This window comes from Nocardiopsis sp. NPDC006832 (assembly GCF_040635885.1).
GTDB lineage: Bacteria > Actinomycetota > Actinomycetes > Streptosporangiales > Streptosporangiaceae > Nocardiopsis.
In genome coordinates this window covers 57,672-99,241 of sequence record NZ_JBEYLC010000019.1, presented here as the reverse complement: position 1 = coordinate 99,241, position 41,570 = coordinate 57,672, and the positions used below count along the sequence as shown (strand labels likewise).

At 68.6% G+C, this 41,570-nt stretch carries 40 protein-coding genes, 1 tRNA gene, 1 other RNA gene and 1 pseudogene (1 of these 43 only partly in view); 15 read left to right on the top strand and 28 right to left on the bottom strand.

All coding sequences use genetic code 11. The annotated features are described in order from the left end of the window. Nucleotides 1-86: 86 nt before the first annotated feature. Complete coding sequence (locus tag ABZ717_RS12070) at nt 87-2,102, bottom strand: NADPH-dependent 2,4-dienoyl-CoA reductase (protein WP_358508580.1); 2,016 nt, start codon at nt 2,100-2,102, stop codon at nt 87-89. A 122-nt stretch (nt 2,103-2,224) separates the two neighbouring features. After that, nucleotides 2,225-3,001: an SGNH/GDSL hydrolase family protein gene (locus ABZ717_RS12065; RefSeq protein ID WP_358508578.1), complete on the bottom strand. Its 777-nt coding sequence runs from the start codon at nt 2,999-3,001 to the stop codon at nt 2,225-2,227. A 188-nt stretch (nt 3,002-3,189) separates the two neighbouring features. Here ABZ717_RS12065 and ABZ717_RS12060 point away from each other — a divergent pair, with 188 nt between their 5' ends. After that, nucleotides 3,190-4,929, top strand: a complete 1,740-nt coding sequence (locus ABZ717_RS12060; protein ID WP_358508576.1) for a pyruvate dehydrogenase — start codon at nt 3,190-3,192, stop codon at nt 4,927-4,929. 164 nt (nt 4,930-5,093) lie between these two features. Here the strand turns inward: ABZ717_RS12060 and ABZ717_RS12055 are convergent. Further along, nucleotides 5,094-5,178: transfer RNA gene (locus ABZ717_RS12055), tRNA-Ser, on the bottom strand. 108 nt (nt 5,179-5,286) lie between these two features. Here ABZ717_RS12055 and ffs point away from each other — a divergent pair. Both ffs and ABZ717_RS12045 read left to right on the top strand, forming a co-directional pair. Then, an RNA gene (ffs, locus tag ABZ717_RS12050) (signal recognition particle sRNA small type) lies at nt 5,287-5,382 on the top strand. A 117-nt stretch (nt 5,383-5,499) separates the two neighbouring features. Beyond that, nucleotides 5,500-7,689: a DNA polymerase III subunit gamma and tau gene (locus ABZ717_RS12045; protein ID WP_358508574.1), complete on the top strand. Its 2,190-nt coding sequence runs from the start codon at nt 5,500-5,502 to the stop codon at nt 7,687-7,689. 39 nt (nt 7,690-7,728) lie between these two features. On the opposite strand, the gene ABZ717_RS12040 is transcribed toward ABZ717_RS12045, so the two are convergent. Further along, on the bottom strand, nt 7,729-8,340 hold the full coding sequence (locus ABZ717_RS12040; RefSeq protein WP_358508572.1) for a TetR/AcrR family transcriptional regulator: 612 nt from the start codon (nt 8,338-8,340) through the stop codon (nt 7,729-7,731). Between the two features lie 116 nt (nt 8,341-8,456). On the opposite strand from ABZ717_RS12040, the gene ABZ717_RS12035 reads away from it, so the two are divergent. Continuing rightward, nucleotides 8,457-8,645: a DUF6243 family protein gene (locus tag ABZ717_RS12035; RefSeq protein WP_358508570.1), complete on the top strand. Its 189-nt coding sequence runs from the start codon at nt 8,457-8,459 to the stop codon at nt 8,643-8,645. On the opposite strand, the gene ABZ717_RS12030 is transcribed toward ABZ717_RS12035, so the two are convergent. Further along, nucleotides 8,634-9,782 (bottom strand): methyltransferase domain-containing protein, encoded by a 1,149-nt coding sequence (locus tag ABZ717_RS12030; RefSeq protein WP_358508593.1) that lies wholly within the window; start codon nt 9,780-9,782, stop codon nt 8,634-8,636. The genes ABZ717_RS12035 and ABZ717_RS12030 overlap by 12 nt on opposite strands. Before the next feature lie 315 nt (nt 9,783-10,097). Here ABZ717_RS12030 and ABZ717_RS12025 point away from each other — a divergent pair, with 315 nt between their 5' ends. The 4 genes from ABZ717_RS12025 to ABZ717_RS12010 all read left to right on the top strand — a co-directional run bounded on the left by ABZ717_RS12025 (nt 10,098) and on the right by ABZ717_RS12010 (nt 13,758). Further along, entirely contained in the window at nt 10,098-10,436 is a 339-nt protein-coding gene (locus tag ABZ717_RS12025) for a YbaB/EbfC family nucleoid-associated protein (protein WP_067598433.1), read from the top strand. Nucleotides 10,437-10,647: 211 nt separating this feature from the next. Beyond that, nucleotides 10,648-11,247, top strand: coding sequence for a recombination mediator RecR (recR, locus tag ABZ717_RS12020; protein WP_358508569.1), 600 nt, complete (start codon nt 10,648-10,650; stop codon nt 11,245-11,247). A 181-nt stretch (nt 11,248-11,428) separates the two neighbouring features. Next, the gene (locus tag ABZ717_RS12015) at nt 11,429-12,700 is read left to right on the top strand and encodes an aspartate kinase (protein WP_358508568.1); all 1,272 of its coding nucleotides are present in this window, start codon (nt 11,429-11,431) and stop codon (nt 12,698-12,700) included. Beyond that, on the top strand, nt 12,697-13,758 hold the full coding sequence (locus ABZ717_RS12010) for an aspartate-semialdehyde dehydrogenase (protein ID WP_358508567.1): 1,062 nt from the start codon (nt 12,697-12,699) through the stop codon (nt 13,756-13,758). The genes ABZ717_RS12015 and ABZ717_RS12010 overlap by 4 nt, the downstream gene beginning before the upstream one ends. A 115-nt stretch (nt 13,759-13,873) precedes the next feature. Here ABZ717_RS12010 and ABZ717_RS12005 read toward each other — a convergent pair whose 3' ends face one another. Further along, the gene (locus tag ABZ717_RS12005) at nt 13,874-14,608 is read right to left on the bottom strand and encodes a GntR family transcriptional regulator (RefSeq protein ID WP_358508566.1); all 735 of its coding nucleotides are present in this window, start codon (nt 14,606-14,608) and stop codon (nt 13,874-13,876) included. Nucleotides 14,609-14,947: 339 nt separating this feature from the next. Between ABZ717_RS12005 and ABZ717_RS12000 the strand changes: the two genes are divergently transcribed. Continuing rightward, nucleotides 14,948-15,328, top strand: a complete 381-nt coding sequence (locus ABZ717_RS12000) for a PLD nuclease N-terminal domain-containing protein (protein ID WP_358508565.1) — start codon at nt 14,948-14,950, stop codon at nt 15,326-15,328. A gap of 203 nt (nt 15,329-15,531) precedes the next feature. Here the strand turns inward: ABZ717_RS12000 and ABZ717_RS11995 are convergent. The 10 genes and pseudogenes from ABZ717_RS11995 to ABZ717_RS11950 all read right to left on the bottom strand — a co-directional run. Next, a pseudogene (locus ABZ717_RS11995) lies at nt 15,532-15,688 on the bottom strand (IS5/IS1182 family transposase); the annotation flags it as partial. Between the two features lie 31 nt (nt 15,689-15,719). After that, nucleotides 15,720-16,703 carry a LacI family DNA-binding transcriptional regulator gene (locus tag ABZ717_RS11990; protein ID WP_358508564.1) on the bottom strand — a complete coding sequence of 328 codons (984 nt, stop codon included), beginning with the start codon at nt 16,701-16,703 and terminating at the stop codon, nt 15,720-15,722. A 27-nt stretch (nt 16,704-16,730) separates the two neighbouring features. Further along, on the bottom strand, nt 16,731-18,032 hold the full coding sequence (locus ABZ717_RS11985) for an MFS transporter (RefSeq protein ID WP_358508562.1): 1,302 nt from the start codon (nt 18,030-18,032) through the stop codon (nt 16,731-16,733). A gap of 8 nt (nt 18,033-18,040) precedes the next feature. Beyond that, the gene (locus ABZ717_RS11980) at nt 18,041-19,813 is read right to left on the bottom strand and encodes a gamma-glutamyltransferase (protein ID WP_358508560.1); all 1,773 of its coding nucleotides are present in this window, start codon (nt 19,811-19,813) and stop codon (nt 18,041-18,043) included. Nucleotides 19,814-20,395: 582 nt separating this feature from the next. After that, nucleotides 20,396-20,770, bottom strand: a complete 375-nt coding sequence (locus tag ABZ717_RS11975) for a DUF952 domain-containing protein (protein WP_358508558.1) — start codon at nt 20,768-20,770, stop codon at nt 20,396-20,398. A 21-nt stretch (nt 20,771-20,791) separates the two neighbouring features. Further along, a complete protein-coding gene (locus tag ABZ717_RS11970) occupies nt 20,792-21,883 on the bottom strand; it encodes a hypothetical protein (RefSeq protein ID WP_358508556.1) in 1,092 nt (363 codons plus the stop codon). Between the two features lie 116 nt (nt 21,884-21,999). Beyond that, complete coding sequence (locus ABZ717_RS11965) at nt 22,000-23,301, bottom strand: dihydrolipoamide acetyltransferase family protein (RefSeq protein ID WP_358508554.1); 1,302 nt, start codon at nt 23,299-23,301, stop codon at nt 22,000-22,002. 11 nt (nt 23,302-23,312) lie between these two features. Next, nucleotides 23,313-24,329 carry an alpha-ketoacid dehydrogenase subunit beta gene (locus tag ABZ717_RS11960; RefSeq protein ID WP_304077291.1) on the bottom strand — a complete coding sequence of 339 codons (1,017 nt, stop codon included), beginning with the start codon at nt 24,327-24,329 and terminating at the stop codon, nt 23,313-23,315. Nucleotides 24,330-24,345: 16 nt separating this feature from the next. After that, a complete protein-coding gene (pdhA, locus tag ABZ717_RS11955) occupies nt 24,346-25,449 on the bottom strand; it encodes a pyruvate dehydrogenase (acetyl-transferring) E1 component subunit alpha (RefSeq protein WP_358508551.1) in 1,104 nt (367 codons plus the stop codon). A 480-nt stretch (nt 25,450-25,929) separates the two neighbouring features. After that, nucleotides 25,930-26,607, bottom strand: coding sequence for a GntR family transcriptional regulator (locus ABZ717_RS11950; protein ID WP_358508549.1), 678 nt, complete (start codon nt 26,605-26,607; stop codon nt 25,930-25,932). A 778-nt stretch (nt 26,608-27,385) separates the two neighbouring features. Here ABZ717_RS11950 and ABZ717_RS11945 point away from each other — a divergent pair. Both ABZ717_RS11945 and ABZ717_RS11940 read left to right on the top strand, forming a co-directional pair. Then, entirely contained in the window at nt 27,386-28,102 is a 717-nt protein-coding gene (locus ABZ717_RS11945; RefSeq protein ID WP_358508591.1) for a phosphatase PAP2 family protein, read from the top strand. A gap of 335 nt (nt 28,103-28,437) precedes the next feature. Beyond that, nucleotides 28,438-30,387: a heavy metal translocating P-type ATPase gene (locus tag ABZ717_RS11940; protein ID WP_358508589.1), complete on the top strand. Its 1,950-nt coding sequence runs from the start codon at nt 28,438-28,440 to the stop codon at nt 30,385-30,387. Nucleotides 30,388-30,730: 343 nt separating this feature from the next. On the opposite strand, the gene ABZ717_RS11935 is transcribed toward ABZ717_RS11940, so the two are convergent. The 4 genes from ABZ717_RS11935 to ABZ717_RS11920 all read right to left on the bottom strand — a co-directional run bounded on the left by ABZ717_RS11935 (nt 30,731) and on the right by ABZ717_RS11920 (nt 32,846). After that, a complete protein-coding gene (locus tag ABZ717_RS11935) occupies nt 30,731-30,973 on the bottom strand; it encodes a hypothetical protein (protein ID WP_358508547.1) in 243 nt (80 codons plus the stop codon). A gap of 352 nt (nt 30,974-31,325) precedes the next feature. Then, nucleotides 31,326-31,505 carry a DUF397 domain-containing protein gene (locus ABZ717_RS11930; protein ID WP_358508545.1) on the bottom strand — a complete coding sequence of 60 codons (180 nt, stop codon included), beginning with the start codon at nt 31,503-31,505 and terminating at the stop codon, nt 31,326-31,328. Nucleotides 31,506-31,811: 306 nt separating this feature from the next. Continuing rightward, on the bottom strand, nt 31,812-31,994 hold the full coding sequence (locus ABZ717_RS11925) for a DUF397 domain-containing protein (protein ID WP_067598116.1): 183 nt from the start codon (nt 31,992-31,994) through the stop codon (nt 31,812-31,814). A 9-nt stretch (nt 31,995-32,003) separates the two neighbouring features. After that, nucleotides 32,004-32,846, bottom strand: coding sequence for a helix-turn-helix transcriptional regulator (locus ABZ717_RS11920; RefSeq protein ID WP_358508543.1), 843 nt, complete (start codon nt 32,844-32,846; stop codon nt 32,004-32,006). A 308-nt stretch (nt 32,847-33,154) separates the two neighbouring features. Between ABZ717_RS11920 and ABZ717_RS11915 the strand changes: the two genes are divergently transcribed. Genes ABZ717_RS11915 through ABZ717_RS11905 form a run of 3 tightly spaced genes read left to right on the top strand, consistent with a single transcriptional unit; the run spans nt 33,155 to nt 34,262 of the window. After that, the gene (locus ABZ717_RS11915; protein WP_358508541.1) at nt 33,155-33,706 is read left to right on the top strand and encodes a hypothetical protein; all 552 of its coding nucleotides are present in this window, start codon (nt 33,155-33,157) and stop codon (nt 33,704-33,706) included. After that, on the top strand, nt 33,703-34,056 hold the full coding sequence (locus ABZ717_RS11910) for a hypothetical protein (RefSeq protein WP_358508539.1): 354 nt from the start codon (nt 33,703-33,705) through the stop codon (nt 34,054-34,056). Before ABZ717_RS11915 ends, ABZ717_RS11910 begins: the two co-directional genes overlap by 4 nt. Next, a complete protein-coding gene (locus tag ABZ717_RS11905; protein ID WP_358508538.1) occupies nt 34,053-34,262 on the top strand; it encodes a hypothetical protein in 210 nt (69 codons plus the stop codon). The genes ABZ717_RS11910 and ABZ717_RS11905 overlap by 4 nt, the downstream gene beginning before the upstream one ends. 120 nt (nt 34,263-34,382) lie before the next feature. Here the strand turns inward: ABZ717_RS11905 and ABZ717_RS11900 are convergent, their stop codons facing one another. Both ABZ717_RS11900 and ABZ717_RS11895 read right to left on the bottom strand, forming a co-directional pair. Then, nucleotides 34,383-35,219, bottom strand: a complete 837-nt coding sequence (locus tag ABZ717_RS11900) for a bifunctional 5,10-methylenetetrahydrofolate dehydrogenase/5,10-methenyltetrahydrofolate cyclohydrolase (protein ID WP_358508536.1) — start codon at nt 35,217-35,219, stop codon at nt 34,383-34,385. Beyond that, nucleotides 35,216-35,839: a cyclodeaminase/cyclohydrolase family protein gene (locus ABZ717_RS11895; protein WP_358508534.1), complete on the bottom strand. Its 624-nt coding sequence runs from the start codon at nt 35,837-35,839 to the stop codon at nt 35,216-35,218. The genes ABZ717_RS11900 and ABZ717_RS11895 overlap by 4 nt, the downstream gene beginning before the upstream one ends. Nucleotides 35,840-36,127: 288 nt before the next feature. On the opposite strand from ABZ717_RS11895, the gene ABZ717_RS11890 reads away from it, so the two are divergent. Continuing rightward, nucleotides 36,128-36,412 carry a hypothetical protein gene (locus ABZ717_RS11890; protein WP_358508532.1) on the top strand — a complete coding sequence of 95 codons (285 nt, stop codon included), beginning with the start codon at nt 36,128-36,130 and terminating at the stop codon, nt 36,410-36,412. Between the two features lie 221 nt (nt 36,413-36,633). Here the strand turns inward: ABZ717_RS11890 and ABZ717_RS11885 are convergent, their stop codons facing one another. From ABZ717_RS11885 to ABZ717_RS11860, 6 genes are all read right to left on the bottom strand, one after another. Further along, complete coding sequence (locus ABZ717_RS11885; RefSeq protein WP_358508530.1) at nt 36,634-37,494, bottom strand: polyphosphate polymerase domain-containing protein; 861 nt, start codon at nt 37,492-37,494, stop codon at nt 36,634-36,636. Beyond that, a complete protein-coding gene (locus ABZ717_RS11880) occupies nt 37,491-38,096 on the bottom strand; it encodes a DUF4956 domain-containing protein (protein ID WP_358508587.1) in 606 nt (201 codons plus the stop codon). Before ABZ717_RS11880 ends, ABZ717_RS11885 begins: the two co-directional genes overlap by 4 nt. A 195-nt stretch (nt 38,097-38,291) precedes the next feature. After that, nucleotides 38,292-38,951 (bottom strand): response regulator transcription factor, encoded by a 660-nt coding sequence (locus tag ABZ717_RS11875; RefSeq protein WP_358508528.1) that lies wholly within the window; start codon nt 38,949-38,951, stop codon nt 38,292-38,294. Continuing rightward, on the bottom strand, nt 38,948-40,564 hold the full coding sequence (locus ABZ717_RS11870; protein WP_358508526.1) for an ATP-binding protein: 1,617 nt from the start codon (nt 40,562-40,564) through the stop codon (nt 38,948-38,950). The genes ABZ717_RS11875 and ABZ717_RS11870 overlap by 4 nt, the downstream gene beginning before the upstream one ends. Continuing rightward, nucleotides 40,554-40,952 (bottom strand): hypothetical protein, encoded by a 399-nt coding sequence (locus ABZ717_RS11865; RefSeq protein WP_358508524.1) that lies wholly within the window; start codon nt 40,950-40,952, stop codon nt 40,554-40,556. Before ABZ717_RS11865 ends, ABZ717_RS11870 begins: the two co-directional genes overlap by 11 nt. A gap of 149 nt (nt 40,953-41,101) precedes the next feature. Further along, nucleotides 41,102-41,570, bottom strand: partial view of a response regulator transcription factor gene (locus tag ABZ717_RS11860; RefSeq protein ID WP_067598083.1) — the 3' portion only. 203 nt of this gene lie beyond the right edge of the window; only the last 469 of its 672 coding nucleotides appear in the window; the start codon falls outside the window, past its right edge — the gene reads right to left on this strand; it ends in the stop codon at nt 41,102-41,104.

Genomic DNA, 41,570 nt, shown 5'->3' with positions numbered 1-41,570 from the left:
CCGTGGACCGGCCCACCGGTGAACGCGACACCACACCCCCGACGGCATCGGACGCGCGGACCGGTCGGGTCCGCGGCCACGGGGGATCACAGGGAGGCGGCGAGTTCGGTGCCCTGCTTGATGGCGCGCTTGGCGTCGAGCTCGGCGGCCACGTCGGCGCCACCGATCACGTGCACGGTCCGCCCGGCGGCGGTGAGCTCGTCGGCGAGGTCCCGGCGCGGGTCCTGACCGGAGCACAGCACCACGGTGTCGACGTCGAGCACACGTTCCTCGCCGTCCACGGTCAGGTGCAGGCCGTCGTCGTCGATGCGGCGGTACTCGGCTCCGGAGACCATCTCCACGCCGCGGTGGCGCAGTTCCAGACGGTGGATCCACCCGGTGGTCTTGCCCAGGCCCTTGCCGACCTTGGTGGTCTTGCGCTGGAGCAGGTGGACCCTGCGGGGCGGGGCGACGCGTTCGGGGGCGCGCAGGCCGCCGCGCTCCTTGTAGTCGAGGTCCACGCCCCACTGGCGGAAGAAGGCCTCGGCGTCCTGGCTCGCCTCCTCACCGGTGTCGGTGAGGAACTCGGCGACGTCGAAGCCGATGCCGCCGGCGCCGATGATGGCGACCTTCTCGCCGACCTCCGCGCCGCCGCGCAGCACGTCCACGTAGCCGACCACGCTGGGGTGGTCGACACCCGGGATCTCGGGGGTGCGCGGGGAGACACCGGTCGCGACGACGACCTCGTCGTAGCCCGCCAGGTCGGCGGCGGCGACCGGGGTGTTCAGGCGTACGTCCACGCCGTGCTTGTCGAGCTGCACGCGGTAGTAGCGGAGGGTCTCGTCGAACTCCTCCTTACCGGGCACGCGGCGGGCCATGTTGAGCTGTCCGCCGATCCGGGCGGCCGCGTCGAACAGGGTGACGGTGTGTCCGACGCTCGCGGCGGAGACGGAGAAGGCGAGCCCGGCGGGGCCCGCGCCGACCACGGCGACGTTCTTGCGGACCTTGGTGGGCGAGAGTACGAGTTCGGTCTCGTGGCAGGCTCGCGGGTTCACCAGGCAGGAGGTGATCTTGAGGCTGAACGTGTGGTCCAGACAGGCCTGGTTGCAGCCGATGCAGGTGTTGATCTCCTCGGGGGCGCCGGCGGCGGCCTTGGCGACGAAGTCGGCGTCGGCCAGCATCGGGCGGGCGAGGGAGACCATGTCGGCCTGGCCGTCGGCGATGATGCGCTCGGCGACCTCGGGGGTGTTGATGCGGTTGACCGCCACCAGGGGGACGGACAGTTCCTTCTTGAGTCGCTCGGTGATCCAGGTGTAGGCGCCGCGCGGCACGGAGGTGGCGATGGTGGGTACGCGGGCCTCGTGCCAGCCGATGCCCGTGTTGATGATGTCGGCGCCGGCGGCCTCCACCCTGCGGCCGAGTTCGACGACCTCGTCGAAGGTGGATCCGTCGGGGATCAGGTCCAGCATGGACAGGCGGTAGATGACGATGAAGTCGGTGCCCACGCGCTCGCGGACCCGGCGGAGGATCTCCAGGGGCAGGCGGACGCGGTTCTCGAAGGAGCCGCCCCAGCGATCCTCGCGCTTGTTGGTGGCGGGGGCGATGAACTGGTTGATGAGGTAGCCCTCGGAGCCCATGATCTCGACGCCGTCGTACCCGGCCCGCCGGGCGAGCTCGGCGCAGCGGGCGAAGTCCTCGATGGTGCGCTCGACCTCCTCGTCGGTGAGGGCGTGCGGCACGAAGGGGTTGATCGGCGCCTGGATCGCGCTGGCGGAGACCGAGTCCTCGCTGAAGGCGTAGCGGCCGGTGTGCAGGATCTGCATGGCGATCCGGCCGCCGTCGCGGTGCACGGCCTCGGTGATGAGGCGGTGCTCGGCGACCTCTTCGTCATCGGTGAGCTTGGCGCTGCCGGTGTAGGTGGCGCCCTCGGGGTTGGGGGCGATGCCGCCGGTGACGATCAGGCCGACGCCGCCGCGGGCGCGTTCGGCGTAGAAGGCGGCCATCCTCTCGAAGCCGTTGGGGGCCTCCTCCAGACCGACGTGCATGGAGCCCATGATCACGCGGTTCTTGAGGGTGGTGAAGCCCAGGTCCAGGGGTTCCAGAAGGTGGGGGTAGTCGCTCATGGTCTCTCCTCGCGCGGTGCCTCTCGGTCGGTGTCCGGCCGACCTCCCCCTCATTATGCAACAAGTTGCACAAGGGATCGAGGCTCCGCCCCCGAGAAGGACGGGAACCTCGACCGTGTCGGTCAGGGGACCAGCGGGATGAGCTCGGGACGCTTGGCCACACGACCATCACCGGAGGAACGACCGCGGATACGGCGCGCCACCCAAGGGCCCAGGAACGAACCCAGCCAGGTGAGCTCGTCGTAGACCCGGGTCACGGCGGCGGGAGTGGGCAACGGAGGCAGCGGATCGGCCCAGGAGATGTCCGCGCCCGGCAGCTCCATCGCGTGGGCCACCGCACCGGCGATCCTTCGATGCCCCTCCGAGGAACAGTGCAACCGGTCCGGGGCCCACAGACGGCGGTCCGTGGCGACCGCGTGGCCGAAGCAGTCGGCCACCGCGACGTCGTGGCGGGCGGCGGCCGCGCGAACCCGGGCGTTGAAGTCCAGGACCCGTGGCAGCAGCGGTCTGGTCAAGGGCGCGATCTTCGTGATGTTCGGAAAGGTCAGCGTGGCCACCTTGGCCCCCGCACCGGTCAGCTCGGCGAACATCGTCTCCAGGTGGCCGATCACGACGTCGGGGTCGTACCCGGGGCGGATCAGGTCGTTGACCCCGGCGAAGACGGTCGCGACGTCCGGGCGCAACCGCAGCGCGGGTTCCAGCTGTTCGGCGTGCACCTGCCCGGCCAAACGCCCACGTACCGCCAGGTTGGCGTACTCGACCCGGGCCCCGGCGGCCACCATGTGCTCGGCGAATCGGTCGGCGTATCCCCGAAAACCGCTGCTCTCGTCACCGTCGCCGACACCCTCGGTCTGGCTGTCGCCGAGGGCGACATAACGCAGATCCCCGTCCCACCACATACCCGGTCCCCTTTCCTCGGTCCCCCGGAAAGCTACCCCCGTCGGCGCCGATCCGCCTCGCGGGGTCCGGGTGACGAGGAGCGGGACGAACATCGTGGTGTGGCGATACGGGTGATCCGGGTAGGGCGTTCCTAGCGTTGGAGCGGGGGCCCGTCGCCCGCGCCACACTCTGTCCCTGGAGGTCCGTCTTGAGCAGGAACACCGTCGCCGAACAGCTCGTACGCACCCTGATCGCCGCCGGGGTCACCCGGATCCACGGGGTGGTGGGGGACAGCCTCAACCCGGTGGTGGACGCGATCCGCGACATCGACGGCATCGAATGGGTCCATGTCCGCAACGAGGAGACCGCGGCCTTCGCCGCCGCCGCGGAGGCACAGATCGACGGCCGGCTCGCGGTGTGCGCGGGATCCTGCGGTCCCGGCAACACCCACCTGATCCAGGGTCTCTACGACGCCCAACGCAGCGGGGCGCCCGTGCTGGCCCTCGCCTCGCACATCCCCTCCCGGCAGATCGGCACCGGCTTCTTCCAGGAGACCCACCCCGAACGGCTCTTCGCCGACGTCACCGAGTTCCGCGAACTCGTCTCCCACCCGGAACAGATGCCCCGCCTGGCGCGCGTGGCCGTCCAACACGCCCTCGGTACCCCCGGTGTGGCCGTCCTCGTCCTGCCCGGGGACATCGCCGGGCGGAAGGCGAGCGGGCCCGCCGACGACACCCCCGTCACCGCCGGGCGTGCCACCGCGTGGCCCGGTGAGGACGACGTGCGCGAGCTCGCCCGGCGGATCAACGAGGCCGACAAGGTCGCCCTGTTCTGCGGGGCCGGGGTCAGGGACGCGCACGAGGAGGTCATCCAGCTCGCCGAGAAGATCAAGGCCCCGGTCGGGCACACCCTGCGCGGCAAGGAATGGATCCAGTACGACAACCCCCACGACGTCGGCATGATCGGCCTGCTCGGCTACGGGGCCTGCTACGACGCCCTCCAGGAGGCCGATCTCACCGTCCTGCTGGGCTGCGACTTCCCCTACGACGACTTCCTGCCCAAGAAGAACGTCGTCCAGGTGGACCACGACCCGCGCCGACTGGGCCGTCGCGTCCCCCTGAAACTGGGGGTGCAGGGCGACGTCGCCGCCACCCTGCGCGCCCTGCGGCCTGTGCTCCGCGCCAAGAACGACGTGCGCTTCCTCGACGAGATGCTCCGCCGGCACGAACGCGCCCTGACCCGGGTGGTGGACGCCTACACGAAGGACATCGAGGACCACACCCCGATCCACCCCGAGTACGTGGCCCGACACCTGGACGCGGCCGCGCCGGACGACGCCGTGTTCACCGTCGACACCGGCATGAACAACGTGTGGGCGGCCCGGTACGTCACCCCGAACGGCAGGCGGCGGGTGATCGGTTCCTTCACCCACGGGACCATGGCCAACGCCCTGCCGCACGCGATCGGCGCCGCGTACGCGGCGCCGGGGCGCCGGATCGTCTCCATGTCCGGGGACGGCGGCCTGAGCATGCTCCTCGGTGAGCTGATCACCGTCCAGCAGCACGGTCTGCCGATCACGACGGTGGTGTTCAACAACTCCTCGCTCGGTATGGTCCGCCTGGAGATGATGGTGGACGGCATGCCGGCGTTCCAGACCGACCATCCGCCGGTGGACTACGCCGCGGTGGCCAAGGCCGTGGGCATGCCGTCGATCAGGGTGGAGGACCCCCGGAAGGTGCGTCAGGCGCTGGACGAGGCCCTGTCGGCCGATGGGCCGGTGCTGGTGGACGTGATCACCGACCCGAACGCGTTGTCGGTGCCCTCGCGGATCACCGCCGACCAGATCACCGGGTTCGCCCTTTCGGCGGGACGAACGGTCCTCCAAGGCGGGGTCGGGGCCATGATCGACCTGGCCCGCTCCAACCTCCGCAACATCCCCCGCCCGTGACCGTCCGGCTCCCGGAAACGACGAAGGCCCCGACCGCTGTGCGATCGGGGCCTTCCGTTCGCCCTGGTGGGCCGTCGGGGGTTTCAGGGGGTCGTCCCCTTGGGAAAGCATTACGGCCCGTCCGGGAAGACGACGTGAGTCGTCGACCAGAACGGGCCGCTCGGCGGAGGATAGGGGATTCGAACCCCTGAGGGCTTGCACCCAACACGCTTTCCAAGCGTGCGCCCTAGGCCACTAGGCGAATCCTCCGAGAGCAACTGTACAGGCTTCGCGGGAGTGGTTCGAACGGGCTCGACCCGGCGGAACTCGGAGCGACGAGGGTTGCCGGAGCAGTGCCGGCGTCGGATACACTCTGGGGCAGACCCCTCGTGCGGCGTCATCCTATGAACCTCCCCAGGGCCGGAAGGCAGCAAGGATAAGTAGGCTCTGGCGGGTGCGCGGGGGGTCCTTTCTTGTTCTCGGGGGTACCCGCCCCGGATCAGCCCCTCCCGGTTTCCCCGACCCGGCGCGAGTTGTCACTCCCAGAGGGTTGAATGGGACCGTGGCAGGGACCAGGGGAGTGATCACACCGTGAGCATCGCGCTGTACCGCAAGTACCGTCCCGCGACGTTCGGTGAGGTGCGCGGCCAGGAGCACGTGACCGACCCGTTGCGCCAGGCGCTGCGGAGCGGACGTATCAACCACGCCTACCTCTTCAGTGGACCGCGCGGCTGCGGCAAGACCACCAGCGCGCGCATCCTCGCGCGCTCGCTCAACTGTGAGCAGGGACCGACCCCGGATCCCTGCGGAACCTGTGACTCTTGCGTGGGGCTCGCCCCCGACGGCGGCGGCAGCCTCGACGTGATCGAGATCGACGCCGCCTCCCACGGTGGTGTCGACGACGCTCGTGACCTGCGCGAACGGGCTTTCTTCGCGCCGGTGAAATCGCGCTACAAGATCTACATCATCGACGAGGCGCACATGGTGACCCGCGAGGGTTTCAACGCGCTGCTCAAACTCGTCGAGGAGCCCCCGCCGCACCTGAAGTTCGTGTTCGCTACCACCGAGCCCGAGAAGGTCATCGGGACGATCCGTTCGCGGACCCACCACTACCCCTTCCGGCTCATCCCGCCGAGCACCCTCAAGGAGCTCATGGAGGACCTCCTCAAGCAGGAGGAGGTCTCCTACGACCCGGCCGCCCTTCCGCTCGTGGTGCGCGCGGGCGCGGGTTCGGCGCGTGACACCCTTTCCGTCCTGGACCAGCTGATCGCCGGTTCGGACGAGGGTGGTATCACCCGTGAGGGTGCCGTCTCCCTGCTGGGCTACACCGACTCCAGCCTGCTCGGCGAGATGGTCGATTTCCTGGGATCGCGTGATGGCGCGGCCGTGTTCGGTCTGGTGGACCGGGTGGTCGAGGGCGGTCACGATCCGCGCCGTTTCACCACGGACCTGCTGGAGCGCTTCCGTGACCTGGTGGTGCTCGCCGCGGTTCCGGACGCCATCGACAAGGGCCTGGTCAACGTCTCTCCGCAGTCGGTGGACCAGATGAAGGAGCAGGCCGCGCGGCTGGGGCCGGCGGAACTGTCCCGGGCCGCGGAGGTCCTCAACCAGGGGCTCACGGAGATGCGGGGCGCCACCGCGCCGCGCCTGCTCTTGGAGCTGTTGTGTTCGCGGATCCTGCTGCCCGCCACCGACGGTGACCAGACCGCGCTGCTGGCCAGGCTGGAGCAGATGGAGCGCCGGCTGGCGTCCGGGGCGGTCGCCCCGGCGGCTTCCGGGCCGCAGGTGCCCGCGGCACCGATGGCCCAGGCCCCCGCGCAAGCCGCGCCCCCCGCACCCGACCCGGCCCCGGCTCCGGTGCAGCGGCCCCCGGCTCCGCAGCCCGCACGGCCCGAACCCTCCCGACCCGCCGAACCGACTCCGAGCCCGAGCGGACGGAACGAGCCCTCGGGCTGGGACGCGCCCGCGCCCTCCCGTCCTCAGGCGGCGCCGCAGCAGAGCGCGCCCGCCGGTGGCGGTGGTCCCTTGGACCTGGGCCGGCTCCAGGGTGCCTGGCACCAGATCATGGAAGCCGTCAAGGGCCGTCGCCGGTTCACGTGGATGATGCTGCACGGCGGTGACGTACAGCCGATCGGGGTCGAGGGCAACACCGTGCTGCTCGGCTTCAACAAGCCCAACGAGGCCAAGGGCTTCACCAACACCGGTAGCGACAAGGTCGTGGCCGGGGCGATCCAGCAGGTGTTGGGCATCGAGGTGCGCGTGGCACCTTCGGGAACGAGTGGTGGCGCGCAGACCCAGCGATCGCAGCCCGCGCCGCGACCGGCCGAACCCGCCGGGTGGGACGCCCCACCGCGACGGTCCGAGCCCCAGGCCGCCGCGCCTGCCTCGCCCGAACCGGCTCCGGAACCGGCGCGACCCGCGGGTTCGCCACCGGAACGGTTGCTCAGCGACCGTCCGGAGCCACCGCCGGACCCCTATGAGGACGCCGCCGCTCCGCCGCCGGAGGACTACGGGGTCGCGGCGCCGACCCGCGGTGGTGGTGTCCAGGGTGGAAACGCCCCGGGGGGTCGGGACGCGAGCCCCGCGAAGACGTCCGTTCCGGGGACGTCGCCGGCCGCGCCCGACGATGGCGCGTCCACGAACAACGCTCCTTCGGCGGGTGGCTCGCGGCAGGACGCAACGTCCAACGGTGGTTCCGGTGGCGGTACCGCCCTCATCGAGACCGAGCTCGGCGGCAAGCTGATCGAGGAGATCGAGCACGAGGCACCCGGACAACTGTGAGCCGTGTGCCGCCGGCGGGGGTGTCTCCTCGGCGGAGTTTCAGGGCCGCAACGCGCGCAGGACCGTGTCGACCAGGGTGTCGGTGTAGGAGTGGTCGATCGGTCCGGTGCGCAGTAGCCACCGGTGCTGGAACGGGCCGTTGAACATCTCCACGGCCAGGTCCAGGTCGACGTCGGTACGGATCTGGCCGGAGTCCCGCGCGGATCGCAGTCGATTCCGGAAAGCCTCGATGTTGGGCCTGGTCAGGTGTTCGTAGACGGCGCGGGCGAACTCTTCGTCGTTCTGGATCTCCGCGGTGAAGGCCCGGGTGGTGCGGTCCATCGTGGGGTCGACGAACTCGTCGGCGGTCGCCCGAAGGACGGTCTTGAGGTCGGCGGCCAGGTCCCCGGTGTCGGGTAGGGGTTCACCGGCCTCCGAACCGGTGAGCCGGGTGAACACGTCGAAGACCACGGCGGCCTTGGATGGCCACCACCGGTAGATGGTCTGTTTACCGACCCGGGCGCGAGAGGCGATGGCCTCCATCGTCAGCCTGGCGTAGCCGATCTCGCCCAGGATCTCGGCGGCGGCGTCGAGGATGGCGTTGCGCGCGCGTTGGCTGCGCCGGCGGGGGTCCGGTGTGCGTCGGGTCTGTTCGGCGGTGTTGTCTGCCATGGTTCCAAGGTAGTGGCTCAAAAATGACGAGACGTCTCGTATTGACGTCGCTATGATCAAGCGTGAGTCCGTTTGGCGAGACGTAGTGTCTCGCTCTAGTCGAATAGGAGGACCCCGTGGCGAAGAACAACAACATGCTCGGCATGGGCGGGCAACGCACCACCGTCGCCCGTTCCACTCTGCGCGGTGGCAAGGCGGGGGACAAGGGCGGACCGACGGGGGACGCCCGTGAGCGCAAGGAGGAACTGCTGCGCAGGTTCCGGGAGAAGAACACCGACCCGAGGAGCGATACCTCAGATCGGTGAACCCACCGGCCAGGATCGTCCGTCGGGGTCGTCCAGCCACAACCGCTGACCACCGTCGGGACCCACGGCCAACCCGAACCGGTCCGGCTCCGGCCGGCCCAGATCGGTCCAGAGCCTCAAGGCGTCCTCGAACTCGTCCCAGATGCTGCGCGGGCCGCCCTGCTCGACCATCCACGAAGTGCCGTAGGGGTAGATCCGCACCCAGGAATCACCCCTGCGGTCGCACAGCCACAGGCCCGATCCGGTACCGATCCAGCGCCGTCGCATCCGCCAGTCCGGCACCATCACCGACAGGGCGAACGCGGACGCGAAGGTCAACAGGGGCGATACCGGGTCCTCCTGGGTGAGGCGGTACTCGTCGGGCTGTTGCCCGGCGTCGCGTACCGGCGGTGACGAGGACCCCGGGGCGCGCAGCGCCACGAACCCCACGCCTCCGTGGAATCGGCCCAGCGCGGCGCCCCCGGCTCGACGTTCGAGGCGCATGAGCACTCCCGCGCTCTCCAACAGGCCCCACGGGCACACGATCGACCCGCCCTCGACCAGCTGTTCCAACCAGGCACCCGGCACCCGGCGCACCCCGCAGACACTGATGATCCGGTCGTACGGCGCGCCGTCCGGGTGCCCGGAATGGCCGTCCGCCAGATGGGTGGCGGGGGACAATCCGGTGTCGTGCAGTGCCCGCCGGGCCGCGCCCAGCAGACGGTCGTCGATCTCCAACGAGGTCACGGCCCGGTCGCCCAGCCGGTGGGCGAGCAACGCCGTGTTCCAACCCGTTCCCGTGCCCACCTCCAGCACTCGCTGGCCGTTGGCGAGATCGGCCAGCTCCAGCATCCGAGCGAGCACGGTCGGTGCCGAGCTGCACGAGGTGGCCGAACCCTGTCGAGATCCTCGTTGCCGAGGGACCTCGGGTCCCTCCAAGCGGGTGACGATGGCGTTGTCCGTGTAGACGGCGGCCAACCAGCGGTCCGGGTTCCCCTCGGCGCTCAGCGTGCCGCCGCGCGCGGTCACCGCGCCCGTCTCCGGGATGAACAGGTGGCGGGGCACGGCGCGGAACGCCTCCACGAGGGCGGCGTCCCTCAGCGTGCCGTCCGCGATTATCGCCTCGATCAGTGCCGAGTTGCGCTCCCTTGCGGTCAACACGTCCTCAGTCCCCTGGTCGTCGCTGGTCGGATGTGGTGTCGAAGGACACCGAAGGGGTCGAGAGACCCCGTCGCCATCATGTCAACCGAGGCCGTTCCCCGCCGCTCTCTTCGGTCTTTTCGCTGGTGAAATCGGGTCAACGGTGCGACCAAGTCCTCCCCGTGACGAACCGGGGCCCGAGCCTCTCGACCGGCTCGTCGAACGGAGCGCGAACGGCACCGGATGTACCGACTACCCTCACAGACAAGTGACATCCGGAAAGAGACCCAGCACCTCGAGTGCGGCGAGGAGACGGCCGTGAACCCTGGCGGAATGGACATGCAGGCCCTGCTCCAGCAGGCCCAGCAGATGCAACAGCAGCTTGTGGAGGCTCAGCAGGCCCTGGAGGAGGCCGAGGTCGAGGGCACCTCCGGTGGTGGCCTGGTCAAGGTCAAGCTGAGCGGACGCGGACAGGTCGAGGACATCACCGTCGACCCCAAGGCCGTCGACCCCACCGACGCGGAGGAGACCTCCCAGACCATCGCGGACCTGGTCCTGGCGGCCATCCGCGACGCCGAGGCGCAGGTCGAGCGCCTCCAGCAGGAGAAGATGGGTCCGCTGACCGAGGGCATGCCCGGAGGCGGCGGGATCCCCGGTCTCCCCGGCTTCTAAGGTTTCCTTCCGGACGGGCCGAGTCCTTGCCGGAAGGCTTGAGGAGACGGCGCCGTCCCGGTGACAGGGCCGGGGCGGCGAGGCCGGGACACCGCCTCTGCTTCGCCGGTCCCTTGTCCGAAGAGGTCACCGGCCCCCGATACGGTGGGGGATCACAAGGGGCGACAACGGCCCCGCCGGGTCGATCCCGGTTCCGACCGAGTGGGTAGGCATGTACGAAGGCGCGGTTCAGAATCTGATCGACGAGCTCGGGCGGCTGCCCGGCGTCGGTCCGAAAAGCGCGCAACGCATCGCCTTCCACCTCCTGTCCGCCGAACACGCGGACGTCAAGCGCCTGGTCAACGCGCTCGTCGAGGTCAAGGAGCGGGTCCGCTTCTGCTCCATCTGCGGCAACGTCGCCGAAGAGACCGAGTGCCGAATCTGCCGTGACACCCGCCGCGAAACCGCGATCATCTGTGTCGTGGAGGAGTCCAAGGACGTCGTCGCCATCGAGCGCACCCGGGAGTTCCGGGGCCGCTACCACGTGCTCGGCGGCGCCATCAGCCCCATCGAGGGCGTGGGACCGGACGACCTGCGCGTCAAGGAGCTCATGACCCGTCTGGCCGACGGCCAGGTGACCGAGCTGATCCTGGCGACCGACCCCAATCTGGAAGGGGAGGCCACCGCGACCTACCTGGCGCGGTTGGTCAAACCCATGGGGCTGAAAGTCACCCGCCTGGCCAGCGGTCTGCCCGTCGGCGGCGACCTTGAGTACGCCGACGAGGTCACTTTGGGTCGTGCCTTCGAAGGCCGCAGAAGCCTGGAGTTCTAGCTCACATTCGCCCGTAATGGGGACGAAATATGAGTAACCTCCGTTCGAGCGGGTAGGCCCGAGCGCTGGTGTGTCAAGACGCCACGCCCTCCCACCGCAGGTCGGAACGGGTGCGGCGAGGCGTCACTGACTACACTCCCTTGTGAATTGTCTTGATCCCAACTCCTCAGGAGCATCGATCGTGGCCCTAATCGTGCAGAAGTACGGTGGGTCTTCCGTGGCCGACGCGGAAGCCATCAAGCGAGTAGCCCAAAGGATCGTGGCTCAGAAAAAGGCGGGACATGACGTCGTGGTCGTCGTCTCCGCTATGGGCGACACGACCGACGAACTGCTGGACCTGGCCGAACAGGTCTCCCCGATGCCGCCCGCCCGCGAGCTCGACATGCTCGTCACCGCGGGTGAGCGCATGTCCATGGCACTCGTGGCCATGGCCATCGAGAACCTCGGGTACGAGGCTCGTTCCTTCACCGGTTCCCAGGCCGGAGTCATCACCACGTCGTTGCACGGCAACGCCAAGATCATCGACGTGACTCCCGGGCGTATCCAGGAAGCCGTCGGCGAGGGTGCGATCTGCATCGTCGCGGGTTTCCAAGGCGTCTCCCAGGACACGAAGGACATCACGTCTCTGGGTCGTGGCGGTTCGGACACCACCGCCGTCGCTCTCGCGGGTGCGCTCAACGCCGACGCCTGCGAGATCTACAGCGACGTGGACGGCGTGTTCACCGCCGACCCCCGTGTCGTGCCCACCGCGCAGCGCATCCCGCAGATCTCCTACGAGGAGATGCTGGAGATGGCCGCCAGTGGCACCAAGATCCTGCACCTGCGCTGCGTCGAGTACGCGCGCCAGTTCAACATCCCCTTGCACGTCCGCTCGTCGTTCAGCCAGAAGCCCGGCACGTGGATCGTTTCGGAAGTCGAGGAAAGCGAAGGCATGGAACAGCCGATCATCTCCGGGGTCTCTTTCGACCGGAGCGAAGCCAAGATCACCGTCGTAGGCGTCCCCGACAAGGTCGGTGAGGCCGCGACGATCTTCAAGGCGCTCGCCGACGCCGAGATCAACATCGACATGATCGTGCAGAACGTGTCGGCGGTCTCCACCTCGCGCACCGACATCTCCTTCACCGTTCCCAAGGACTCCGGCAAGCAGGCCGTCGACTCCTTGAAGAAGGTCCAGGACAAGGTCGGCTACGACTCCCTGCGCTACGACGACAAGATCGGCAAGGTCTCGCTGATCGGCGCCGGCATGCGCTCCTACCCGGGTGTGACCGCCCGCTTCTTCGACTCCATCGCCACTTCCGGCACCAACGTCGAGATGATCTCCACCTCGGAGATCCGTATCTCGGTCATCGTCGAAGAGGACCAGGTCGACGCCGCGGTCCAGGCCGCGCACAGTGAGTTCCAGCTCGACGCCGACCAGGTCGAAGCTGTCGTCTACGGAGGTACCGGCCGATGAGCAACCGTCTTCCCACCCTCGCCCTCGTCGGTGCGACCGGCGCGGTCGGCACCGTCATGCGTGAGATCCTCAGCCGGCGCGAGAACGTCTGGGGCGAGATCCGTCTGGTCGCCTCCGCGCGCAGCGCCGGTAAGGTCCTGAGCGTTCGCGGCGAGGACGTCGTGGTCCAGGCCCTGGCCCCCGAGGTCTTCGACGGCGTCGACGTCGCCATGTTCGACGTACCGGACGAGGTGTCCAAGGAGTGGGCGCCGATCGCCGCCGCCCGCGGCGCGGTCGCCGTCGACAACTCCGGCGCCTTCCGGCTCGACCCGGACGTCCCGCTGGTGGTGCCCGAGGTCAACTCGGACCAGGTCCGCAACCGTCCGCGCGGCATCATCTCCAACCCGAACTGCACCACCCTCTCGATGATCGTGGCGATCGGTGCCCTGCACCGCACCTACGGCGTCAAGGAACTCGTGGTCTCCTCCTACCAGGCCGCCTCCGGCGCCGGCCAGGAGGGCATCGACGTTCTGCGCGACCAGATGGCCAAGGCCGGTTCGGACCGCACCCTCGGTGACAAGGGCGGCGACATGCGCGAGGCCGTCGACGAACTCGGCCCGTTCCCGGCGCCGCTGGCCTACAACGTCGTGCCGTGGGCGGGCTCGCTCAAGGACGACGGCTGGTCCTCCGAGGAGCTGAAGGTCCGCAACGAGTCCCGCAAGATCCTGGGTCTGGCGGACCTGAAGGTCTCCGCGACCTGTGTCCGCGTCCCGGTGATCACCACGCACTCGTTGGTCGTGCACGCGACCTTCGACAGCGAGGTCGCCGCCGACGACGCCCGCAAGCTGCTGGGCGCCGCCGAGGGCGTCGAGGTCCTGGACGACCCCGCCAAGGGCGAGTTCCCGACCCCGAACGACGTGGTGGGCACCGACCCGACCTGGGTCGGTCGTATCCGTCAGTCGATCGACGACCCCAAGTCGCTGGACCTGTTCCTGTGCGGGGACAACCTGCGCAAGGGCGCCGCGCTGAACACCGCGCAGATCGCCGAGGTCGTGGCCAAGGAGTTCATCCAGGCCTGATCCGTGGCGGGTCCGGGTGTCCGTTCCGGATGCCAGGCCGGTCGGGTGTGACCTGAGGGCGGTGGTTCGTCCCTCCTGCGGGAGAGACGGGCCACCGCCCTTCGCCGTGTCCGGCTCAGGTCGGGGGCCGGAGGCCGCGGGTTCGGCCCAAGGACAATTTGTAGAGAAGTCGACACTGTTCGGCGGAACCGATGAGGTCGGAGGTCTCCACCGGACGATCACCGCTGAAGTGGGTCCGTTCCACGACGAGGACCGGGACCCCGGGCGGGATGTCCAGCAGTTCGGCCTCCGCGTCACGCAGGGTGCGGATCCCGACCTCCTCCACGACCCGGTCGACGGGATGTCCCACGGAACCGAGCCGTTCGAGGGGGCCTACGTCGGCGGCGTCGAAAGGAGTGCGCAGGGTTCCGGCGGTGAGGACCGCCGGCTCCCACGAGAGGTGCAGGGTGACCGAGCGGTCGCCGTGCAGACCGCGGGAGGTGGTCCGGTACACCGGGTCGCCGTCACGCAGCCGCAGTCGGGCGGTGAGCCGGCCCGAACTGCGTTCCTGCTCGGTGCCGACCCGTTCCCGGCTCAGCCCGCCCAGCCCGGAACCCGAGGTGGCGTCGGTACGGGAGAGCCGGAACACCTCGGGGACGGCACGAACGAAGTAACCGGATCCGGGTCTGGACTCGACGAGCCCCTCGGTGACCAGGAGTCGTAGCGCGGTGCGGGAGATCTGCTCGCTGACCCGGTAGGAACGGGCCAGACGGGTACGGGAGGGCAACCGGGTTCCCGGGCTCATCTCCCCGTTGAGGATGGGGGCGCGCAGTTGTTCGGCCAGCCAGAGGTATCGGGGTCGCCTGGCCACCGTTCACCGGACCCTTGGGACGGGGGTCCCCGGGTGAGCGCGGGTTCTCGTGATTCGGTGGTCGAGGGTGCCGGTTTCCCCGGAGGTGCCGGTCGGGGGTCGGAGGGTCGAAATGTTGCTGCCAGATCGCCGAAGCTCGCCCATGGCAACCAGTAAAGCAGTGGAAAGGCCTGGTGGGGGGTGCTACCGGAAAGTAGGGGGTCCGACCGCGAGGGGACCACGGAATCGGAACCCGTGGGACCCAAGGGGGAAACGCCCGTAACCGAAGGAATGTACTTCCTCGACGATCGTGATTATTACTCTGGGTAGTAGATTGGCCACATCATGCTTGGGGGAGTCATGATCACGAACCTGTCGGAGACACCACAGTTGGAGCGACTGGCCCAACTGACGGACACCAGTGGTCGGGCGGTCGTCTGGATGGGCGGGGTCACCGGCGTCCTCATCGGACTCGCGTTCCTCGCGGTCGTGGTGATGATCGTCGCGGCGATCGTCTCCACCCTCGCCAACGGTGACACCTCGACAGGGGGCAAGCTCCTGTGGGTGATCTTCATCCTCTGGTTCCCCTTGTTCGGGGCCATCGCCTGGTTCGTGGTCGGTAAGAAGGGCCACCTGAACCGGTTCCTCGGGATCGACAGGGGCCGGGCTCGCCACACGATCCCCGCCAGCGTCGGCCAGCACAGCGACGTGGTGCCCGACCGGGCCGGGGTCGACGCCTGAGTCGACCCACCCGCGCGGCGAAGCGAAGGGCTTGTCCACAGGCTGTGGACAAGCCCTTCGTCCTTTCTCCGCTCATCGTCTTGGAGGCACGTCGCCCTGGCTCCACGTCCGGGGGTGAGGAACGTCGGAGCAGGATCCGGCGCCAAGAGCTCATCTCAAAGGTCGTCGGTGTGCCTGGCCAGGTGCTTATGGCAGATCAGAACACGGGCGATGCGCACGCCGATGCCGCGCGCACGGTCAGCGGCGCCGCTCGCGGAAGTGGTAGGCCTTGTCGCCGTGGAGCTTGGCCGGACGCCGCCTACGGGATCCCTGGCGTGAGCGCACCGCGGGGATGCCCCGGACCAAGGGTTGGAGTGCTTCCCGCAAGGTGCGGCCTCGGCCTCGGCCTGGTTCAGCCCGGCGGCTGTGTCGAGCGCCGCACCACCAGGTCAAGCGGGATCGTCTGGTGCGCGGTCGGCGGTTCGTTGTCGCGCAAACGGTCCTCAAGCACACCGACGACCCGCGAGGCGATGGCGGTCGTGTCGATGCGCAGACTCGTGATCGGGACGGTGGCCGTCTCGGCCACGGCGCCGTCGAGGGCACAGGCGACCCTGACGTCGCCGGGCACCGCGAGTCCCATCCCGAGGGCGGCGTCGAGCGCACCGGCTGCGAAGACGCTCGACGACGTCAGCACGGCATCGCACCGGGGGTGGGCCTCTAACAGCCTCGTCGCCACGACGCGTGAGCCCTCGGCACCATCATCGTTGGCGGCGACACGGATCAGCTGCCGATTCCCGGACGAGACCGCGAGCGTCGAGTAGGCCTGCAGGATCGACCTTCGGTACATGTTGTCGGTCTCGCCGACGATCAGGCCCATCATGTCCGCTCCCGTCGACTGGAGGTGCTGGATGAGCTTGATGAAAGAGGCGAAGTAGTTGACGCCGACCCACCACTCGAACGTGGAGCTGGACGGATCGCGATCGAAGGCGACGACCGGGATCCGCCGGGACTCCAGTTCGCGCAGGGTCTCGTCCTCGTAGTTCGGGTGCAGCACGACCGCGCCGTCGAGCCGTGCCGCGAGGGCGGTGAGCTCGCTGAGCGAGCTCGCGACGAACACCGTGTACCCGGCGTTCAGCAGCCCGAGGGTCACCGCTCCTGTGATGGTCGAGAACGACGTCGTCCCGGCGGTGAAACTGGTGATCGCCTCGGTCGGGCGCACCAGGATCCCGATGGTCCCGGTACGCCCCTTCGGCCGGTATCCGAGTTCGGAGGCCGCTTCCAGCACACGCCGTCGGGCGTCGACCGAGACCGGGCGTTTTCCCGAGAAGACCTGGGAGGCGGTGGTGGCGGACACTCCGGCGCGCAGCGCGACGTCGCCGAGCCGTACCTGGTCCATATCGCGTTACCTCCCGGTTTTCGCAGCCTATCCCGCGTTGATCTCCTCGGTGGACAGGTGCGAGGTCTCGCGCAGCCCGAGCGAGCAGAGCACCAGGACCAGCATGACCGAAGCCCCGTAGACGGCGACGGAGAGCGGGTTGTCGGTGGCGACCAGCAGCCACGTCGCGATGAACGAGGCGGTCCCACCGCCGAGCGCCGCACCCACCTGATATCCCGCCGACATCGCGCTGTATCGCAGTCGGGCCGGGAACTGCTCGCCGGAGAGCGTGGGGATCGGCCCCTGCGTGATGCCTGTGATGAGCCCGGTGACACCGAAGGCGATCGTTGCCATGACGATGCTGGACGTTCCGACCATCGGGAAGTAGGCGAACAGGAACATCGCCATCGCGACACCGCCGAGGATCATGACCTTCTTGCGCCCGATGACGTCCGAGAGCAGGGCGAACAGGGGCGCGCTCAGGAGCAGGACGGCGCTGTAGGAGAGCTGGCCGAGAAGTGCCTGGGTCGAGTCGTAGCCGATCGAGGTCAGGTAGGAGAGGAAGAAGGTGAAACCGATGTAGGCGATGGTGTTGTAGCCGTAGCTCACGCCGAGCACCAAGAGGATCTGCTTCGGTCGTGTTCTGAGCATCTCGACGAAGGGGATCGTGTCCGGCTTGGCGGCTGTGACCGCCTCCTCCTGCGGCATGTTGAGACGGGCGATCAGCCCGATCACGATGAGCGCCCCGCCCAGCCAGAACGGCACGCGCCAGGCGAACTCCACGAGATCACCGCCGGCGATCGCGCTCGTGGCGGCGAAGACCCCGACTCCCAGAAGCGTGCCGAGGCCAATGCCCATGCTGGTGAAGCTTCCCCACAGCCCGCGGCGGTGTCGCGGTGCGTTCTCGATGCCGAAGAGCGCGGCGCCGCCCCATTCACCGCCGGCGGCGAATCCTTGGATCAGGCGGAAGAGCACGAGCAGGACCGGCGCCCAGACCCCGATCGTGTCGTAGGTCGGCAGGAAGCCGATGGCCAGGGTCGAGAAGCCCATCGTGATCAGTGTCAGCACGAGCATCGGGCGGCGGCCGATGCGGTCACCGAAGTGCCCGATGACAATGCCGCCGAGCGGGCGCGCCAGGAATCCGGTGCCGAACGCGGCGAAGGCGTAGAGGGTGCCGACAACGGGGTCGACGTCGGGGAAGAAGAGCACGTTGAAGACGAGCCCGGCCGCGAGTCCGTAGATGAGGAAGTCGTAGTACTCCAGCGCCGTCCCGATCCCCGAGACCAGGAATGTCTTGGTCGCCGTGACCTTCGTTCCCGAAGTCTCCGGCTCCTGTCCGGTTGTGTGCATGGCTGCTCCTAAACGTTGAAGTGGGACGCGAGGATCGCGGACTCGGTGCGTCCGCCACCCAGAGAGCGGGCGATGTTCGGACGGCTGAAGTCCATGGGGAACGGGTCGTTGGAGTGCGCGGGGACGAACGGGTCGAGGTCACCGAGGTCGCCGATGAGCCCTCGCAGTGAGCCCGGTACCACCAGGGATCTACCGCTGGCGTCGATGCGCGGTACCGCCAGCGCCTCCCTCGCGGACGAGCCGCCGTCGACCAGCGCGATCACGAGCTGGGTGACGGCGCTCACGATCCGGCGCCCGCCGGACGCCCCGATCGCGGCCTTGGTCCCGTCGTCGCCGAGCACCACGACGGGACCCATGTTCGCCAGTGCGCGAGCGCCCGAGCCGATGCTGTTCGCGGCCCCCGGGGCCGCGTTGAACCAGGCCATCGCCGAGTCGAGGAGCAACCCGGTACGAGGGCACACGATGCCGCTACCGAAGTGGTTCGCCGCGGTGTGCGTGATGCTGATGACGCGCCCTTGCGCGTCCGCCGCCGAGATGTGCGTGGTGCCGCTCGTCGGCCGAGTCGCCCCGGCGGGTGACCAACTCCGCGTCGAGCGGAGCCCTGAACCGGTGGCCCGGGGGTCGTGTGCGGCGCGCGAGGCGTAGGTCAGCCAGGGCGCGCCCTCCCGCCATCCCGGTACGTCGCTCCCTTCGGTGACCTGCTCGGCGAGTTCGTCGGCGTAGGCGTCCGACAGCAGCTCTTCGACGGGGACCTCGCGGACCGCGGGGTCGCCAAGCCAGTGGTAGCGGTCCGCGAACGCGTGCCGGAGCGTGAGGGCGAGCGCCCGAAGGTCGGCGCCGGACGCGGTCGGCAGGCCTGCCCCGGGGCGGACCCGCTGCCAGACATTGAGCGCCTGGAGTTCGGTCAGCGCTCCGGAGGGGGCGTGTGGGGCGGCGACGGTCGATCCCCGGTAACGGAGCCGGCGCGCGGCCCGGACCGCGGGTTCCGCCGCGCGGAGGTCCTGGGGAGTGAGTAGACCGCCTCGTTGACGAGAGGCCTGAACCAGCCCGTCGGCGATCTCGCCGTCGACCAGGACGTCGGGGCCGGCGTGTGCGGCGGTTTCGAGCGTGCGTCCCAGCAAGGGCTGGGTGATCATGGGGTAGGCGGCGAAGGACTGTCCGTATCCGGCATCCGTCCCGGCGCCCTTCGGTAGCCCCCGCCCGTCCAGGAAGACTTCTCTGGCGACCGGGTCACTGCGCAGTCGCTCGATGTCGCCGAGCGCGGAGGTGATGAACCAGGCGTCCGGCGCGAACCCGGTGTGCGCCGCCTCGATCGCCGGTTGCAGGACGACCGTGCGGGGCAGACGCCCGAACCGTGCGTGCGTCGTCAGGAGTCCAAGCAGCGTCCGGGGCACACCGGAGGCGAGCGGACCGTCGACGTTGGCGTTCCCGGCCACCGTCGCCAGCCCGAGCACCGGGGCCTGGGCCCCTCCCTCCCGTTCCTCCAGTTCGAACATCGTCGCGGATGCCCCGATCGGTGCCTTCGGTCCGAAGTCGATCTCGACCGGATCGGCGCCGTCCTCGGCCAGCACGGCGAACCCGCACCCCGCGAGCGTCGTCTCGGCAGGCTCGATGACGCCGCTGACCAGTGCTGCGGCGACTGCCGCGTCCACGGCGTTGCCGCCGTGCTCGTACATGGTCATCCCCGCCCGCACCGCTTGCTCGTGCGGCGCTACGACGGTTCCGAGGCCGTGGTCCTCTCGCGTGGCGACCGCCGGCCGTTCCGCAGTGTGCGAGTCCATCCCGCGCTCCCCTTCCAATGCGTTGCAGGTCACAGGAAGCCTAGGAGCGGAACGTTCCACGATGAATATTCTGTGTGTTGTTTGCGCAAATAACACAAAAAGCTCGTACCTGGGATAACGCGCCCATGGCCGAACGGGCTGCGTGCTCCTGAGAGGCGAGGCCGACAGGGCGAAGCCGGCCGGTGAGGTCACATCTAAGTGTGAGAAGCCTTCGCCCCAGGGAACGCCGCTGTTCGCGGTGTTGATGTCGGACCGCCCCGTTGCGGCCCGCGGTAGCAGGTCGGCGAACGGTTCGGGGACCGGAGCCGGCGGGGCGGCGAAGGCGCGAGTTCCCCCGCCGGATCCGCCGGAGGATCGGGGGCGCGGTGGGGCCGCCCGGTCCGTGTGTTTCCAGAAGTAAGGGCTTCCTCGGAAGGCGATCCTGGCTCAGCGCCGGATCCTGTTCCGATGTTCCTCGACCCCCAAGTCGCTCTGTCTCCAAGGCGACGTGTCGCCAAGTCGCCCTGTCGCCAAGTCGCCCTGTCGCCAAAACACTGTGTAGCCAAAACGGCTTGTCGTAACGACGACCGGTCGAGCTCACACTCACGGGGTGGGCGGCCGGCTCTCCTCCAACGCCGTGTGGCGTCCGGACGCGTCACGGACGAGCCGCAGCACCGAAGTCACGGAGCGACGGGGGATGGGACCGTAGATGTGGGGGAAGCGCACGTCGGAGCCCACCCCGGGTGGGGGGACCGGGGCGGCGGACTCCCAACGGACCTCGGCGTCCAGCAGGTCGGTGTCCACCACCAGGACGACCAGGGGTTCGGCCGGGTCGGTGTAGAAGGCGTTCGCCACGGCGAGCATGGTCGCCTCGTCGGGGGAGGCGTGCAGGTATCCCTCGGTGTCCAAGGACGTGGCTTCGACGTCCCCGCCGATCGACCACCGGGAGAGCTCGGTCAGGTGCAGTACAAGGCTCATGGGCGGACGGTACCGCCCGGATCAGGGATTACCGGTGACACAGAGCCCGTAGTCGCTGATCCGATAGGCCTCACGCCACCCACCGCCGGGCATCGGGACGGTGTCGCCGCTGTCGGTCAGGGAGAGGTCCTCGGGGGTGCGGATCCCCAGGGCCTCGGCGGTCTCCAACACGAGCATCGCCAGGCGCACCGCGTTGACCTCGTCGAAGCGGTAGGCGGGAGAGACGTGGGTGACCTCCATCTCCAGATGGCGTTCCGCGGTGGCCTCGACCCAACCGAATTCCTCCGGGTCGGGCGCCTCGGGATCGTTCCGTAGCGCGTCGGCCGCGACCCGGTCCAGACCCAAGCACACGTGCTCACCGAGTTCGAAGTGGAAGACCCAGGGACCGCCCTCCTCACCGGGGAAGCGACCGTGGAAGCCGAAGGAACGTTCGTGGTCCATCGCGGTCAGTTCCGACGGCATGTCGCGAAAGACGTCGACCAACCGGCGCGCGTAGGGCTTCCAGTCGTCGAATCGGGTGATCCCCGCGATGGACATGCCGCCGACGTCGCCGGTCATGGACACCCCGAGGAAACCGGCGGTCACATCACCCCCGTGCTCACGCTGGTACCAGTACCAACCCTCGGCGGGGGAGGTCGGGACCAGGCACAGGACCGGGCCATCGCGGCCGGCGCGCAGGTCCAGGCTGTGATCGCTCCGGCGCCAGCGCAGGAAGGGAGCACCCCAGTAGGGGATCTCACCATGGAAGGGACTCTCGTCGTCGGAACCGATGACGTTCGGTTCGCCCAACCCCTGGCGCAGGGCACGGCCCGCGTCACGGAACGCCTCGACCTGCTCCCGTGCCCCGGTTCCGACCCGCCCCAACGGGAAGTGCAGGCCCACGTACTCCTCGCGGGTCACGTGGATCTCCATGAAGTCGTCGACCGGGCGCAACCACGGGTCACCGTAGGAGCGTGTGCGCAGGATCGGCCCCCACTCTCCGGCCTCCCAACGCCAGCCCTGTTCGACCGCCATCCGAGACAGGTCGGCCTCGGTCCACTTCCCGGGGTCGACATTCCAGAGCAGCGTGCCGAGGGCGCTGATCCGCTCGGCGGACCAGAGGTGGTTCGTCATACTGTGCGGCCTTTCCATGGTGATGCGTCGATCATGCCGGCTATGACGAACGCCCCGGCCGGAGGGCCCGACCGGGGCGTTCGACTTCGCCGACGCACGGAAGCGTCGCCGATGACCTACAGGATGATCCGCATGGGCTCTTCGAGGATCTCGGCGAGGTCCTTGAGGAACGCGGCGCCGACGGCGCCGTCCACCGCACGGTGGTCGACGGACAGTTCCAGGGAGATGCGGTTGTGCACCCGCACCTCACCGTCCACGACCGTCGGCTCCGGACGCATGGCGCCCACGGCCAGGATCGCGGCCTCCGGCGGGTTGATCACCGCGGAGAAGCTGTCCACGCCGAACATGCCCAGGTTGGACACGCTGAACGTGCCGCCGCTCATCTCCTGCGGCTTGAGCTTGTTGTCGCGGGCCTTGCCGGCCAGGTCACGCGTGCGGGTGGAGATCTCCGACAGCGTGGCCTTGTCCGTGTCGTGCAGCACCGGAACGACCAGACCGGCGTCCACGGCCACCGCCACACCGACGTTGACGCGGTGGTGCTGGACCAGCTTGTCCTCCACCCAGGAGGTGTTGACCGCGGGGTGGAGCTTGAGCGCGGTGGCGCACGCCTTGACGATCAGGTCGTTGAAGCTGATCTTGACGCCCGTGCTCGACAGCTGCTCGTTGATCTGGGCACGGAAGGCCTTGAGGGCCTCGGCGTCGATCGCGCGACGCAGGTAGAAGTGCGGGACCGTCTGCTTGCTCTCGGTCAGACGGCGCGCGATCACCTTGCGCACGTTGCTGGTCTTGAGTTCCTCGGAGTCGCGACCGTCGTCGAAGGACCGCGCCGCGGACGCCTCGGCGGGCGCGCTCGGAGCGGCCTTCTCCGCGGCGGGGGCGTCCTTGGCGGCGTGCCCGTCCTTGGCCGCGGCCTCGATGTCGGCACGCACGATCCGACCCTTGGGGCCGGAACCCTGGACCTTGGTGATGTCCAGGCCGTACTCCTTGGCCAGCCTGCGGGCCAGCGGGGAGGTGCGCGGACGCGGGCCGTCGACGTCGCCGGCCGGAGCGGTGGGCTCGGCGGGGGCGGAGGAGGTCGCCTCGGCGGGCTCGTCCTCGCCCTTGGCCTCGTCCTCGGGCTCGGCGGCCTTCTCCTCGGCCGCGGGAGCGTCAGAGCCACCCGACTCCTCGGGCACCGCGTCCGGGGAGTCGCCGATGATGCCGATGACCTCACCGATCGCCACGGTGTCGCCCTCGGAGGCGGTCTGCTTGACCAGGTAACCGTCCTCGTAGGCCTCGTACTCCATGACGGCCTTGTCGGTCTCGATCTCGACCAGCACGTCACCGGAGGAAACCTTGTCCCCCACCTTCTTCACCCAGGTGGAGATGACGCCTTCCTCCATGGTGTCGGAGAGGCGCGGCATGTGGATCTCGCTCATTGAATCTCCCTCTACCCGACCCGTTTGCCGACGGCGCTCAGGGTCTCCTTGATCACGGTGCTGATCGACTCGATCGACGGCAGGGCCGCGGTCTCCAGCGGCTTGGCGTAGGGCATCGGCACCTCGGCCATCGCCACTCGACGAACCGGAGCGTCCAGGTAGTCGAAGGCCCCCTCCTGGATCGAGGCGGCGATCTCCGCGCCGATCCCGTAGGTGAGCCAGTCGTCCTCGCAGATGACCGCGGAACCGGTCTTCTTGACCGAGTCCACGAAGGTCTGCCGGTCCAGCGGACGCAGGCTGCGCAGGTCGACGACCTCGACGCTGATGTCGTCCTCCTTGGCCAGCTTCTCGGCGACCTGGTTCGCGACCATGGCCATCCGGGAGTAGCCGATCAGCGTGATGTCGCTGCCCTCGCGAGTGACCGCGGCACGCCCGATGGTGGCGGCGTTGTCGTTCTCGGGCTCGGCGTAGTCGTCGGGGACCTCACCCTTGGAGTTGTACAGGCCCAGGTTCTCCAGGAACAGCACCGGGTCGTCGTCGCGGATGGCCGCGCGAAGCATCGAGGAGGCCTCGGCCGGGGTGCTGGGAGCCATCACCTTGAGGCCGGGGATGAAGGAGTAGAACAGCTCGATGTTCTGGGAGTGGGTCGCGCCCAGCTGCTGGCCGCCGCCCCCGGGGGTGCGGATGACCAGCGGAACGCTGGTCTGGCCACCGAACATCCCGTAGATCTTGGCGGCGTGGTTGATGATCTGGTCGATGGCGATCAGCGAGAAGTTGATCGTCATGAGTTCGACGACGGGGCGCAGACCGAGCATGGCGGCGCCGACGGCCGCGCCGACGAAGCCCTCTTCGGCGATCGGGGTGTCCTTGACGCGCCGGGGGCCGAACTCCTTGAGGAGACCCTCGGTGATCTTGTAGGAGCCCTCGAAGACACCGATCTCCTCGCCAATGACGAGGACGTTCTCGTCGCGCACCATCTCGGCGCGCAGAGTGTCCCGCAGAGCCTGGCGGTATGTGATCACGGACATGTGACTGGTTCCTTCCCTACTCCGCGAACACCGGGTCGGCGGGCATGCGCCGCGACTCGTTGGGAACCGGGGTGGCGTACGTGTAGTCGAAGAGCGTGGACGGGTCCGGGTGCGGGCTGTTCTCCGCGAAGTCGGCGGCCTCGGCGACCTCGGCCTTGACGGAGGCGGCGATCTCCTCGCGGAGTTCGTCCGTGAGGACGCCGGCCTTGGTCAGTTGGGCGTCGAAGATCGTGATGGGGTCGTTCTCGTCGGACCGCGCCTCGTCCTTCTGTTCCTCGGTGCGGTACTTGGCGGGGTCGACGACGGAGTGGCCCTTCTGCCGGTAGCTCCAGGCCTCCAGCAGGAACGGGGTCTGCTCCTCGCGAGCGCGCTCGACCAGCCTGGCGGTGGTGTCGCGCACGGCCAGGACGTCGCGGCCGTCCACCCGCTCACCCTCCATGCGGAAGGCGGCGCCGCGCTTGTACAGATCGGGCTCGGCGGAGGCCATGTCGACGGTGGTGCCCATGCCGGTGAAGTTGTTGATCACCACGAACACGATGGGCAGGTTCCACAGCTTGGCGATGTTGAGGGACTCGTGCCAGGCGCCGATGTTGGTGGTGCCGTCGCCCATCTGGCACATGACGACCTCGTCACCGCCGCGGTAGGTGACGGCCAGCGCCGCGCCGGTGGCCAGCGGCAGCTGTCCGCCGACGATGCCGTAGCCACCGAGCATGCGGGTCTCGGTGTCGTACATGTGCATCGACCCGCCCCAGCCCTTGGCGACGCCGTCGACGCGCCCGTAGAGCTCGGCCATGACCCGCTTGGGGTCCATGCCCTTGCCGATCGCGTACCCGTGGTCACGGTAGTTCGTGAACAGGTAGTCGCGCTCCTGGAGGGCCGTCATCAGACCGACGACGGTGGCCTCTTCGCCGAGGTTGAGGTGGCAGTAACCGCCGATCCGGGCCTGGGTGTAGGCCTGGCCGGTGCGTTCCTCGAAGCGCCGGATGAACAGCATCTGGCGGTAGTAGTCGAGGAGCGTCTCCGGCTTCTCGTTTCCGAGACCGGTCGTGTCCTTGCGGGTGCGCCGCTTGGCCGTGGAGGCCCGTGCGGTCCCGCCCTTCGGCTTGGCCGTGTCAGCCATGTCGTGCCTTTCTACGTACGAGAAGGCCTGCCCTCCCGACCTGTGGGTCGGGTGGCCTGGCCCGCTCGGGCCCCGCTGTCAGGCGTGGCCCGAGCGTGTGTCGCCGCCGGGCTCATCGGCGGCGACACAGTGGCTGTTGCGGGGAGCGTCCATCGGGGCCGTGGCGGGGCCCGCGTGTGGACGCGAAGTGAGTCGGGTCGCGTGTGCAGTTGTCGCGCCGAAACCCTTGAGGGCATTGCTTCCCGGTCTGGAGGGCGGTAAGCATGCGCGGAGAGGTGGTCCGAGTTCGTTCACCGGCCGGATGAACGACACCGTGCCACCAGGGCGTACGCGTGTAGCGGTGTGACGTGTGTCGCGCACACTCTACGTTCTGATCGATGATCGATCAATACAACTTTACGGGAGATACCCGAAGTTTCGCGCATAACACCAGATCGACCCCGGATCCCGGCACCGAGACCCGGTCCGGATCGGGTTCCTTCAGTGCCTGCCCTCGTGGGTCTTCAGCGCCGCCTCGACGTAGTTCAGGACGTGGTCGCTGAGCATCTGGCCGACGGAGGGGTCTCCCTCACGGAACGCCTTGGTGATCTGGGCGTGGTCGGCCGCCTTTGCGTGCAGTTCCATGTCGAGCCACCGCACCGAGAGCGCGGTCCACACCTCCACGCCCAGGGACTCCCAGGTGTGCAACAGCACGCTGTTGTTCGCGGCCCGCACGACCTCGCGGTGGAACTCCACGCTGTGCCGGATCTGGTCGGTGACGTCGCCCCTGGCCGTCGCGTCCCGCAGGGCCTCCACCTCGCGCTCCAGCGGCGACGGGTCCTGGGCCAGACGCGGAGCGGCCAACTGGGCGGCGACGAGCTCCAGGCCGGCACGCACGGGATAGATCTCCGCCATGTCCTGGACACCGAACGCCCGGACCCTGGCGCCCTTGTTGGGCACGGTCTCGATGAGACGCAGTGTCTCCAGCTCGCGTAGGGCCTCGCGGACCGGCGCCTGGCTCACCTTGAGTTCGGTGGCGACCCGGCGTTCGACGATGCGCTCGCCCGGCTGCCAACGACCCGACAACAGGCCCTCGACCAGAACCTGCCGGATCTGCTCCCTCAACGGCTCACGGGCCAGTTTCGAGGGATCATCCGGCAACTGCGGGAGGTCGACCATCCAGGGCCCTTCCGTTCTCCGTCCCGGGTGCGACCGGCTTCGAGGCCCGCACACCACTGTCTGACAAGCTCTTTGAAGAGTGCCACACCCTGGTGGGTCGACCGGACCTTCGGGCACGGGGTGCTAACGAAAGCCTAACGAACGGATCGCGGTCAGGTGAAGCGGTCGAATCGGCCGGGGGAGGCTTCGGCAAAGTCCGAGGTAGAAGGATCACATTCGTGTCGTCGAGGCGCCAATGGCATAGCGTGGCCGGGTAGGCTCACCTGTCGGCGATATCTGGAAAAGGCCGGATGAAATGTAGTGGACCTCACGGCCACAGCTCAAGATGCCGCCTGACCTGCGTGAACGGAATTGGAGTGGGGCCGGCGCGGGTGGGGGACATCGATGACGACGATCTGTTCGCCTTGGAATGCCGAACCTGCGAAAAGCCGGTCGCGAACACCGCGAACCAGCCTGAAGGTTCGGTCGTCGAACCGGGTGCGGGGGGAGGAAAACGCCCCTCGGTACGTTACCAACACCAGGTGTCGACCCCGAGGCCGTCAGAACCAGTCCGACAACCGCGGCTAGCCCGTCCCCCACGCCTCAGCAGTGCCACAGGCAAGCCCACGACGTGTGAGACAGCACTGAGCACATGACGCATTCTCCGAGGGCCAGGCACACACGGTCCAGACAGAAACCTCCGCCTCACGAACCGGAACGGCGCAGACCCGAACCCGGTCCGTACAGCGGTCCCATACCCGTGGTCCGAGCCGATGAGCTCGCCCCGGGGCCGCCGGTCGTGCGCGCCGTGAAGTGGCCGAGCGTGAGCGAGATCGCGTGGGGGCTCGCCTCGGACCGACTCGCGATCATGCTCTTCGTGGCGCTCATCGTCGTGACGATGCTCGCGGCCGGGCCGCTGCACCCGGTCGACAACTTCCTCAACGACGCGTATCGGCCCTACTGGGACGCGCTGCGCGAGCCGCTGATCTACTGGCCGGACAACGTGGCCTCCCGTTACGTGGCCCTGCCGGTCCTGGGCGTGACCGCGGTCCAGCTGGCCTACTGGCACCGGAGTTGGCGGCCGATCATCCTGGGGGCGGGCGGCGTCTTCGGGGTGATGTCGATGGTCTCGGTGATGAAGCTGTTCATCAACCGGGGGCACGCCAAGTACCACGACCCGGACTTCTTCGCCGGGGCGGGGAACGTGGCCTTCCCATCGGGGCACGGGGCCAACGCGATCCTCATCTACGGGCTGGTGCTGTTCCTGATCATCAGGTTCGGCGCGGCCCGACCACACATCATCAAACGCCTGGCGTACTGCATCGTGGGCATCGCGTTACTGCAGTCGACCGTGTCGATCTACCTACAGTTCCACTGGTTCACGGACCTGCTGGCCGGGATGATCGCCGGGGGGTTCGCGTTGCGGCTGACGATCCGTCTGGACCGGATGATCCCGCACGGACACACCGTCCACTGGTGGCCCTGGTACGGCAAGGAATCCGAGGTCGCGGCCTAGGTTCGACAGAAGGACACGAGGAGCGTTCGTCGAGGAGATCGACGGGCGCTCCTTTTTCTTCGGGGAACACGCCTCGATTCGGAATACCCCTAGGGGGTATGTTTCGTTGAAGGAAGTGAGCGACACCGCGGACATCCGCGCCGAAGGCACCCCTAGAGGGGGTTCGCGGGGGAAGGAATGTACACATGAACACGGGCACTCACGGTCACCCCGATCACACGGGGCACGATCACGGCCATGGTGAGCACGAAGGTCACAACGACCATGACGCGCACGGCGGGCATGGCGGGCATGGCGGACATGGCGGGCACGGGGGCCATGGCGACCACGCCGCCATGTTCCGAAAGCGGTTCTGGTGGAGCCTGCTCTTGAGCGTTCCGGTGGTGTTCACCAGCCACATGGTGGCCGGCTGGTTCGGCTACGACGTCCCCGACGCGCTCACCTGGGTACCGCCGCTCCTGGGCACCGTCGTCTTCCTCTACGGCGGATGGCCCTTCCTCGCCGGTGCGCCCGCCGAACTGCGCGATCGCAAACCGGGCATGATGACCCTGGTCGCCATGGCGATCACGGTTGCCTTCGGCTCCAGCCTGCTCGCCACGTTCGGTGTGGTCGGCATGGAGTTGGACTTCTGGTGGGAGCTCGTCCTCCTGGTCGTGGTGATGCTCCTCGGCCACTGGCTGGAGATGCGGGCGCTGGGCCAGGCGTCCGGAGCGTTGGAGGCACTCGCCGAACTCCTGCCCGACCAGACCGAACGCGTGGGCGCCGACGGTGAGGTCGAGGAGATCCCCATCGCGCGACTGGTCGCCGGCGACACCGTCCTGGTCCGTTCCGGGGGGCGTGTGCCCGCCGATGGCACCGTGCTCCAGGGCCGTGCCGACGTCGACGAATCGATGATCACCGGCGAGTCCCGCACGGTCACCCGAACCCACGGCGACCGCGTGGTCGCCGGGACCGTCGCCACCGACTCCGCCCTGCGGGTTCGGGTGGACGCCGTCGGCGACGACACCACGCTCGCCGGAATCCAACGCCTGGTCTCCCAGGCTCAGGAGTCGCGCTCACGTTCCCAGGCGCTCGCCGACCGGGCGGCCGGACTGTTGTTCTGGTTCGCGCTGTCCGCGGCCGTCATCACCTCGCTCGTCTGGGGGCTGCTCCTGGGGGATTCGAGCCAGGCCGTCGAGCGGACCGTCACGGTGCTCGTGATCGCCTGCCCCCACGCCCTGGGCTTGGCGATTCCGCTGGTCATCGCGATCTCCACGACCCTGTCCGCGCGCAACGGCATCCTGGTCAAGGACCGGCTGTCACTGGAGCGCACCCGCCTGGTGGACACGGTGCTGTTCGACAAGACCGGCACCCTCACCAAGGGCACTCCCGCGGTCCTGGACATGACCGCCATGGATGGTGAGTCACCCGAACGCATGTTGTCCCTGGCCGGTGCCGTCGAGGCCGACTCCGAGCACCCCTCGGCGAAGGCGATCGTCAATGCGGCCCGCGAGACCGGTTCGCTCCCCAGGGCCACCGACTTCCAGTCGCTGCCCGGACACGGTGTTCGGGCGACCGTGGACGGGATCGACGTGCACGTGGGCGGGCCCGCCCTGCTGGAGTCCCTTGGGCTCACCGAGCCCGAGGAACTGGCCGAACGCACCCGTCCCTGGCGGGAGCAGGGCTCGACCGTGCTGCACGTGATCGACGATGGGGCCATCCTCGGAGCCTTGGCCCTGGCCGACGAGATCCGACCCGAATCCGCGTCCGCCGTCCGACAACTCAAGGAGCAGGGCCTGCGGGTGGCCATCGTGACCGGTGACGCTCGCAACGTCGCCGAATCCGTCGCCGGCAGGCTCGGTCTCGACGAGGTGTTCGCCCAGGTGCTGCCCGACCAGAAGGACGCGGTGGTTCGTGATCTTCAGGAGCGCGGCCGCCGGGTGGCGATGGTGGGCGACGGGGTCAACGACGCCCCCGCCCTCGCCCGTGCCGACGTCGGTATCGCCATCGGCGCGGGCACGGACGTGGCCATCGAGTCCGCCGGGGTGGTGCTGGCCTCGGACGACCCGCGAGGTGTGGTCTCCGTCCGGAAACTGTCCAACGCGGGCTATCGGAAGATGATCCAGAACCTGGTGTGGGCGGCGGGATACAACGTCGTCGCCGTGCCGTTGGCGGCGGGTGTCCTGGCGCCGATCGGGTTCGTCCTGGCTCCGGCCGTCGGTGCGGTGCTGATGAGCCTGTCGACCATCATCGTCGCGCTCAACGCCCAGTTGTTGAGGAGTCTGGACCTGCGTCCCGCCGACTGACCCGGGCGAACCTCGACTTCCCGGGCTGGAAACCGATGCCTTCGTGATGTAGCCGGCACATTAGGTGGCGAGTCGGAGTTATCCACAGCCTGTGGAAACCGGAGGTGACATGCCTTGCTCCCATGACGCATGGTGGCTGTATCGGGGGAGTTCGGTCTCCGCCGGCATCGCGCTGCCCTCACTGTGATGGCCTCGTCGCGACAGGACGTCGGTCCTCATCCTGCCGGTATCCGTCCGACCCCACCGTCCGGGAAACACCGGAGGAAATGAAAAAGCCTCTGCTGCGAAGGCACATCGCAGCAGAGGCTTTCACAAGAGATCGGCTGTTCTCGAACCAGCGCGACTAGCGAGCGAAGAGCGTCCAGGAGCCATCACTGGTTTCGCACTTCCACTCGGTGTAGTCCACGTACGGCTCGGCCAGGTATTCCTTGGCTTCGGCGACGCAATCGTCCATCGTGCCGGAGGCTCCGCCGACCACGTCCCAATCGGCCTCCGCGGCGGACGCGGTGCCCGCGCTCAGCGGAAGAACGACCGCGGCGGCGCATGCGACGAAACCGGCGGCGGCAAGAGAACGCCAGGACTTCATAAAACCTCAATCTGATGCTATACGGACTGGTGGCGGCCGGTGCGACCAAGAGAAATGCGCCATCGAACAGTGATAATTCTCGATGCCTCGCTTCCCGACAATTTGCAGGTCGGCGATCGAGATCCCCTGAATCAAATCTGCGCCGATCGCTTCGTGCCAAGACCGCCTTCGTCAGGGTAACCGAAGACCGCATCAATTCGAGATAAAGATATACATGAGTATTTGTCCACATGGGGAGTGCTGAGATGGGTTGCATCCCGGGTTAAGGATGCTCCGCCATAGGGGGAGGCAGGCATGGGTGGGATTCTCACCGCGACACCGAAGCGAGGATCGGTGTCTTCGTCTTCACCGGCTACGAGCCTGTGGTGGCCCTGATGAACGAGGCCCACTCGGTCGAGGGGGAGGCCGGCTGCCCCTCGACCGAGTGTTCGGAGTCTCGGACCGCTGTGCCGGTGTGGGAGCCGGCGACCTCGACGCAGCCGTGGCCGGTCGCGCTGTAGCCGGACTCGCGGAAGTTCAAGGGGATGATCATGCGCCGCCCTCCCGAGTCGAGGACTGATGCCTTCCGAGTAGACCCGGCACATTCGGTGGTGAGCAGAAGTTATCCACATCCTGTGGAAAGTGGAGGTGACACACCCTGCTCCCATGGCGCATGGTGGCTGTATCGGGGGAACTTCGGCCTTCGACCGCATCGTGCTGCCCACACTGCGAGAGCCCGACGCTACAAGTCCTCACTCTTCCCGGAACATCGATTGCGGGATATATTGCCTGTGGAACGAGTACACGAAGGCCCCCGGTTCACCCGGGGGCCTTCGTTCTTGGCCGTGTTCGGAGCCGGTCAGGACTTCACGCTGTCAATGAACGCGTGCCACTCGGGCGACATGAACGCCAGGTGGCCGTTATCCCGGTTCTTGGTGTCGCGGACAGCAGACAGTCCTGGGGTGTCCGCGACTTCTACGCAGTTCTGCTGCTGCGTGTAGGAGGACGTACGCCAGGAGGCCTCAGCAGGGAACGAGTACATCGGCTCTTCCTATCGGTTCATCATCTTCTTCAAGTACGGGATCGTCCGCTCCTCGTCCAACGCCGAGGTGCGGATGTGGTCCCACAGGCGCCGGTATCGTGCGATCTCGGTGTCTCGTTCGAGGTACAGGCCATCGGTGTAGGTCTCCAGATACACGATGGGTCCTGCTGGTTCGGCGAAGTCCATGATGACGAACGGGCCTGCTACGCCAGCATGCACCCCTGCGTCGGTGGGGAGCACTTGGAGGGTCACGTTGTTGGAGGAGTCCGCGAGATCGATCAGGTGCTCGATCTGTTCGAGCATGACTTCGGGGGCGCCTGCGAGCCTTTGGAGCGCGTGTTCTTCGATAACGGCCCAAAGCTGGGTCGGATTCTCGCCGGTAAGGATCTGTTGCCTACGGGTTCGGGCATCAACTGCACGCTGAATGTCTTCGGCATTGCGCCAGAGTCGTGCTCGTTGCATGAGCCTGGCCAACCCAGGTGTTTGTAGAAGCCCGGGTACACCGAAGGCCTCATAGTTCGCGATGCTCGTGGCTTCGGCTTCCAACTCGACGTAGGAGCCGGTGAGAATGTCGTCGTAGCGAGTCCACCAGCCGCGCTGTTGGGCGTTCCTGACCAGTGTGAGGACGGCCTCGTGGCGAGGATCGGTTGTATCGACGCCGTACTCGTGGAGCAGGGCCCGGATCTCCACCACGCTCGGCCTCTTGCGCTCGCCTGTCTCAATGTGCCCGAGCTTCGCGCGGGACCACTCCACCCGCTTGGCGGCCTCCTCCAAGGAGAGACCCGCATCCTTCCGCATTCTCCGGAGCACGGCGGAGAGCTGGCGCCTCCGGATCGTGGGACTGGCTGCCACCTTGGCCTTCCTGGTGCGTGTGCGCTGCTTCTGTGTGCTGCTGATGGTAGCTCCCAATGCGAGAAACCGGACATTTAGCAATCTCAGGACTAGCAATCTATTTCATAGCGCTTGAATCCTAGATTTCTAGGGTGCAAGATGTGGACTGTACTCGTTCTGTTGCGTCGTCCCGTTCCAGACGGCGCCCGAGCCAGGAGGTGCGCGCCCATGGCGCCCTGCTGTTCCAACCCCTTGCCTGCCGACGTGACGCACCGCAAGCGCACCAACGCGTTCGGTACCCGCATCGGATCCTGTGTGGAGGCCGTGCGATGACCTACCTCGCCTCGGCCGACCTGCTGGCCGCTCGCTCCCTGGCCGCTGAGTCCGCCTTCTCCCTGGACCACCGCGTCGACCTGCCGGTGAAGCACTCCGCACCCGGGAGCACCGCCCAGGGAGAGGGGAGCCGGGCCCGCACCTTCGACTCGGGAATCGACACCGCCGTGCTCCCCGCCCCCAAGGGCAGGCACCACCGGCCCGAACCGGCCCCGAAACCCGAACCCGTGGACCAGGACACCGGGTTCACCGTGATCGACCTGCGTGACCAGGACACCGGCTTCCGACTCCGCACCGAACCCGACCAGCGGCGCGGACCCGGGGCCCTGGCGGTGGTCATCGAACTGGACGCCTACCGCACCCACCACACCGGCCAGAGCCCGCCACCCACCACACCCGAACCGGCCGAAGCCGGCCCCATGCGCAGGCGCAGCCGCCGGGTACGCGGGTACGTGCGCGACCTGGAACCGGACGAGCGGGCCGAGTTCGCCACCTTGCGCAACACCATCCGCGCCTACCTTGGCCGACCGGGAAGGCGGGCAGCGTGACACAACTGTGCCGGGCCCAAGGCGACTCCGGGCGGGGTGAACGCTGGTACTGCATCGGTCGGGCCGACCACCCCGGCCCCCACACCGATGACCATGGCCGGGCCCGTCACCTTCCGAGCGAAGCCCTCCAAGAACTCGTCCACCGCTGGGGCCGCACCCACCGGGTGGCCTACACCGGCACCCTGTGGGTCGCCGTGCACCGCGACCCGCACACCCATTGGCGCACCGAGATCGAGCCCACCCCCGAACTCCTCGAAGTCCGCCTACGCGAGCACCACGGTCCACCGCCGGGCCCGGCGCCCGAACTCGAACCCGGAGCGGTACCGCGACAGCGAGGAGCGACCCCGTGAAAACCAACGACCACGAACGGGACGGCTACGACCCGAACCTCTACGCCCCCGACCTCGACGAACACGGCCAGGACACCAACCGACCCCTGGACGAGGAGGAGACCGCAGCACTGAATCGCCTGGACAACGGGCAGGGCTGGCTCGAACAAGGCCGCCGATTCCACCGACTCCACCGCCCGCGCACCTCAGAACGCAAGCATGTCTAGACCCCCACGCCCCCGCGCGCCCGAACCCTCCTCCGACCCACCCCGGGCGCGCGGGTTCGACCTCGGTCGGGGCCGGACCCGCGTGCCCGGTCGGACGCGTCGAGACCGGCCCTCGACGGATCAGCGTGAGGCGGCGTCCACCGTGTGGCGCAACAGCAGCGCCGTGGTCACCGGTCCCACACCACCTGGAACAGGGGTGAGGGCCCCGGCCTTCTCCGACACCTCGTCGGCGTCGACGTCACCGACCAGCCCGCCCTCCTCCGTCGGGTTGGTGCCCACGTCCACGACCACCGCGCCGGATCGCACATGGTCCGCGCCGATGAGCGCCGGCCGACCCACGGCCGCTACCAGCACGTGCGCACGGGAGCACACCTCGGGGAGATCCCTCGTCCGCGAATGGCACACGGTGACCGTCGCGTTCCGATCCAACAACAGGTGGGCGAGGGGTTTGCCGACCACGGTGGACCGGCCCACCACCGCGACCTCCACACCCTCCAAGGACACCTCGTGATGGTCCAGGATCGCCACCACCGCTTCGGCGGTGGCCGGCGCGAACGCGGTCAGCCCGGCGGCCAGCCGGCCGAGCGAAGCGGGGTTGGCCCCGTCCACGTCCTTGTCGACCGGAATCCGTTCGGCGAGCTCCGATGCCGAGACGCCCTCCGGCAGCGGTGTTTGCAGGATGATCCCGTGCACCTTCGCGTCCCGCCCCAGTTCGTCGAGACGATCCGCGATGACCCTCGCTGAAGCGTCCGCGCCCAGGTCCACGACATCGCAGGCGATGCCGACCTTCTCCGCCGCGCGGGCGATCGAGCTCACGTACCAGGCGCTACCTCCGTCATCGGTGGCCACCACCACGGCGAGTCGGGGAGGCCTGCCCCGCTCGCTCAGTTCGGCGGCGCGTTCCCGCGCCTGCTGTCGGAGCCGCGCGGCGATCTCCTTGCCCGGGAGCACGCTCATCGGCGGATCACCTCGCGCACCTGTTCGGTCACCCGGTCGGCGTCCGTCTGGACGGCGTCGACATCGTCCGCCGACTGAGTGAGACGAAGTGCCATGTCCGAGTCCTTGACGCTCGGCCGGTTGATCTCGATGTTCACCCGGCTGGTGCCGGCGGCGGCCCGAGCGGCGTCCGCGGCGGCGGCCAGGTCGGTGATCAGGTTGCGGTTACCGATCGGAATCAGCTCCCCGGCCAGGTCGACGATTTGCCGGGCGATGGCGATCACCCTCATCGGCGGCTGAGCGGCCCCCGCAGCGGCGTCGGAGATCGCCTCCTTGCGGGCGGCCTTCTCCTCGTCGGTGCCTCGGGGAAGCCCGTAGGCGTCGCCCATGGCTCCGAAGGCGGTCTCGTCGGCGTCGGCGCACTCCAGGGAGTGGGCCACGAGTTCGTCCGCGCTCTCGGTGATCCGAGCGATCTCGTCGGCGTGCTCGGCGTACTTCTCGCCGGTGCTGTATCGGGCGACCATCGCGATCAGGGCGGCTCCCTGCGCCGCGTGGAGCGCCGCTGCCGCCCCGCCACCGGGGGTCGGTTCCTTGGCCGACAACCTGGCCAGGTAGTCGCCGATCTTCTCTGTGGACAGCATGAGGCATCACCCGTTCGGTGGTGTTCGGAGGTGCCTTGAAATCCTGTCACGTGCCCGATCGCGAGGACGGCCCGATCGCCTGATCCGACTCGATGGGGAGCACTTGTTCCATTCCGCCCCTACCGGAGCCCGAATGGCTTTACCGTCGGCAGGAACAGGCCAGGGAGGAGCTCACGTGTACTGCGACTACTGCGGGTCCTGGAACGGCGGAGTGAACCAGAAGTGCCGGAACTGTCTACGTCCCCTGGGTGTCCGAGGGCGACCGTCCTCATGGATCGGAAGGTCCTAGTGCCTCCGGTGCATCCGGACCCCACCGAAGTCATCGAGGCCTGGATCCCCCATGACGCCCGTTGGCAGGCCCAGGCCCGCGAGCACGCACGTCACGGATCGGAGCGCCTTCGCCTCTACGTCACCGAGCTGGTGCGCGACCACCGCGACGGGACCAGACCCATCAGCGACGACTTCGACCTGCGCACCTTGAAGGCCGTGGTGGAGGACCTCCAGTCGGGCGGATTGAGCGATGTGGACTGGCGCCGGGTCGCCCAGGCCCTCACCCATCCGGGCCTCCGGTAGCCCCCGGAAGTGACAGGTTCCGGCCACCGGTCTGGACCTGTGCGGTGGCGGGTGACAACATTGGTGCGTCGTGTTCGCCCTCTTGTAGCGGGAGGGGGCTCACGGCGAGGCCGCCGTCTCGACCGGTTACGAGGCGGCGGCCGTCCACGCCCGCGACGCGAGCGCGGGGCCGAAGGTTTCACGTGAAACATCCGGCCCCCATTCGGCGCTCCGGCCTGCGATCACGCTCCGCCCCGAAGGCCGTGCACCCGCTCCGGCAGGTCCAGGCAGTGGCCCATGGCGCGCAGCCAACGATTGCCTCGAAGCCCCGGCTCCAGAGAGGACAGCGCCGCCGCGTACTTGCTGAACCGGGCCTCTCGTAGCCCCAGTCGGTGTAGTCGGCGTTCGGTCCGGGTGAGCCCGCCCCGGGTCTTGATCTCCAGCAACACCACGTCCGGGCGCATCCGCACCGACCAGTCCCCCCGGTGGCCGACGAGCTCGGTGTCGACCGTGACGCGCTCCTGGCCGCAGGACGACACCATCGTGGAGCGGCGGTAATCCGTCACCGCGGCGGGCAGCAGCGTGTCGGGTGCCTCCATCCGGTAGGTGGCCAGGGAACGGTCGAGGAACTCCCGCGTTCGCGGGGTCAGCCGGTCCGAGGGCGCCTCCATCGGCAGCTCGATCCGCACCTTGTCGGTGATGCCGCGCGCCCCCTTCAGCTTCACCTCGAACATCTTGGTGCCGGTGTCCACGTAGGTGCGGGTGCGCACCTTGTACCGGAGCCGCCGACCCTGGCGGTGGTCGTGGAAGGTGCCCAGGTCCGGGGTGTCCATGTAGGTGGACGAGTACAGGAAGGAGGTCCGGCCCCCGATCTCCAGAACGCTGAAGTCCCGCTCGGCGCCCGCGAAGAGTTCCGGCATCAGTTCGATGGGAACCAGGTACTTGCGGCAGGTCCGGGTCACCAGGGCGGCGCGCGCGTTCATCTCGGCGAGGGACACCGGGCGCAGCCCGGCGAGGCCGGGCGGGGGCTGTCCGGGGGAGAGCTCGGGGGAGCGTCCGACGGCGAGGGGCCCCGCCGGGCCGCCGACGAGTGAGGGCCTCATCGTTCACCCCACCAGGCCGGCATGGAGTGGCGACGCTCGCCCGGCAGTGGGCCCGGGGCTGCTTCGAGCCTCGGTTCCAGGAACCTAACGTCCACCACCATGAGGTCGCGTACGTAGTCCACCTCGGTGACCTCCACGTGCCGAACCTTGCCGCGCAGCCGACCCTCCAGATCCTGCCGGAGCGCGATGGGGTCCTCGTGCACCACGTCCAGCGTCATGATCCGCCGTTGGGTGCGGGGCAGGAGCTTGGGGTGGCCGGCCAGGTACAGCACACCCAGCAGCAGGACGTTCAGACCCACCATCACCAGCGGGGGCGCGATCGCGTTGATCAGACCCAGGGCGATCGCGACGAAGTAGTAGCCGATCTCGCCCTGACTGATCAGGTCCGACCGCAGCCGCAGGATCGACAGCACACCGAACAACCCGAAGCCGACCGCGAGTCCCACCTCCTGGCGGGCCATCATCGCCACCACGGCGAAGATGCCGACGTTCAGTGCCACGTAGGCCAACAACAGGTCCCGGCGGCCGTGCCGACGGAAGTAGAGGACATAGGACAACACCGTGATCGCGGCCAGGTCGACCGCCAACGCGAACCAGATCATGGTCATCATCCTGGGCACCGGCCGTGAGGTGATCATGAGTGCCGGATGAGGAAACCCTCATGATCGCCCGACCGTCATTTCGCCGAACGATCGGTATAGCGGAAGTGTCGTCCACCGGTCGGGGGTGCCCGACGAACGGGGCCGCCCGGCGGCCGGCACCACTCGACGACCAACGACCGCCCGACGACCGACCGCTCAGCCGGTCAGCCGGTACCCCATGCCCCGCACCGTCACGATCCGCTCCGCGCCCACCTTGCGGCGCAGCGCCCGCACGAACACGTCCACCACGTTCGACCCGGGGTCGTAGTCGTAACCCCACACGTGCGACAGCATCTGCTGCCGGGTCAAGACCTGTCCTGGGTGGCGCATGAGCAGCTCCAACAGGGCGAACTCGCGGGCGGTCAGGTCCACGGTCGATTCGTCCACCGACGCTCGTCGGGTGCGCAGGTCCAGGGACAACCCGCCGGCGCGCAGCACCGTCAGGTCCGCCGTGCGTTCGGTACGCATCCGCAGCCGCACCCGGGCGAGCAGTTCCTCGAACCGGAACGGCTTGGTGACGTAGTCGTCCGCCCCGATCTCCAGCCCGGTCACGGTGTCGCGCACCCCGTCCCGCGCGGTCAGGATCACCACGGGGGTCTCCACACCCATCGACCGGAGCCGGCGCAGCACGTCGAACCCGTCGGTGTCGGGCAGCCCCAGGTCCAACAACATCAGGTCGAACCCGCCGGTGACGGCGTAGTCCACGGCCTCCGCGCCGGTGCCCACCACGGTGGTGGTGAATCCGTTCGCGGTCAGGCCCTTGCGGACGAACGAGGCGATCCGCTCCTCGTCCTCGACGATGAGTACGCGACTCACGCGCGCTCCCTTCCAATGGTTCTGTCGACCGGGATGACCAGGGTGAACGTCGATCCTTGGCCGGGTGCCGAACGCAGGTCGACCCTGCCGTGGTGCGCCTCGGCGATGGCGCGGACGATGGCCAGGCCCAGTCCGGCGCCGCCGTCGCCGCCCCGCGCGGTCCGCCCACCACGGGAGAACCGTTCGAAGATCCTGCCGTGGTCCTCGGCCGGGATGCCCGATCCCTCGTCGGACACCCACAGGCGGACGTCCGAACCCACCAAGGCGGAACCGATCCGCACGGTGGACCCCGCGGGGCTGTACCGGACCGCGTTGGCGGCCAACTGCACCATCGCCTGGGTGACCCGCTGCGGGTCGAGCCGGGCCGTGCCCTCGGCGATGGTCTCCAGCCGCCACGACCGGTCGCCCAACGGGCGCACCTTCGCGTCGATGTCGCTGGTCAGTTCGGCCAGCGAGACCGACTCGGGGCGCGCGAAGTCGGGCTGTTGCGCCTTGGCCAGCAACAGCAGGTCCTCCACGATCCGCCCCATGCGGTCGAGTTCGTCGGTGACCAGCCGGACGACCTCCTCGCGTTCCTCGGGGGAGTCGCCCATGAGTTCGAGGTGTCCGCGCACGATGGTGATGGGGGTGCGCAGTTCGTGGCCGGCGTCGTCGACGAACCGCCGCTGGGCGGTGAAGGCCCCCTCCAACCGGTCCAGCATGCTGTTGAACTGCTCGGCCAGGGCGGCGATGTCGTCCCGGCCGGACACTTCGATCCGCTGGGTGAGGTCCTCCTCGCCGATCGCGGCGGCGGTGCGGCGCACCAGCCGGACCGGGGCGAGGATGCGTCCGGCCACCCACCAAGCCGCCGTGCTCGCGGCGAGCAGGCCCAGCGCGCTCACCAGGGCGATGGTGCCCATGGTGGAGCCGGTGGCGGCGTGGTCCTCTTCGGTGAAGTAACCGATGACGAACCAACCGGCCGGGCCCTGGACGCCCTCCGGGGGCAGAGCGCGGACCTTCTCCCACTCGACCGGACCCGCCGGGGTGTCGAGGGTGCCGCGCGCGTCCGGGGACTCCAGGATCGCCGCCACGGACTCCGGGTCGGCGGAAAGGTCGTGCGGCGGGTCCTGGCCCTGCCGGATCCGCCCGGGTTCGGTCGTCGTCTCCTCTTCGCTCCCGGCGGCGCCCCCTCGTTGCCGGGGGGTCTCGGTGGTCTCGCCCTCCTCGACCCAACCGAAGAGGATCTCGGAGTCGTCGGGATGCTGCCGCTCAAGGTGGACTCGGATGAGGGTGCCCACGTCGGTGAAGGGTTCCCCGGTCAGTGGGTCGATGCCCACGGACGCGAACTCCTCGAACTCGCCGGTCTCCTGACTCAGCGCCCGATCCACGCGTTCGTCCACCCTCGCGGTCAGCGCGCTCCATGTGACGACGTTGACCATCAGGAGCACGGCGGCCATGAGCAGGACCACCCAGGCCATGATGATGAGTCGTGCGGGAACGCGGCGACGGTGGGGGAGTTCCGGTTGGGGGCCGCGCATCACCAGGGTCGGGAACACGGAGATGCCTTCGCGGTCACCTGCCGGCGGTACCCGGATGGTGGTGGCGTCGGGGTTGTCCTCGGGATCAGTCGTCATCGTCATCGTCCCCGAACCGCTGGTCCTGGCACAGCTCCCACCAGTCGTCCCATTGGTCCTCGCTCCAGCTCTCGTGTCCGGAGCCCTCGTCGAGGCAGTCGAACGGGAAGCCGGTCGGTGCGGGCTCGGCGGTCGGCTCGGAGGACGGCCCGGCCTCCGGGCTCGGCTCGGTCGGCTCGCCCGACTCCTCGGTGACGGGTGGAGGCGGGGAGACCACGCCTTCGTCGGTGGGCTCGGCGGTGGCGCCCTCGGGCGACTCACCGACCACCACCTCCGAGGCGGGGACCGGATCCGCGGAACGCAGGAAGAACGCCCAGACCAGGGCGGCGGCCGTCACGAGGATGACCGTCAACGTCCCGGTGACCAGGGGCACCAGAGGTGATCTCATATCGACAGAGTTTCCTCGTCCCGCAGGAAGACAGGATGAAGCGAAGATGAAGAAGGCTTCATCCTCCCAGTTCGACCGGGCGAGGAACAGGAGCCCCATCACACCGAACGGGCCCCACACGCGGTGGGGCCCGAGGGGAATCGAGGGTCTCAGTAGCGGCGGCCGCGCAACTCCGCGACGAGGACGGCGGCCTGGGTACGGCGCTTGAGGTCCAACTTGGCCAGCAGCGCCGACACGTAGTTCTTCACGGTCTTCTCCGCCAGGTACAGCCGCTCGCCGATCTGCCGGTTGGTCATGCCCTCACCGATGAGGTCGAGGATCTGCCGTTCCTGCGGGGTCAGCTCCGCCAGCGGGTCGGGTTCGGCCTGGGCGCCGCGCAATCGCTCCAGCATCGCACCCGTGCTCCCGGAGTCCAGCAGGGAGCCGCCGGCGGCGACGGTACGCACCGCGCCGACCAGGTCCGCGCCGTGGATCTGCTTGAGCACATACCCCGCGGCCCCGGCCATGACGGCGTCGTACAGCGCGTCCTCGTCGGCGAAGGAGGTGAGCATCAGGCAGGCGATCTCGGGGTGGTCGGACCGGATCTCCCGACAGACCTGGACCCCGGAGCCGCCGGGC

Coding starts and splice junctions, on each gene's coding strand:
- ABZ717_RS11985 (WP_358508562.1), bottom strand. CDS start 18,032: ATGCACACAACCGGACAGGAGCCGGAGACTTCGGGAACGAAGGTCACG.
- ABZ717_RS11880 (WP_358508587.1), bottom strand. CDS start 38,096: ATGATCTGGTTCGCGTTGGCGGTCGACCTGGCCGCGATCACGGTGTTG.
- ABZ717_RS11990 (WP_358508564.1), bottom strand. CDS start 16,703: ATGGACCAGGTACGGCTCGGCGACGTCGCGCTGCGCGCCGGAGTGTCC.
- pdhA (WP_358508551.1), bottom strand. CDS start 25,449: ATGGCTGACACGGCCAAGCCGAAGGGCGGGACCGCACGGGCCTCCACG.
- ABZ717_RS11940 (WP_358508589.1), top strand. CDS start 28,438: ATGTTCCGAAAGCGGTTCTGGTGGAGCCTGCTCTTGAGCGTTCCGGTG.
- ABZ717_RS11885 (WP_358508530.1), bottom strand. CDS start 37,494: ATGAGGCCCTCACTCGTCGGCGGCCCGGCGGGGCCCCTCGCCGTCGGA.
- ABZ717_RS11950 (WP_358508549.1), bottom strand. CDS start 26,607: ATGGTCGACCTCCCGCAGTTGCCGGATGATCCCTCGAAACTGGCCCGT.
- ABZ717_RS12025 (WP_067598433.1), top strand. CDS start 10,098: ATGGACATGCAGGCCCTGCTCCAGCAGGCCCAGCAGATGCAACAGCAG.
- ABZ717_RS11900 (WP_358508536.1), bottom strand. CDS start 35,219: ATGAGCGTGCTCCCGGGCAAGGAGATCGCCGCGCGGCTCCGACAGCAG.
- ABZ717_RS12040 (WP_358508572.1), bottom strand. CDS start 8,340: ATGGCAGACAACACCGCCGAACAGACCCGACGCACACCGGACCCCCGC.
- ABZ717_RS11980 (WP_358508560.1), bottom strand. CDS start 19,813: ATGGACTCGCACACTGCGGAACGGCCGGCGGTCGCCACGCGAGAGGAC.
- ABZ717_RS11895 (WP_358508534.1), bottom strand. CDS start 35,839: ATGCTGTCCACAGAGAAGATCGGCGACTACCTGGCCAGGTTGTCGGCC.
- recR (WP_358508569.1), top strand. CDS start 10,648: ATGTACGAAGGCGCGGTTCAGAATCTGATCGACGAGCTCGGGCGGCTG.
- ABZ717_RS11960 (WP_304077291.1), bottom strand. CDS start 24,329: ATGTCCGTGATCACATACCGCCAGGCTCTGCGGGACACTCTGCGCGCC.
- ABZ717_RS12010 (WP_358508567.1), top strand. CDS start 12,697: ATGAGCAACCGTCTTCCCACCCTCGCCCTCGTCGGTGCGACCGGCGCG.
- ABZ717_RS12070 (WP_358508580.1), bottom strand. CDS start 2,102: ATGAGCGACTACCCCCACCTTCTGGAACCCCTGGACCTGGGCTTCACC.
- ABZ717_RS11970 (WP_358508556.1), bottom strand. CDS start 21,883: ATGACGAACCACCTCTGGTCCGCCGAGCGGATCAGCGCCCTCGGCACG.
- ABZ717_RS11975 (WP_358508558.1), bottom strand. CDS start 20,770: ATGAGCCTTGTACTGCACCTGACCGAGCTCTCCCGGTGGTCGATCGGC.
- ABZ717_RS11915 (WP_358508541.1), top strand. CDS start 33,155: ATGACCTACCTCGCCTCGGCCGACCTGCTGGCCGCTCGCTCCCTGGCC.
- ABZ717_RS11965 (WP_358508554.1), bottom strand. CDS start 23,301: ATGAGCGAGATCCACATGCCGCGCCTCTCCGACACCATGGAGGAAGGC.
- ABZ717_RS11925 (WP_067598116.1), bottom strand. CDS start 31,994: ATGTACTCGTTCCCTGCTGAGGCCTCCTGGCGTACGTCCTCCTACACG.
- ABZ717_RS11935 (WP_358508547.1), bottom strand. CDS start 30,973: ATGAAGTCCTGGCGTTCTCTTGCCGCCGCCGGTTTCGTCGCATGCGCC.
- ABZ717_RS12065 (WP_358508578.1), bottom strand. CDS start 3,001: ATGTGGTGGGACGGGGATCTGCGTTATGTCGCCCTCGGCGACAGCCAG.
- ABZ717_RS11865 (WP_358508524.1), bottom strand. CDS start 40,952: ATGAGATCACCTCTGGTGCCCCTGGTCACCGGGACGTTGACGGTCATC.
- ABZ717_RS12000 (WP_358508565.1), top strand. CDS start 14,948: ATGATCACGAACCTGTCGGAGACACCACAGTTGGAGCGACTGGCCCAA.
- ABZ717_RS11870 (WP_358508526.1), bottom strand. CDS start 40,564: ATGACGACTGATCCCGAGGACAACCCCGACGCCACCACCATCCGGGTA.
- ABZ717_RS11930 (WP_358508545.1), bottom strand. CDS start 31,505: ATGATCATCCCCTTGAACTTCCGCGAGTCCGGCTACAGCGCGACCGGC.